Origin of the sequence: Sphingopyxis sp. GW247-27LB (assembly GCF_002277025.1) — a bacterium.
Lineage (GTDB): Bacteria > Pseudomonadota > Alphaproteobacteria > Sphingomonadales > Sphingomonadaceae > Sphingopyxis.
In genome coordinates, this window is the sequence record NZ_NIWD01000008.1 from 113,410 (window position 1) to 169,633 (window position 56,224).

General features: G+C 68.3%; 52 protein-coding genes (2 of these 52 running past the window's edge). 19 read left to right on the plus strand and 33 right to left on the minus strand.

Annotation, left to right across the window (positions count from 1 at the left end; all coding sequences use genetic code 11):
• The 16 genes from fliD to fliE form a co-directional block, all read right to left on the minus strand.
• Window positions 1–627, minus strand: partial view of a flagellar filament capping protein FliD gene (fliD, locus tag CD928_RS08190; RefSeq protein ID WP_095386616.1) — the beginning only. It extends 747 nt beyond the left edge of the window; 627 of the gene's 1,374 nt are visible here — the first part of the coding sequence; the start codon lies at window positions 625–627; its stop codon lies off the left edge, out of view.
• Between the two features lie 42 nt (window positions 628–669).
• Window positions 670–1,815 (minus strand): flagellar type III secretion system protein FlhB, encoded by a 1,146-nt coding sequence (gene flhB / locus CD928_RS08195; RefSeq protein WP_095386617.1) that lies wholly within the window; start codon window positions 1,813–1,815, stop codon window positions 670–672.
• Between the two features lie 4 nt (window positions 1,816–1,819).
• Window positions 1,820–2,599, minus strand: a complete 780-nt coding sequence (gene fliR / locus CD928_RS08200; protein ID WP_095386618.1) for a flagellar biosynthetic protein FliR — start codon at window positions 2,597–2,599, stop codon at window positions 1,820–1,822.
• A 10-nt stretch (window positions 2,600–2,609) separates the two neighbouring features.
• Complete coding sequence (locus CD928_RS08205) at window positions 2,610–2,879, minus strand: flagellar biosynthetic protein FliQ (protein WP_053555509.1); 270 nt, start codon at window positions 2,877–2,879, stop codon at window positions 2,610–2,612.
• 4 nt (window positions 2,880–2,883) lie between these two features.
• Entirely contained in the window at window positions 2,884–3,597 is a 714-nt protein-coding gene (gene fliP, locus CD928_RS08210) for a flagellar type III secretion system pore protein FliP (RefSeq protein ID WP_255247139.1), read from the minus strand.
• 181 nt (window positions 3,598–3,778) lie between these two features.
• On the minus strand, window positions 3,779–4,054 hold the full coding sequence (locus CD928_RS08215) for a flagellar biosynthetic protein FliO (protein ID WP_095386619.1): 276 nt from the start codon (window positions 4,052–4,054) through the stop codon (window positions 3,779–3,781).
• Window positions 4,054–4,389 carry a flagellar motor switch protein FliN gene (gene fliN, locus CD928_RS08220; protein WP_095386620.1) on the minus strand — a complete coding sequence of 112 codons (336 nt, stop codon included), beginning with the start codon at window positions 4,387–4,389 and terminating at the stop codon, window positions 4,054–4,056. The genes CD928_RS08215 and fliN overlap by 1 nt, the downstream gene beginning before the upstream one ends.
• Window positions 4,382–5,284: a flagellar motor switch protein FliM gene (locus CD928_RS08225; protein ID WP_095386621.1), complete on the minus strand. Its 903-nt coding sequence runs from the start codon at window positions 5,282–5,284 to the stop codon at window positions 4,382–4,384. The genes fliN and CD928_RS08225 overlap by 8 nt, the downstream gene beginning before the upstream one ends.
• Window positions 5,281–5,889: a flagellar basal body-associated protein FliL gene (gene fliL, locus CD928_RS08230; protein WP_095386622.1), complete on the minus strand. Its 609-nt coding sequence runs from the start codon at window positions 5,887–5,889 to the stop codon at window positions 5,281–5,283. The genes CD928_RS08225 and fliL overlap by 4 nt, the downstream gene beginning before the upstream one ends.
• A gap of 17 nt (window positions 5,890–5,906) precedes the next feature.
• Window positions 5,907–7,124, minus strand: a complete 1,218-nt coding sequence (locus tag CD928_RS08235; RefSeq protein WP_217983743.1) for a flagellar hook-length control protein FliK — start codon at window positions 7,122–7,124, stop codon at window positions 5,907–5,909.
• Window positions 7,124–7,570, minus strand: a complete 447-nt coding sequence (locus CD928_RS08240) for a hypothetical protein (protein ID WP_095386624.1) — start codon at window positions 7,568–7,570, stop codon at window positions 7,124–7,126. Before CD928_RS08240 ends, CD928_RS08235 begins: the two co-directional genes overlap by 1 nt.
• Window positions 7,567–8,898, minus strand: coding sequence for a FliI/YscN family ATPase (locus CD928_RS08245; protein ID WP_095386625.1), 1,332 nt, complete (start codon window positions 8,896–8,898; stop codon window positions 7,567–7,569). Before CD928_RS08245 ends, CD928_RS08240 begins: the two co-directional genes overlap by 4 nt.
• On the minus strand, window positions 8,895–9,506 hold the full coding sequence (locus tag CD928_RS08250; protein WP_095386626.1) for a FliH/SctL family protein: 612 nt from the start codon (window positions 9,504–9,506) through the stop codon (window positions 8,895–8,897). The genes CD928_RS08245 and CD928_RS08250 overlap by 4 nt, the downstream gene beginning before the upstream one ends.
• Complete coding sequence (gene fliG / locus CD928_RS08255; protein ID WP_095386627.1) at window positions 9,499–10,530, minus strand: flagellar motor switch protein FliG; 1,032 nt, start codon at window positions 10,528–10,530, stop codon at window positions 9,499–9,501. The genes CD928_RS08250 and fliG overlap by 8 nt, the downstream gene beginning before the upstream one ends.
• Complete coding sequence (gene fliF, locus CD928_RS08260; protein WP_095386628.1) at window positions 10,523–12,169, minus strand: flagellar basal-body MS-ring/collar protein FliF; 1,647 nt, start codon at window positions 12,167–12,169, stop codon at window positions 10,523–10,525. Before fliF ends, fliG begins: the two co-directional genes overlap by 8 nt.
• 4 nt (window positions 12,170–12,173) lie before the next feature.
• Window positions 12,174–12,515 carry a flagellar hook-basal body complex protein FliE gene (gene fliE / locus CD928_RS08265; RefSeq protein WP_095386629.1) on the minus strand — a complete coding sequence of 114 codons (342 nt, stop codon included), beginning with the start codon at window positions 12,513–12,515 and terminating at the stop codon, window positions 12,174–12,176.
• A gap of 250 nt (window positions 12,516–12,765) precedes the next feature.
• On the opposite strand from fliE, the gene CD928_RS08270 reads away from it, so the two are divergent.
• Complete coding sequence (locus tag CD928_RS08270) at window positions 12,766–13,719, plus strand: flagellin (protein WP_095386630.1); 954 nt, start codon at window positions 12,766–12,768, stop codon at window positions 13,717–13,719.
• Between the two features lie 102 nt (window positions 13,720–13,821).
• A complete protein-coding gene (locus tag CD928_RS08275) occupies window positions 13,822–14,766 on the plus strand; it encodes a flagellin (protein ID WP_095386631.1) in 945 nt (314 codons plus the stop codon).
• Window positions 14,767–15,007: 241 nt separating this feature from the next.
• On the opposite strand, the gene CD928_RS08280 is transcribed toward CD928_RS08275, so the two are convergent.
• The 6 genes from CD928_RS08280 to CD928_RS08305 form a co-directional block, all read right to left on the minus strand.
• Complete coding sequence (locus tag CD928_RS08280; protein WP_255247084.1) at window positions 15,008–18,232, minus strand: error-prone DNA polymerase; 3,225 nt, start codon at window positions 18,230–18,232, stop codon at window positions 15,008–15,010.
• A complete protein-coding gene (locus tag CD928_RS23760; protein WP_255247085.1) occupies window positions 18,229–19,767 on the minus strand; it encodes a DNA polymerase Y family protein in 1,539 nt (512 codons plus the stop codon). The genes CD928_RS08280 and CD928_RS23760 overlap by 4 nt, the downstream gene beginning before the upstream one ends.
• Window positions 19,670–20,455, minus strand: coding sequence for an ImuA family protein (locus CD928_RS08290; protein ID WP_095386633.1), 786 nt, complete (start codon window positions 20,453–20,455; stop codon window positions 19,670–19,672). Before CD928_RS08290 ends, CD928_RS23760 begins: the two co-directional genes overlap by 98 nt.
• Before the next feature lie 229 nt (window positions 20,456–20,684).
• Complete coding sequence (locus tag CD928_RS08295) at window positions 20,685–22,091, minus strand: efflux transporter outer membrane subunit (RefSeq protein ID WP_095386634.1); 1,407 nt, start codon at window positions 22,089–22,091, stop codon at window positions 20,685–20,687.
• Window positions 22,088–25,279 (minus strand): efflux RND transporter permease subunit, encoded by a 3,192-nt coding sequence (locus CD928_RS08300; RefSeq protein ID WP_095386635.1) that lies wholly within the window; start codon window positions 25,277–25,279, stop codon window positions 22,088–22,090. The genes CD928_RS08295 and CD928_RS08300 overlap by 4 nt, the downstream gene beginning before the upstream one ends.
• Before the next feature lie 6 nt (window positions 25,280–25,285).
• Window positions 25,286–26,464 carry an efflux RND transporter periplasmic adaptor subunit gene (locus tag CD928_RS08305; RefSeq protein ID WP_176473520.1) on the minus strand — a complete coding sequence of 393 codons (1,179 nt, stop codon included), beginning with the start codon at window positions 26,462–26,464 and terminating at the stop codon, window positions 25,286–25,288.
• A 214-nt stretch (window positions 26,465–26,678) separates the two neighbouring features.
• On the opposite strand from CD928_RS08305, the gene kduI reads away from it, so the two are divergent.
• From kduI to CD928_RS08325, 4 genes are all read left to right on the plus strand, one after another.
• On the plus strand, window positions 26,679–27,515 hold the full coding sequence (gene kduI, locus CD928_RS08310; protein WP_095386636.1) for a 5-dehydro-4-deoxy-D-glucuronate isomerase: 837 nt from the start codon (window positions 26,679–26,681) through the stop codon (window positions 27,513–27,515).
• A 64-nt stretch (window positions 27,516–27,579) separates the two neighbouring features.
• A complete protein-coding gene (gene kduD / locus CD928_RS08315) occupies window positions 27,580–28,347 on the plus strand; it encodes a 2-dehydro-3-deoxy-D-gluconate 5-dehydrogenase KduD (protein ID WP_095386637.1) in 768 nt (255 codons plus the stop codon).
• Between the two features lie 104 nt (window positions 28,348–28,451).
• A complete protein-coding gene (locus CD928_RS08320; protein WP_095386638.1) occupies window positions 28,452–29,459 on the plus strand; it encodes a sugar kinase in 1,008 nt (335 codons plus the stop codon).
• On the plus strand, window positions 29,446–30,975 hold the full coding sequence (locus tag CD928_RS08325) for a carboxylesterase/lipase family protein (protein WP_095387335.1): 1,530 nt from the start codon (window positions 29,446–29,448) through the stop codon (window positions 30,973–30,975). The genes CD928_RS08320 and CD928_RS08325 overlap by 14 nt, the downstream gene beginning before the upstream one ends.
• Before the next feature lie 111 nt (window positions 30,976–31,086).
• Here CD928_RS08325 and CD928_RS08330 read toward each other — a convergent pair whose 3' ends face one another.
• The 3 genes from CD928_RS08330 to CD928_RS08340 are packed head-to-tail and all read right to left on the minus strand — an operon-like array spanning window position 31,087 to window position 33,823.
• A complete protein-coding gene (locus CD928_RS08330; RefSeq protein WP_095386639.1) occupies window positions 31,087–32,067 on the minus strand; it encodes an alpha/beta hydrolase in 981 nt (326 codons plus the stop codon).
• Window positions 32,064–32,480, minus strand: a complete 417-nt coding sequence (locus tag CD928_RS08335) for a cupin domain-containing protein (protein WP_095386640.1) — start codon at window positions 32,478–32,480, stop codon at window positions 32,064–32,066. Before CD928_RS08335 ends, CD928_RS08330 begins: the two co-directional genes overlap by 4 nt.
• Window positions 32,477–33,823, minus strand: coding sequence for a polysaccharide lyase family 1 protein (locus CD928_RS08340; RefSeq protein WP_255247140.1), 1,347 nt, complete (start codon window positions 33,821–33,823; stop codon window positions 32,477–32,479). The genes CD928_RS08335 and CD928_RS08340 overlap by 4 nt, the downstream gene beginning before the upstream one ends.
• A 308-nt stretch (window positions 33,824–34,131) precedes the next feature.
• On the opposite strand from CD928_RS08340, the gene CD928_RS08345 reads away from it, so the two are divergent.
• Both CD928_RS08345 and CD928_RS08350 read left to right on the plus strand, forming a co-directional pair.
• A complete protein-coding gene (locus CD928_RS08345) occupies window positions 34,132–36,936 on the plus strand; it encodes a TonB-dependent receptor (protein ID WP_095387336.1) in 2,805 nt (934 codons plus the stop codon).
• Between the two features lie 63 nt (window positions 36,937–36,999).
• A complete protein-coding gene (locus CD928_RS08350; protein ID WP_095386642.1) occupies window positions 37,000–38,628 on the plus strand; it encodes a family 43 glycosylhydrolase in 1,629 nt (542 codons plus the stop codon).
• A 36-nt stretch (window positions 38,629–38,664) separates the two neighbouring features.
• Here CD928_RS08350 and CD928_RS08355 read toward each other — a convergent pair whose 3' ends face one another.
• A complete protein-coding gene (locus CD928_RS08355; protein ID WP_095386643.1) occupies window positions 38,665–39,723 on the minus strand; it encodes a LacI family DNA-binding transcriptional regulator in 1,059 nt (352 codons plus the stop codon).
• 158 nt (window positions 39,724–39,881) lie between these two features.
• On the opposite strand from CD928_RS08355, the gene CD928_RS08360 reads away from it, so the two are divergent.
• Both CD928_RS08360 and CD928_RS08365 read left to right on the plus strand, forming a co-directional pair.
• Window positions 39,882–40,679, plus strand: a complete 798-nt coding sequence (locus tag CD928_RS08360) for a 2-keto-4-pentenoate hydratase (protein ID WP_369679303.1) — start codon at window positions 39,882–39,884, stop codon at window positions 40,677–40,679.
• Between the two features lie 20 nt (window positions 40,680–40,699).
• Window positions 40,700–42,016, plus strand: coding sequence for an MFS transporter (locus CD928_RS08365; protein WP_095386645.1), 1,317 nt, complete (start codon window positions 40,700–40,702; stop codon window positions 42,014–42,016).
• A gap of 9 nt (window positions 42,017–42,025) precedes the next feature.
• Here the strand turns inward: CD928_RS08365 and CD928_RS08370 are convergent, their stop codons facing one another.
• Window positions 42,026–42,910, minus strand: coding sequence for a LysR family transcriptional regulator (locus CD928_RS08370; protein WP_095386646.1), 885 nt, complete (start codon window positions 42,908–42,910; stop codon window positions 42,026–42,028).
• A 221-nt stretch (window positions 42,911–43,131) separates the two neighbouring features.
• On the opposite strand from CD928_RS08370, the gene CD928_RS08375 reads away from it, so the two are divergent.
• From CD928_RS08375 to mmsB, 9 genes are all read left to right on the plus strand, one after another.
• Complete coding sequence (locus tag CD928_RS08375) at window positions 43,132–44,625, plus strand: CoA-acylating methylmalonate-semialdehyde dehydrogenase (RefSeq protein ID WP_095386647.1); 1,494 nt, start codon at window positions 43,132–43,134, stop codon at window positions 44,623–44,625.
• A gap of 65 nt (window positions 44,626–44,690) precedes the next feature.
• On the plus strand, window positions 44,691–45,236 hold the full coding sequence (locus tag CD928_RS08380) for a hypothetical protein (RefSeq protein ID WP_095386648.1): 546 nt from the start codon (window positions 44,691–44,693) through the stop codon (window positions 45,234–45,236).
• 29 nt (window positions 45,237–45,265) lie between these two features.
• On the plus strand, window positions 45,266–45,571 hold the full coding sequence (locus tag CD928_RS08385; RefSeq protein ID WP_095386649.1) for an I78 family peptidase inhibitor: 306 nt from the start codon (window positions 45,266–45,268) through the stop codon (window positions 45,569–45,571).
• On the plus strand, window positions 45,564–45,965 hold the full coding sequence (locus CD928_RS08390; protein WP_095386650.1) for a RidA family protein: 402 nt from the start codon (window positions 45,564–45,566) through the stop codon (window positions 45,963–45,965). The genes CD928_RS08385 and CD928_RS08390 overlap by 8 nt, the downstream gene beginning before the upstream one ends.
• Complete coding sequence (locus CD928_RS08395; RefSeq protein WP_095386651.1) at window positions 45,962–47,107, plus strand: acyl-CoA dehydrogenase family protein; 1,146 nt, start codon at window positions 45,962–45,964, stop codon at window positions 47,105–47,107. Before CD928_RS08390 ends, CD928_RS08395 begins: the two co-directional genes overlap by 4 nt.
• Window positions 47,104–48,150: an enoyl-CoA hydratase/isomerase family protein gene (locus tag CD928_RS08400; protein ID WP_095386652.1), complete on the plus strand. Its 1,047-nt coding sequence runs from the start codon at window positions 47,104–47,106 to the stop codon at window positions 48,148–48,150. The genes CD928_RS08395 and CD928_RS08400 overlap by 4 nt, the downstream gene beginning before the upstream one ends.
• Before the next feature lie 111 nt (window positions 48,151–48,261).
• A complete protein-coding gene (locus CD928_RS08405; protein WP_095386653.1) occupies window positions 48,262–49,044 on the plus strand; it encodes an enoyl-CoA hydratase-related protein in 783 nt (260 codons plus the stop codon).
• A complete protein-coding gene (locus CD928_RS08410; protein ID WP_141237122.1) occupies window positions 49,041–49,298 on the plus strand; it encodes a hypothetical protein in 258 nt (85 codons plus the stop codon). The genes CD928_RS08405 and CD928_RS08410 overlap by 4 nt, the downstream gene beginning before the upstream one ends.
• Window positions 49,295–50,170: a 3-hydroxyisobutyrate dehydrogenase gene (mmsB, locus tag CD928_RS08415; RefSeq protein ID WP_095386655.1), complete on the plus strand. Its 876-nt coding sequence runs from the start codon at window positions 49,295–49,297 to the stop codon at window positions 50,168–50,170. Before CD928_RS08410 ends, mmsB begins: the two co-directional genes overlap by 4 nt.
• Before the next feature lie 166 nt (window positions 50,171–50,336).
• Here the strand turns inward: mmsB and CD928_RS08420 are convergent, their stop codons facing one another.
• The 6 genes from CD928_RS08420 to CD928_RS08445 form a co-directional block, all read right to left on the minus strand.
• Complete coding sequence (locus tag CD928_RS08420) at window positions 50,337–50,567, minus strand: hypothetical protein (RefSeq protein ID WP_095386656.1); 231 nt, start codon at window positions 50,565–50,567, stop codon at window positions 50,337–50,339.
• 144 nt (window positions 50,568–50,711) lie between these two features.
• A complete protein-coding gene (locus tag CD928_RS08425) occupies window positions 50,712–52,745 on the minus strand; it encodes a 3-hydroxyacyl-CoA dehydrogenase NAD-binding domain-containing protein (protein WP_095386657.1) in 2,034 nt (677 codons plus the stop codon).
• Window positions 52,746–52,858: 113 nt separating this feature from the next.
• Entirely contained in the window at window positions 52,859–54,061 is a 1,203-nt protein-coding gene (locus CD928_RS08430) for a serine hydrolase (RefSeq protein WP_095386658.1), read from the minus strand.
• Window positions 54,058–55,005: an aldo/keto reductase family protein gene (locus CD928_RS08435; RefSeq protein WP_095386659.1), complete on the minus strand. Its 948-nt coding sequence runs from the start codon at window positions 55,003–55,005 to the stop codon at window positions 54,058–54,060. The genes CD928_RS08430 and CD928_RS08435 overlap by 4 nt, the downstream gene beginning before the upstream one ends.
• A 15-nt stretch (window positions 55,006–55,020) precedes the next feature.
• On the minus strand, window positions 55,021–55,824 hold the full coding sequence (locus tag CD928_RS08440) for an SDR family NAD(P)-dependent oxidoreductase (protein ID WP_095386660.1): 804 nt from the start codon (window positions 55,822–55,824) through the stop codon (window positions 55,021–55,023).
• Window positions 55,825–55,826: 2 nt separating this feature from the next.
• Window positions 55,827–56,224, minus strand: partial view of an SDR family NAD(P)-dependent oxidoreductase gene (locus tag CD928_RS08445; RefSeq protein ID WP_095386661.1) — the 3' portion only. Its footprint extends 376 nt past the window's final position; only the last 398 of its 774 coding nucleotides appear in the window; its start codon lies off the right edge, out of view — the gene reads right to left on this strand; it ends in the stop codon at window positions 55,827–55,829.

Consider the following 56,224-nt stretch of genomic DNA (forward strand, 5'->3'; position numbering starts at 1 on the left):
GCCCGCGCCGTAGCCGAAAGCGGCGAGCCCGGGGGCGGCGCCCGCGTCGGCGGTCAGGGTGAAGGCGTTCGACTCGCCCGTCGCGCCCTTGACGATCAGGCGGTAGCCGCCTTCGTCGGCGATGATCGAGGCCGTGACGCCTGCGTCGCTCGCGTTGATCGCGGCCGCCAGCCCGTCGAGGCTGTCGTTTGCGGCATCGATGGTGATCGCATGGTCGGTGCCGCCGATGCTCAGCGTCATCGCGCCTTGCCCGATGGCGGCCGTGCGATCGCTGATCACGCCAGAATAGGCGGTCTGCGCGCGCGCGAGCTGCGTCACCTCGATCGTTGCCGAGAAGCTGTCGGCGTGGAGGCCGGCGCGCGCGGTCGCCGACAAGACGCTGTCGTCGGACACGGTGGGCGTGCTGCGCAGGGTGCCGTCGCTGACCATCTGGCCGAGCGAATCGGCGAAGCCGTCGAGGTCGGCCTTGGCCTGGCCGACCGCGCTGATCCGCGCCTGGTTCTGCTGCGTCAGCTGGGTCAGCCGCTCGACCTTCGGCTCGCGCGAGGCGTTGGCGAGGTCGCTGACGAGCTGCGGGATGTTGATTCCCGATCCCATGCCGAGATTGTTGATGATGTTGGTGGTCATCGCGATATCCTTCGATCCCTTAACGGCGGCGCGCGGGCGGGATTAAGCCCGATCCTGGCGGCGGCCGTCGGGGTCGAAGCGGTGCGATGCGGGCACGTCGACGACGGGTTGCGCGCGCCCTTCGGCCGCGGCGCGTTCGAGCTGGAAGACGAAGGCGAGCACGGTCGCGACGGCGACGAACAATTCCTCGGGAATCATCCGTCCGGCGCGCGCGGTGAAATAGATGGCGCGAGTGAGCTGCGGATATTCGAGCAGCGGCACCTCGGCGCTGCGCGCGAGCTCGCGGATCGCGAGCGCGACGTCCCCGCGGCCGCGCGCGACGACGACCGGCGCCGCGTCGACGCCGGGGCGATAGCGCAGCGCAACCGAGAAATGGGTCGGGTTGGTCAGGATCACCGTCGCCTCGGACACCGCCTTGCGCGCCGATCCGCTCAGGATGTCGTGCGCGCGCTGGCGCTGCGCCTGCTTGAGTTCGGGGGCGCCGTCGGACTGGCGCATCTCCTCCTTCACTTCCTGCTTGCTCATCATCAAGCGCTTGTTGCGCTGGAACCATTGCGCGGGCACGTCGATCAGCGCGATGATCACCAGCCCGCTCGCCAGCGCGAGCATCGCATGGCCGATCGCGCGGCCCGCGAGCCCGATCGCGGCATTGAGGTCGGCGGAAGCCATCGTCATCACCGCGGGCAGGCTCCGCGCGACGAGCCAATAGCCGATGGTGCCGAGCAGCAGCACCTTGGCGATCGACTTGACGAGCTCGATCAGCCCCTGCGTCCCGAAGATGCGCTTGATCCCGCTCATCGGGTTGATGCGGTTGCCCTTGAAGGCGAGCGCCTTGCCGCGCCAGCCGAGCGAGCCGAGCATCGCGGGTCCGGCGAGGCTGGCGAGGATCGCGAGCGCGAAGAGGCTGGCGAGCGGCAGCAGGACCTCGGCGCCGTTCCGCAGCAGGGCTTCGCCGGGCGCGAAATGCGCGACGTCGTCGGCGCCCAGCGTCAGTCCGCGCCGGAGGAGGTCGCCCGCCGACTGGACGAGCCAGCCGCCCGCCGCGAACAGCCAGCCCGCGCCTGCGAGCATCATCAGCGCGGTCGCGAGTTCGCGCGACATCAGCACGTCACCCTCGCGCGCAGCATCGGCGCGCTTCTTGGGCGTCGGCTGTTCGGTCTTCTGGTCCTTCTCGGTGGTGCCTGCCATCGGATCAGCCCGCCGCGACCAGCCGCGCCATGTCGAGCGCGTCGGAGAGGAAGCGCGCGAGCGTCTCGGCCATCACCGGGGTCGCCATGCCGAGCAGCACGACGCCGGCGAGCAAGGTGGCGGGCAGCCCGACCGCGAACAGGTTCATCGCCGGCGCCGACCGCCCGATGACGCCCATGATCATCTGGACGAGGATGAGGACGAAGCCGACCGGCAGCGCGATCGTCAGCCCGGCGGCGAACATCAGGCTGCCGAAGCGGAGGATGCCGCCGATCGCGCCGAACGACGGAAAGGCGTTTCCGGGGGGCAGCGCGCTATAGCTGTCGACGATGATGTCGATGAGGACGAGGTGTCCGTCGGCGGCGAGGAAAAGCGCGGTCGCGAGCATCGAGAGGAACTGGCCGATCGCCGAGCTTGCGGTGCCGCTGAGCGGGTCGATCATCGACGCGAAGCCGAGCCCCATCGCGTTGCTGATCGCTTCGCCCGCGAGCAGCGCGGCGGCGAGCCCCATCTGGAGCACGAAACCAATCGCGAGCCCGACGACCACTTCGCCGATGATCAGGATGAAGCCCGGCCACGACACCAGCCCGTCCGCCGGCAGCGCCATGCCCGACGCGGCCACCGCGGGCACGCCGACCGCGAGCGCGATGACGAGGCGGAGCTGCACCGGCACATTGGTCGCGCCGAACACCGGCGCGGCGAGAAAGGCGGCGCCCGGGCGGATCATCCCCAGCATCCAGAGCTGGAGCATCGCCTCCACATTGGGGATGTCGGCGGGGTTCATGCGCGGATGGTCAGCGCACCAGCGCCGGAATCTGCGCGAACAGGTCGCGGGTGAAATCGGTGAGCAGCACGAGGATGCTGCCGCCGAAGATCGCGAGGCAGATCGCGGTGACGATCAGCTTGGGCACGAAGCTCAACGTCTGTTCGTTGATCGAGGTCGCCGCCTGCACCATGCCGAGCAGCACGCCGACGACGAGCACCGGGATCAGGATCGGTGCCGAGGCGAGCGCGAGTATCCACAGCGACTGCTGTGCCACCCCGATGAAATAATCGGCCTCCACGACGCTATGTCCCGAAGGAGGAGGCGAGCGAGCCCATCGTCAGCGCCCAGCCGTCGACGAGGACGAAGAGGAGGAGCTTGAAGGGCATCGAGATCACCGTCGGCGACAGCATCATCATGCCGAGCGACATCAGCGCCGACGCGACGATCAGGTCGATGACGAGGAAGGGCAGGAAGATCAGGAAGCCGATCTGGAAGGCGGTCTTGAGCTCGCTGGTGACGAAGGCGGGCAGCAGGATTGAGAAGGGGACGTCCTTCGGGCTCGCATAGGCCGGCGCCTTCGCGATCTTCGCGAACATCATCAGGTCGGTCTTGCGCGTCTGTCCCATCATGAAGCCGTGTAGCGCATCGCCCGAGCGCACCATCGCTTCTCCGATATCGATTTGTTCCTGGCCATAAGGTTCGATCGCGACGCGGTTCACCTCGCTGATGACCGGCTGCATCACGAACAGCGACAGGAAGAGGCTGAGCCCCACGAGCACCTGGTTCGGCGGCGTCTGCTGCAGCCCGAGCGCGTGGCGCAGGATCGACAGCACGATGATGATGCGCGTGAAGCTGGTCATCATCAGGAGCAGCGACGGCAGCACCGTCAGCAGGCTCATCAGGACGAGAATCTGGAGCGACAGCGACAGCGGGCGGCCGTTGCCGCCGATCTCGCTCACCGCGCGCGACAGGCCGTCGGCGGTCTGCGCATGGACGGCGGGCGCCAACGCGAGCAGCGCGAGGCCGCCGGCGAGCGCGGCGGCGCATCGCAACAACAAAGCCCGATTCCCCGAGCGAAGACGAGGGGCTTGTTCGAGCGAAGCGAGAACCGGCGGCGTAGCGGCCTCGACTTCGCTCGGCAGTGCCCCTCGGCTTCGCTCGGGGATGCGGAGTAATTTGGGGTTCGCGCCCTTTGCCTCAATCGACATGAAAATCGCCCTCGCGGTTGTCGGCGAGGCGGGTCACGCCGTTCCGCGAGACCGACAGCAAAATCTGCTGCCCCGCGAACTCGACGACCGCGAGCTTGGTGCCTGGGCCGAGCGGGAGCACGCCGATCATCTCGACCGGGCGGCCCTGTTTCTGCGGGCCGAGCGGCACACCCATCTGCACGCGCTTCCACAGCCACAGGCTGCCCCACGCCATGCCGCCGACGATCGGCAGCAGAATGAGGAGGCGCAGAATATATTCGAGCATCAGGCCCTCCGCTCGAAGCCGGCGAGCGCGCGGTCGGGCGCGACGACTTCGGCGACCTGGATGCCATAGCGGCCGTCGACGCTGACGATCTCGCCCTTCGCGATCAGCGTGCCGTTGGCGTAGATGTCGAGCAGGTCGGTCGCGGCGCGGTCGAGTTCGACCACGCTGCCTTCGCCCAGCGTCAAAAGGTCGGCGAGCGCCATCGAAGTCGACCCGACCTCGACCGAAACGCGCAGCGAGACGCCCGCGAGCAGGTCGAAATTGGGCGCGGCGGCGATGCTCTTGGCGTCGCGGCGGTCGCGCGCGGCCTTGGGGGCTTCGCTGATGTCACTCATGATCCGGTCCTTTTTCGATGCGATCAATCAAGATGGCCGCGTTTCCATTGGCTTCGCCGATGCTCCCGGACGCGAAATTGCGGCCGGAGACGGTTATCGGGACATGACGCGGTATGGTTAACGGAATGATATCGCCGACCTCCAGAGACAGAAGTTTCGTGAGCGCGACCTCGGGGCGGGCGAGCACCGAGCGCACCGGCAGGCGCACGTCCTTGAGCGCGCGCGACAGCGCGGCGGTCCATACGGGGTCGCCGACCGGCTCGTCAGCGGGCGCGGGCATCGGTTCGGCGCCGCTGATTCCGCGCAGTGCCGCGAGCGGATAGGCGCAGACGATCGTCCGCTCCTCGAAGGGCGCGCCGCGCAGCGTGAAGCGCTGGACATAGAGCTCGTCCTCGGCGCGAACCGCCTGGAGTTTCGCGGGATCGCACGTGACGCAGTCGAGCTGCGGCGCGATCCCCATCACCTCGCTCCAGGCCGCGGCGAGCTGTTCGCCGACGTCGCGGCCGAGCCGCGCGGCGAAGCGCTCCTCGGCGTCGGTCAGCTCCTCGCGCGTGCCCGCGAGCTGGCCCTTGCCGCCATAGAAGACGTCGACGAGCTGGAGAATCAGCGGCCGGTCGGCGGCGAGGATCAGCGGACCCTTGAGCGGCGGCGCGTGATAGCGCCAGAAGATCGCGGGCGCGGCGGCGGCGCACCAGTCGCCGAAGCGCACTTGCTCGGCGGACCCGCGCTCGACCTGCACCGTCGGCGCGCCGAGCGCGCGGACGAGGTCGCGCAGCGAGCGCGCGAATCGGTTCGCGATGCCGTCGAGCGCCGGAAAGGCATAATCGTCGTCGGCCTTGCGCAGCAGCAGCGACGCCTTGGCGTCGACGGCGGGGGTCCTGGCGCGCGCGGTCACTGGATCACCAGGCTGGTGAAATAGACATTGTCGATGCCGCCAAAGCCTTCCTTCTCGCGCAGCACGCCGTTGATCGCACCGCTCAGTCGCCGCTGGAGCATTTGCTTGCCCTGCGAGGTCGACAGCATCGCGGGGTCCTGTTCGGCGAGCACCATCAGCACCGCCGAGCGGATCGGGACCATCTGGCGCTTGACGTTGGCGACCAGCTTGCCGTCGTAGAAGGTCGACAGGCTGATTCCGATCTGGAGAAAGCCCGATCCATCGGCGAGGTTGGTGGTGAAGGCCTGATCGATCGGAATATAGGTGATCTCATATTTGCGCGGGTCGACCTTGAAGCGGTCGTTGGGCACCGACACGGTCCCGACCTTCGGCGGCGCCTCTTCCTTGTCGCCCTCGCCCGCGGACGCGGTCTCGCCGCTCTCGCTGCGCAGGACGAGCTTGGGATAATGATCCTCGGGTTTCGAGGCCTCGGCGGCGAGCCCGCCGCCCATATAGATGCCGGCGCCGGCACCGGCGCCGATCAGCACCGCGGCGCCGACGGTGAGCAGCAGCAGCTTCTTCATCTTGCCGCCCTTCTTCGGGCTTTCGGTTTTATCCTTGGTCATGGCTCGACCTTTCCTGTTCAGGCGAAGCGGCCGCGGCGGGCGACGGCGCTGTCTTCGCGATGCGGTTCGGAGCGCGGCTGGGCGCGCTCGGCGGCGGTTTCGATGAGGTGGGCGGGGTCCTCCGCCGGCGCGCGGCCCTGGCCCTGCGACTGGCGGCCGGTCTCGCCCGGGGTGCAGGTCACTTCGGCGCCGGCGACGCGGACGCCCTGCTGGCGCAGCTCTTCGACGAGCTTGCCCTGCGCGGCATGGACCACCGTCGCGGTCGCCTCGTGCTGGGTGTCGAGCTTCACCGACACCCCCGCCTCGTCGTTCGTCATCGCGACGTCGAGACGGCCAAGGTGGCGCGGCATCAGGCGAAAGCTGATGTCGCCGCTGTCGGATTTCGTTGCCGCGATGTCTGAGGCGAGCTGCGCGATCCACGCATCGTCGGAGCCCATGTCGAGCACGCGCTCGGCGACGGGCGCCGCGCGGGCAGCCTCGGCGACGGCGGCGGCGCCGTGGGTCGCGGGCTGCGCGAACAGCACCGTCATCGAGGCGCTGGCGTCGGGAACGATCGACTTGGCGCCCTTGGGATCGACGGCAAGCGGCGAGGCGGGCTCGGCAGTCCGCACCGCGGTGGGCGCAGGCGCTGGCTTGTCGCCCGCAGTCGCGGCAGGCGCGGTGGGTTTGGCATCGGGCGACAGAATCGCGCCGAGCAGCGGCGACAAGGCTGTGGCATCGACCGGCCGATCGGCGGCATCGAGCGCAGCGGGGGTGTCCTCGCTCTCCACCTCTCCCTTGGGGGAGTCGATGGCGGACGCGGGCTTGGGTGCCGCGGCGGCCTTTGTTCCCGACAGGATGGCGGCGGGCTTGGCCGCGGCAAAGCTGCCGTCCAGCACGGCGAGCAACGTTGCCGCCGCGGTCGCGCCGGGTGCTGGCTGGCCCTCGACCGGCACGGCGTTGGGGGAAGGTAGGTCGTCGACCGGTCCCGCAAGGGTTGCCGCGTCGAGCGCGGGAGTTTTGACAGTCTGGGCCATCGCGATGGCGGGGTCGATGGGAAGGTCGGCGCTGCTCGGCAGCGCCGGCTTGGGGGCGACGGCCGAAAGCGGCGCGGCGGCGTCGAGCGACCGCTCAGCGGGAAGCCCGGCGAACAACTGCTCGAAGCCGGGGCCCGATTCGCGGGCCCGCCCGCCGCCGAGCGCGGCGAGGATCGCGGTGACCCCCGCCTGCGCGGGTGCCTGGGGCAGCGCGCTCATCATGCGACACCGCCATCGATGAGGCGCAGCTGCATGCCGCCGCGCGCGCGGTGCGGGCGGTTGGCGTCGGTGCGGCGTTCGAGTTCCTGCTCGGCCGATTTGCGGCCGCGTTCATAGAGGCGCACCGCCGATTCTTCCTTCGCCATCGCGCGCTGGGCGAGCGCGCCCATCTGGTCGCGGCGGGCGCTGGCGTGGGTCAGCGGCGCGGTCAGATTCTCCTTCGCCATGTCGAGCCGCATCGCGAGTTCGCCGACCGAGTTGAGCGCGCGGCCCGCGACCGCGCCCTTGGCCATCGCCAGATCGACGCGCAGCGTTTCGAGCCGCTTCGCGAGCTCGACCAGATTGGCGAGCTCACCATTGGCGCGCGCCAGATTGGCCTCCGCCATCTGATGTTCGACGGAACGCACGCGAATGATCCGTTTGCGGCGTGCGGTGCGGGTGGTCATGCAGGATATCCTTCGATGAGAGACTGGCGGGAGGTTTCGAAATCGACCTGCGTTCCGGCAGGCTGGGTGACGAAGGCGAGCTGGTCGGCGTGCCGCGCGATCGCTTCGTCGAGCACCGGATCGCCGCCGGCGACGTAGGCGCCCATCAGCATCAGGTCGCGATTCTCTTCGTAAGCCGACCACAGCTGGCGAAAGCGCGCGGCGGCGGCGAGATGCGGGGCGTCGACCGAATCGGCCATGGTGCGCGACAGCGATCGCGCGACGTCGATCGCGGGATAGACGCCCTGCTCGGCAAGCTGGCGCGACAGGATGATATGCCCGTCGACGATCGCGCGCGCCGAATCGACGACCGGATCGTCGATGTCGCCGCCGTCGGCGAGCACCGTGTAGAGCGCGGTGACCGAACCACCGGTCTGGCGGTCGATCCCGGCGCGCTCGCAGAGCGACGGGATGAGCGCGAAGACCGACGGCGGATAGCCCTTCATCGTCGGCGGCTCGCCGAGCGTCAGGCCGATCTCGCGCTGCGCATGCGCGACGCGGGTCAGGCTGTCGATCAGCAGCAGCACCTTCTTGCCTTCGTGGCGAAAGGCCTCGGCGATTGCGGTCGCGCGCATCGCGGCGCGCAGGCGAAGCAACGGCGGATGGTCGGCGGGAACCGCGACGACGACCGATTTCTTGCGCACCGCAGGGGGCAGCTTGGTCTCGACGAAATCGCTGACCTCGCGACTGCGCTCGCCGATCAGCCCGACGACGATGACGTCGCATTCGGTGCCCGCGATCATCTGGCCCATCAGCACCGACTTGCCGACGCCCGAACCCGCGATGATCGCGACGCGCTGGCCTTCGCCGACGGTGAGCAGCCCGTTGATCGCGCGCACCCCCATGTTGAGCGGACGGGTGACACGGCCGCGGCGCAGCGGATTGACCTTGCGCCCCGCGAGCGGCCACTGGAACTGCGACTTGACCGGCGGGCGGCCGTCGAGCGGATTACCCTGCGCGTCGACGATGCGACCGAGCAGCGCCTTGCCGACCGGGACCATGCTCGATGCGCCGTGCGGCTCGACCGGCGCGCCGGTGACGAGAGGCTGGTTGGTATCGAAGGGCAGGACGAGGCTGCGATGGCCGCGGAAGCCGACGACTTCGCCGTTCACATAATCGCCGGTCGCTGACTTGATGCGGACGTTGCTGCCGAGCGGCTGCGGGAATCCCGAGACTTCGAGCATGATCCCCTCGTGCGCGACGAGCGTGCCGATACGGCGCGGGCTGGCCTTCGCAAGATCGACGGGCGCGAGCAGCTGTTGCGCGGTCATGGCGAGGCGGCGCGTCATGCGGGCTCTTCCTCGCGGCCGAGCGCGGCGCGCAGCTCGTCGAGATAGACCGACCGGCCATGCTCGATCCAGCCCGCCGAGGTTTCGATGCGGACGGTGCCGCGCATCATCGACGCGTCGGTCTCGACCGGCAGCGTCAGCGGGCTGTCGACCAGCAGCGCGGCGTCGCCCGGATGAACCCACAGCGTGCGCGCCTTGTCGCATTCGGCGATCATTGTCGCGGCGGTTTCGGCCTGCGCTTCCAGCCAGGCGGTGTCGATCGGCGCGGCGGCGACGATCTGGCGGACGAGCCGCTCGACCGTTTCGGCGATCATCTGCGCGAGTTCCTCGCTCGGCTCGTCCTGCAGCGCCTCGGCCGCCGCGACGAGCGCGAGCAGCGCATGGCGTTCGGCGGCGAAGCTGGTCTCGGCGAGGCGCTGGCCCTCGGCGAGGCCGAGCGCGAACGGATCCTGCGCGGGTTCGCTCGCTTCGGGCTCGCCGGCGTCGGGCCGTGCTTCGGGTGCCGGTGCCGCGGGCTCGAACGAGCGCGGGCGAAAGCCACCCGTGCGCGCCATGGCGGCGGTCAGCGCGATCGGCGCGAAGCCGGTTTCGATGCTGCGGTCAGACATAGTCGTCGGCTCCGCCCGCGATCACGATTTCGCCCGCCGCCGCCATCTGGCGCACGACCTGCATGATGCTCTTCTGCGCGTCGTCGACGTCGGCGCGCTTGACCATCGTCATTTCGGCCATCTCGTCGCGGATCGTTTCCGACGCGCGCTGCGACATGGTGGAGAGGCAGAGATCGGCCATCGTCTCGTCGGCGCCCTTGAGCGCAACCGCGAGCAGCGCGGCGTCGACCGAGCGCAGCACGGTGCCGAGGCTGCGCAGGTCGAGGTCGCGCAGATTGTCGAAGACGAACATTTCCTCCTCGATCGTCTGGGCGAGCTGGCGGTCGTGCTTCTTGAGCGCGCGGATCGTCCGTTCGGACAGGTGGCGCGGCATCACCTTCATGATCTTGGCGACGTCGCTCGGGCCGCCGATCGGCTGCTTGGCGACGCGCTGGCCGCCGATATTGGCGGCGGCGAGGACCGCTTCGAGGTCCTCGATCGCGGCGGCGGGAACCGAACTCAGCATCGCCGCGCGCAGCACCAGGTCGGCCTGCAGCCCCTCGTCGAGCGTTTCGATCGCGCGCGCGGCGACGTCGGGGACGAGCACCGACAGGATCAGCGCGCCGACCTGCGGATGTTCGCTCGCCAGCAGCGCGCTGATCGCCTCGACATCCATCCAGCGCAGCATTTCGAGCGACGCGGCGCTCGACTGCGGCGCGACCGCGGCGAGGATATTGTCGGCGCGGACATTGCCGACCGCCTGGTTGATCACGGTGCGGATGCGCGTGTCGGCACCGACCGCGAGCGCGCTGACCGACCGGCTGCGCGTCACGAAGCGATCGAGCGCCTGGCCGATCTGGGTTTCGGTCGCGCTCGCGGTGTCGAACATCGCCTTGGCGAGCTGGCGGACCTCGTCGGGATCGAGATGCTTGAGGATCGTCGCCGCCTCGCTTTCGTCGAGCAGCATCAACAGGATCGCGGCGGCCGCCGATCCTTCGACCGGCTGCGCGGATGCGAAGCCGAGAGCGGGGTCGAGATCAGCCACGGGCGCCCTCCTGCATCAGCTGGCGCACGACCAGCGCGGCGCGGGCCGAATCCTGCCGGACGAAGGCGCGCACCAGATTGGCGCGCGCTTCATAGCTCGGCGCCGCCTCGATCATTTCGAGGGTGATTTCGCGCCCCATGCGGCGGTCGCCGAGCGCCGGCGGCGCATCGGTCGCGGCGAGCAGGCTTTCCTCGAGCGCGGTATCGCGCTCGGCGCGCGCGGCGGCGCGCGCCTTGGCCGCCTTGATCATCGGGCGGCCGATGAACAGGAAGGCGAGCAGCGCGGCGAGGATCGCGCCGACCTGCTTGATCAGCGGGAGGAACCAGCCCTGGTCCCAGAAGGCGGGGCTCGCATCCTCGACCTTGGCGAAGGGGCGCTGGCCGATCGCGACCATGTCGCCGCGCGCGGCATCGAAGCCGATCGCGCCCTTCACCAGATTGTCGATCTTGGCGAGGTCGGCCTGGCCGAGCGCCTTGGCGCCCTGGTTGAGCGCGACCGCGACCGAGACGCGGCTCAGCCGGCCCTGCGGTCGATGCGTCACCGAAATCTCGCGGCCGACTTCGTAGGATCGCGCCGCGCGTTCGTTGCTCTCGGCGCCCGATCCGGCGGGGGTTCCGGCGGCCGTCGGGGTCTGCGACAGCGTCGTCGCCGGCGGCGGCTGGTTCGACAGCGCGCCAGGGATGCCGACCGCGGGCGGGGTCCCCTGGCCGCTCACCGACTTGGTGATCTGTTCGCTGGTCAGCGCGCGGTCATTCTCGGGAAAGCTCTCGCGCGTCGCCTGGCTTTCGGACATGTCGACGTCGGCGTGGACCTCGACCGTATAATTGCCCGCGCCGAGCATCGGACCGAGCAGCGTGTCGAGCGCGCGGCGAAAGCGATCCTCGATCTGCGTCTGGAGCTGGAAGGCCTGCATGTCGCCCGACGTCGCGGCGTCGGAGAGCAGCGCGCCGCGCTGGTCGATCACCGACACCTGGTCGGCGTTCATGCCGGGCACCGAGGAGGCGACGAGGAAGCGGATCGCCTGCACCTGCCCGTCGGAGAGCGAGCGGCCGTTCTGGAGCGTGAGCATGACCGAGGCGGTCGCCGGCTTGTCCTCGCGGACGAACAGGCTGGGCTCGGCGGCGGCGATATGGATGCGCGCGGTCTTCACCGCGTCGATCGCCTCGATCGTGCGCGCGAGGTCCGCTTCACGCGCGGCGCGCAGCGTCTCGCCCTCGATCGCGCGGCTCGCGCCCATCGGCAGCGAAGCGATCAGGCTGTCGCCGCTCGGCTGCGCCTTGGGCAGCCCCTGGCCGGCGAGCGCGATGCGCGCCTGATACAGCTTGTCGGCGTCGACGGTCAGCGCGCCGGTCACCGGGTCGATCGTGTGGCCGATGCCCTGCGACTGCAGCGCGTCGGCGACCGCCGCCTTGTCGCTGTCGCCGAGGCCGGCGAACAGCTGGGTCTGCGGCGCCGACTGGGTCATGAACCAAGCGAGCGCGGCGATGCCGATCGCGGTGGTGGTGGCGATGGCGGGCAGGGCGCGCTGGACCGCGGGCTGGCGGACGAACTGGCGCAGCGGCTCCATCCGGCCGGCAAAGGCGGGGGCGGGCAGGCGGTGGGCGTCGGGGACCGGCGCGAGGATCTGGGTATCGGCCATCCGCTTACACCGGCATGTTCATGATGTCGCGGTAGGCGGAGAGCAGCTTGTTGCGCACCTGCAGCGTCGTCTCGAAGCCGAGCGAGGCCTTCTGCCGCTCGATCATCACGCTGACGATGTCGTGGGTGTCGCCGCGCTCATAGGCTTCGCTGAGTTCGCTGGCGCGGCCCTGCTGGGCGTTGACCTGCTGCAGCGCGGCCGAGATCGCCGATCCGAAATCGGGCGTTTCGCCGCCGCCTTCGACCCCGCCGGCCGCGGCGCGGCCCGCGGCGCGTTGCAGCGCCTGGTTCTGGCTGAGGATCGAACTGCGCATCTGCAGCAGCCGGCTCTGGTCGATCGTGCTCATCTCTCTCATCCGTCCTGGGCGCGGCGGGTCGCCACGCGCCAAAAGAAGAATGCAAGCCGCGTGCCAGAATTTTTAATGTCAGTATTTCAAAGTGATAGGCACGAACAAGAGTGTCGAAGAACGCTGTCCGGCAAATTTTTGACGCGCCCGGCTTAAGCGCCGCCGCGCCGTGCCGTTACTGGCTTTCGTGACCGCTCACCGAGCCCTCACGCTACGGGAATGGCCCTTTGGGGGGCTGGAAAGGAAGACCATGACTGTCATCAACACGAATGTGAGCGCGCTTCGCGCCCAGAATAATTCGCGTGTCGCGAACCGCATGCAGTCGCAGGCGATGGAACGCCTGTCGAGCGGCAAGCGGATCAACAGCGCGAAGGACGACGCCGCCGGCCTCGCGATCGCGACCCGCATGGACGCCAATGTCCGCGGCCTCAACCAGGCGGTTCGCAACGCCAACGACGGCATTTCGCTGGCGCAGACCGCCGAAGGCGCGATGGGCAACATCTCGAACATCCTGGTTCGCATGCGCGAACTGGCGGTGCAGGCGTCGAACGGCACGCTGGGCACCGACGACCGCGCCGCGATCCAGACCGAGGTCACCGCGCTGGTCGAGCAGATCGGCGATATCGCGACCCGCACGACCTTCAACGGCACCGACCTGCTCGCGGGCGGCGCGTCGATCGACATCCAGACCGGCGTCAACAGCGGCGAGAAGGTGACGATCGCGATCTCCGACCTTCAGGCGACCGCGATCGGTGCCGTCGAAGATGCGGACAGCGATCCCGACACGGCGCCGACCCTCGTCAGCGGCTCGGCGGTTTCGGACATCAGCCTCGCGACCGCTTCGGACGCTTCGTCGGCGCTCGCGATCCTCGACGATGCGATCCAGACGGTGGCGACGCAGCGCGCCAATCTGGGTGCGCAGCAGAACCGGCTGGAAGCGACCGTCGACAATCTGACGTCGACCGTCACCAACCTCGCCGACGCCAAGTCGCGCATCGAGGACGCCGACTTCTCGGCCGAATCGACGAAGCTCGCCGCCGCCGGCATCCTGTCGCAGGCGTCGACCGCGATGCTCGCCCAGGCGAGAATATCCGGGCTATATTTGGTTGGTCCCTTTCATAGCCCGGCACGATGCCCCGGTCCCCCACGACCGGGGCATCTTTTTGTTCGGAGCGGCCGCGGTTGCGTGTCGCCATTTTTTTGACGCCCGCGCTTAAGCCGCGCCGACACCTGCCGTTACTATCTTCGTGAAGCTCACCGAGCCGCACGCCACGGGAATGGCCCAGTGGGGCCGGAAAGGAAGATCATGACTGTCATCAACACGAATGTGAGCGCGCTCCGCGCCCAGAATAATTCGCGTGTCGCGAACCGCATGCAGTCGCAGGCGATGGAACGCCTGTCGAGCGGCAAGCGGATCAACAGCGCGAAGGACGACGCCGCCGGCCTCGCGATCGCGACCCGCATGGATGCCAACGTCCGCGGCCTCAACCAGGCGGTTCGCAACGCCAACGACGGGATTTCGCTGGCGCAGACCGCCGAAGGCGCGATGGGCAACATCTCGAACATCCTCGTCCGCATGCGCGAACTGGCGGTGCAGGCGTCGAACGGCACGCTGGGCACCGACGATCGCGCCGCGATCCAGACCGAGGTCACCGCGCTGGTGTCGCAGATCGACGATATCGCGACCCGCACGACCTTCAACGGCACCGACCTGCTCAACGGCACGACCGATCTCGACGGCACCGGCGCGGGCACCGACCTTGGCGCCACGGTTTCGATCCAGACCGGCGTCAACGACGGCGAGACGGTCGACATCGCGATCAAGGCGCTGACCGCCGAGGCGCTCGGCGTCCATGACGGCACCGACCCGATCGACCTGTCGAGCGCGTCGTCCGCCTCGACGGCGCTCGCGACGCTCGACACGGCGATCCAGACGGTCGCGACCGAACGCGCCAACCTCGGTGCGCAGCAGAACCGGCTGGAGGCGACCGTCGACAATCTGACGTCGACCGTCACCAACCTCGCCGACGCCAAGTCGCGCATCGAGGACGCCGACTTCTCGGCCGAATCGACGAAGCTCGCCGCCGCCGGCATCCTGTCGCAGGCGTCGACCGCGATGCTCGCCCAGGCGAGAACCTGCTGCGCTAAGACGCTTCGAATATCCGGGCTATATTTGGTTGGTCCCTTTCATAGCCCGGCACGATGCCCCGGTCCCCCACGACCGGGGCATCTTCTTTTGGCGTCGGCCTGAAGAGGATTCGCGCAGAGAGCGCAGAGGATGCGGGTTCGCGCGGAGACGCGGAGGCGCGGAGGGATTTGCTGGCCGCGAAGCGGCCCTTTCCCCTGACGCCGGGTCGGATCGCACTGTCGATGGGGAAATGGGCCTGACGGCCCGAGCACGCTCCCTCCGCGCCTCCGCGCCTCCGCGTCTCCGCGCGAACCCTTTTCCTTTCTCTCTGCGTTCTCTGCGGCCTCTGCGCGAATCTTTCTTCTCAATGAAAGTCGCGGGATTTGGGCAGGATACGGACGTCGCGCGGGTGGCCCTGGCGCGGCATGGGGCCGCGTGGCGCGGCAGCGTCCCCCAGCGCATCGAGCATCGCGGTGCGGTCGGCGACGCGGGTCGCCATCAGGTGGACGACGCCTTCCTTGCTCCGCTGCACCTCGCCTTCGACCAGCATCAGCCGCGACGCCATGACGGCACGCCGATAGCGTTCGAAATGCCGCGCCCACAGCAGCACGTTCACGATGCCGCCCTCGTCTTCGAGCGTGATGAAGACCGCATTGCCCTTGCCGGGGCGCTGGCGGATCAGCACGACGCCGGCGGTGCGGACGATCAGCCCGTTCTTCGTCGCCGCGGTTTCGCGGCAGCTCAGCACGCCTTCCTTCGCGAAGGCGCGCCGCAGGAACGCCATCGGATGGCCCTTCAGCGACAGCCGCGTCGTCTGGTAATCGGTCAGCACCTGCTCGGCGAGCGGCGTCGGCGGCAGCTTCGCATCCGCCTCCGCGCCCAGCTCGTCCGCGCCGGCGGCGCCGAACAGCGGCAGTACCCCCTGCCGCACCCGCCGCGCCTCCCACAGCGCCGGGCGCCGCTCGGCCCCCATCGACCGGCAGGCGTCGGCCTCGGCGAGCAGGCGCAGCGCGCGGCCAGGCAGCGCGGCGCGGCGGGCAAGCTCCTCGACGCTGGCGAAGGGGCGGGCGCGCGCATCGGCGATTTGCGTCGCCCATATCTCGCGGAATCCGTCGACCTGCCGGAACCCCAACCGCAACGCGAGAGTGCCGTCGTCGGTGCGTTCGAGGCTGTTGTCCCACCCGCTCGCATTCACATCGACGCCGCGCACCTCGACCTCATGCTCGCGCGCGTCACGGACGAGCTGCGCGGGGGCGTAGAAGCCCATCGGCTGCGAATTGAGGATTCCGCAGGCGAAGACGGCGGGGTGGTAATGCTTGATCCACGACGAAACATAAATGAGCCGCGCGAAGGACTGGGCATGGCTTTCGGGAAAGCCGTAGCTGCCGAACCCCTCGATCTGCTTGAAGCAGCGTTCGGCGAATTCCTGCTCATAGCCGCGCCGCACCATGCCGCCGATCATCTTGTCGCGGAAATTGTCGATGGTCCCGACATTGCGGAAGGTCGCCATCGCGCGGCGCAGGCCGTTGGCTTCCTCGGGCGTAAAGTCGGCCGCTACCATCGCCAGCTTCATCGCCTGTTCCTGGAACAGCGGGACGCCGAAGGTCTTGCCCAGCACGTCGTGCAACTCGTCGGCGGGGTGCGGCGGCGCGGGTCGGGGAAATTCGACCGGCTCTTCCTTGTTTCTCCTTCGTAGATAGGGATGAACCATATCGCCCTCGATCGGGCCGGGGCGGACGATCGCAACCTGCACGACCAGATCGTAGAATTTTTTAGGGCGCAGGCGCGGCAGCATGTTGATCTGCGCCCGGCTTTCGACCTGAAAAACGCCGATGCTGTCGCCTTTGCAGAGCATATCGTAAACGGCAGGGTCCTTGGCATCGATATCAAGTTCCAGCGTCCGGTCGCCCAGCCCATGCTCGCGCATCAGGTCGAAGCATTTGCGGATGCAGGTCAGCATGCCGAGCGCGAGCACATCGACCTTCATCAGGCCGAGCGCGTCGATATCGTCCTTGTCCCATTCGATGAAGGTGCGATCCTCCATCGCGGCATTGTGGATCGGCACCAGTTCGTCGAGCCGCCCTTCGGTCAGCACGAAGCCGCCGACATGCTGCGACAGGTGGCGCGGCGCCGTGAGCAGTTCGCCGACGAAGCGGTGCAGCCGCTCGATCTCGCCATTGTGCGGGTTAAGCCCGGCCTCGACGAGCCGCTCGACAGGAACCTCGTCGCCCCAGCTTCCCCAGCTCGTGTCGGCGAGCCGCGCGGTCACATCCTCGCTGAAGCCGAGCGCCTTGCCGACCTCGCGAATCGTGCTGCGCGGACGGTAGTGGATGACGGTCGCGGCGATCCCCGCGCGGTCGCGACCATAGCGGTCATAGATATGCTGGATCACCTCCTCGCGCCGCTCATGCTCGAAATCGACGTCGATGTCGGGCGGCTCGTCGCGCTCGGCCGACATGAAGCGCGAGAAGAGCAGTTCGTGCTTCATCGGGTCGACCGAGGTGACGCCGAGCAGGAAGCAGACGATCGAATTGGCGGCCGACCCGCGCCCCTGGCAGAGGATCGGCGGATTCTGCGCCCGCGCGAAGCGGACGAGATCGTAGACGGTCAGGAAATAATAGACATAGCTCCGGCGCCGGATCAGCCGCAGCTCGTTCCCGATCAGCGCGCGGACCTTGGGCGGCAGCGGCGTCCCATAGCGTTTCTCCGCCGCCGTCTTCACCAGATGGTGGAGATAATTGAACGGTTTCCAGCCCGGCGGCACCGGTTCGTGTGGATATTCATAGCGCAGGTCGTCGAGGCGGAAGCGGATTCGCGCCAGCAGCTTCGCGCTTTCCTCGACCGCTTTGGGATAGCCATCGAACAACCGCTTCATCTCCTCGGGGGATTTCAGATGCTGTTCGCCATTGGCGCGCAGCCGCCGCCCCGCCTTCTGGACCGTCGCCCCCTCGCGGATGCAGGTGATGACGTCGTGCAGCGGGCGCTGCGCGGCGGTGGCATAGAGCGCGTCGTTGGTCGCGAGCAGCGGGACGCCGGTCGCCGCCGACAGGCGCCGGCGTTCGGCCAGCCGCCGCGCGTCGCTTCCGGTCCGCGGCATGGTTGCCGCCAGCCACACCGATTTCGGCCGCACCCGCTTAAGCGTGTGGAGCAGCGCCGCGTCGCCGTCCATCGCGATCAGCAGGAGATCGTCCGAATGCGCGAGCAGATCGTCGAGGGTCAGGATGCAGTCGCCCTTCTGCGCGCGCCGATTGCCGGTCGAGAGCAGGCGCGTGAGACGCCCCCAGCCGTGGCGGCTGACCGGATAGGCGACGATGTCGGGGGTGCCGTCGGCGAAGGCGAGCCGTGCTCCGACCACCAGCCGGAAGCCCTCCACCAGCTCGGGCTTCTTGACCTGCAGGTCTTTTAGAAAGGTCCACGCCCGCACCACCCCCGCGACGCTGTTGCGGTCGGCGATGCCGATGCCGCCGAGGCCGAGCGCCAGCGCCTCCGCCACCATCGCGGCAGGGTGCGAGGCGCCGTGGAGGAAGCTGTAGTTGGTCGCGGCGACCAGCTCGGCGAAGGCGGGGGGCGGGGCGGGGGTCTCGCTCATGCGAAGAGCCCGTGGATATACCAGCGCGGATCGGGCTTTTCGTCGTAGAGCCCGTGGCGGAACAGCCAGTAGCGGCGGCCGCGATCGTCCTCGACGCGGTAATAGTCGCGCGTCAGCCCCCTGTTGTCGCGGCGCCGCCACCATTCGGCAGCGATGCGCTCGGGCCCCTCGTAGCGGCGGATCGCGTGCGTCGCGCGGCGCCAGCGAAAGCGGTGTGGCGGGCCGTCGGGCACCTCGGCGATCACCTCGATCGGCTGCGGCGGGTCGAAGAGCCAGAAGGGGCGCAGCGGCGGCTCGCCGGGCGCGGGCGCGGGCCAGGCTTGCGGCGGCGGCGCGTCGATCGCGGGGAGTTCGAGCTGCGCCTGTTCGGGGATATGCGTGTCGGCGGGGCGATATTTTCGCACCCGTCCGCGCCCGAGCCGGGTCGCGAGCCGGTCGGCGAGTTCGTCCATCGCCGGCGCCCGCGCCGCGCCGCCTTCGAGCCTCAGCTGGCTCGCGCCCAGCGCCTCGATCCGCGGCACGGCGAGGCGCATCATGTCGAAGCCGAAGCCGGGGTCGATCGGGTCGCGCAAGGCATCGATGCGCTCGGCGAACAGCCGCATCACCAGCGCGGCGTCGCGCGTCGGGGCGCCGGTCTCGACCGCGATCGTGCGCGCGAGCCCGTCGCTGCGGAAGAAGGTGGCGCGGAAATCGCGCCCGCCCTTGCCGCGCCCGGCAAGGGTTTCGATCGCTTCGCCCGCGAGTTCGGCGAGCACCCCCATCGCGTGCGGCGTGCTTGCGACGGGCTCGGCGAAGCGGCGCTCGGCGGCGACGGGCGGCGGTGTCAGGCGCGGTGCGAGCGGGCTCGGCGCGTCGCCGAGCAGGCGGCGCAGCGCCTCTGCGGCCTCGGCGCCGAAGCGCGCGGCGAGGCTCGCCATCGGCCGGCTCGCGAGGTCGCCGATCGTCCGGAGCCCCGCGCGCGCGAGCGCGCGCGTCGCCTCGGCATCGAGTTCGAGCGCCGCGACCGGCAGGCGGCGGATCGCCGCCGCCTCGTCGGGGGCGGGCGGTGCCGGATAGCGCGCGAGCGCGCGCGCCGCGTCGGCGGTGGGGCCGAGCGCCGAGCGCACGGTCATGCCCGTCCGCTCGAGCCGCGCCTCGACGTCGGCGGCCAGCGCCGCCTCGCCGCCGAACAGATGGGCGGCGCCGGCGATATCGAGGATCAGCCCGTCGGGCGGGTCGAGCGCGACGAGCGGCGTATAGCGCGCGCAGCCCTGCGCGAGCCGGTCGAGCCAGTCGCGGTCGAGCGCCGGATCGTGCGGCACGACGCGCAGGCCCAGCACCTGCGCGCGCGCGTCGGCGAGCGCCATGCCGGGGGCGAGGCCGAGCGTCGCGGCGCGCGCATCGACGGCCGCGAGACGCAGCGCGCCGCGCAGCTTTTCGGCAAAGACGAGCGGGGCGTCAGGCGGCCTCGACGCCGCGCGACTCCAGCGCTCGGCGGGGAGCCAGGGGAAGAACAGCGCCAGATAGCGCCGCGTCGCGGAAGGCTTGATCGTCACGGTTCCACTCCAGCCGCCAGCGCGCGCCCGCGGGGCCTGCGCGCCAGCGCAGCAATTCGAGATCGAAGGCGGGCGCGCCCGGCGCGTTCGCCTCCAGTTCGCGCGAGGGCGCCGCCGCGATGCGCCAGCGCGTCTCGGCGATGCTCGGCACGGGCTCGGCCCCCAGGCGCAGCAGCAGCAGCACCGTCCCGGCATCGCGCGCGCCGAGCGCGAGCCGCCGCCCCGCAGTCAGGTCGAGCGCGGGCAGGCGCCCCCGGCTTTCGACGACCACCGCCGTCGAGCCGGGGCAGCGCAGCGCGTCATTCGCGGCGGCGAGCAGCGCCCTGGTATCCCCCGTCTCGACGAGCAGCAGCCGGTCGGGATCGCCGCCGAGTTCGGCGATGCCCGGCGCATAAAGATGCCCGCCCTGCCGCGCAGCGTCGGCGGTGCGCAGCCACAGCAGCGGCGCCGTGCCCCCGCCGCGCAAGGCGAGCAGCGCGGCAAAGGCGGCGGCGCTCGCGGCGTCGAGCGAATCGGCGAATATCTCGTGCACCCGCCCCACCGCGAGCCCGCCGCCGAGCGCGGCGTCGAACCCTGCATGCCCGCTCGCCAGCCAGCCGTCGGCGCGCGCGCCGGGCGACCCGCCGGAAGCGGCGATCCGGGCGACGCGGCGGCGCAGCCCGGCGAGAGGGGAAGACGACTCGCGCATGATATGTTCTCTATATGTTCTATTAGCGCGCGAGTCCGGTCGCTTGTCAAGGCAGCAGGCGTGGGGGCTTGTTTGGGTTCACGCGAAGACGCGAAGGCGCGAAGAGGTTGCGCTTGCCGCGAAGCGGCTTTTTCCCGTCCGACATCGCGCCAAACGCATTGATGCAGGAAAAAGGGCCTTTCGGCCCGATCCAATTCCTTCGCGCCTTCGCGTCTTCGCGTGAAATATTCTAAGGCGCCGCTCCAGCCTCCGCCCCCGCCGCGCTGTCTCCCCCAAGCGCGCGGAACAGCGCGATTCGGGTTTGCGCGAGCAGCAGCTGGGTCGCGATCTCGCTGCGCCGCGCGCTATAAAGGCTGCGCTGCGCGTCGAGGCTGGCGAGGAAACTGTCGACGCCGCCCTTGTAGCGCGCGTCGGTCAGCGCCGCGGTGTCGGCCGCCGCCTCGCTGTTCGCCGCCGCGGCGCGTACCCTTTCGGCGATCGTACCCTGCACCGCGAGCGCGTCGGCGACTTCGCGAAAGGCGGTCTGGATCGCGCCTTCATAGCTCGAAAGCGCCGCGTCGCGCTGCGCTTTGCTGACGTCGACTCCGGCGCGGCGGCCGCCGAAGTCGAAGATCGACGCGCTCGCGTCGCCCCCCGCCGACCAGGCGAAGGCGCCGCCGTCGAACAGGCCCGAAAGCGCGTCGCTCGCGAAGCCGAGCAGCCCGGTCAGCGAGATGGAGGGGAACAGCCGCGCGCGCGCGACGCCGATGTCGGCATTGGCGGCGCGGAGCTGATATTCGGCCTCGATCACGTCGGGACGGCGCAGCAGGATTTCGGAGCTCACCCCCGCAGGCAGCGCGACGATCGCTGCCGTGGCTTCGGCCAGGCTCGCGGGCAGCAGCGTGGGGTCGACGTCGCCGCCGACGAGCAGGCGAATGAGATTCTCGTCCTGCGCGAGCGCGCTCGTCTGCGCCGCGATCGAATCCTCGGCGGTCGCGAGGATCTGCTCGGCCTGGCGGAGGTCGGTGCGCGGGGCGATGCCGCCGTCCAGCCGCGCCTTGGTGAGCCGCACATTCTCGCGCGCATTGGCCGCGGTGTCGCGCGCGATCGCCATCAGGTCGCGATCGGCGCCATAATTGGCCCAGGCGTCGGCGAGGTCGGCGATCAACGCGAGGCGCACCGTGCGCGCCGCCGCCTCGGTCGCGAGCGCGCGATTGCGCTCGGCCTCGGTCGCGTTGGCGAGGCGCCCGAACAGGTCGAGCTCGAAGCCGGTGACGCCGCCCTGCAGCGAGAAATCGGCGCTGCCCGCGCTGCCCTCGCGATCCGCATAGCCCGCTCCGGCCGTGACGCCGATCGCCGGCAATTGCGCCGACCGCGTCACCCGGACCTGCGCGCGCGCCGCGGCGACATTGGCAAAAGCGGTGCGCAGGTCGCGGTTGTTCGCGAGCGCCTGCTCGATCAGCGACTGCAATCGCGGGTCGGTGAAGACCTGCCCATAGGAAAGGACCGGCAGCGCCGCCTCGCTCTGCAGCAGATAGGCGTCGCCCACCGGCCAGCTTTGCGGCACCGGCGGCGCGGGCAGCACCGTCTTGGGCGCGAGCGAGCAGCCCGCGAGCAGCAGCGGCGCGGCGACCAGCGCGAGATGCGCGCGCGTCATGCCGGCATCTCCTGCGCGTCGCCGCGCTTGCCGAAGCGTTCTCGCAGCGCCGCGACCCCGTCGCGCACTCCGCGCCGCACGAGCACGAAGAAGAGCGGGATGAAGAAGATGGCAAGCAGCGTCGCGGTCAGCATCCCGCCGATCACCGAGGTGCCGATCGCGACGCGGCTGTTCGCGCCGGCGCCGGTCGCGATCGCGAGCGGCAGCACGCCGAAGATGAAGGCGAAGCTCGTCATCAGGATCGGGCGCAGGCGGATCTTCGCCGCGGCGATCGCCGCCTCGATCACCCGCTTGCCCTGCCGTTCCTGCTGCTCGGCGAACTCGATCATCAGAATCGCGTTCTTCGCCGCGAGCCCCATCGTCGTCAGAAGGCCGATCTGCAGATAGACGTCGTTCTCGAGCCCGCGCAGCGTGACCGCGAGCACCGCGCCGACCAGCCCCAGCGGGATGACGAGCAGCACCGCGACCGGGATCGACCAGCTTTCGTAAAGCGCCGCGAGGCAGAGGAAGACGACGAGCAGCGACAGCGCATAGAGCAAAGGCGCCTGCCCCGACGACAGCCGCTCCTGATAGGAGGAGCCCGCCCAGGCGACGCTGGTGCCGGGAATCTGCGCCGCCATCGCCTCCATCAGGTCCATCGCCTCGCCCGAGCTGGTGCCGGGGGCGGGCTGGCCCGAGATTTCATAGGCGGGAACGCCCTGGAAGCGCGAAGTGCTGCTCGGCGTCGTCGACCAGCCTATCCGCGAAAAGGCCGAGAAGGGTGACATGCCGCCGTCGGACGAGCGGACATACCATTGGCCGAGGTCCTCAGGCGCCGCGCGATAGGGCGCATCGCCCTGCACATAGACGCGCTTGACGCGCCCCTTGTCGATGAAGTCGTTGACGTAGCGGCCGCCCCACGCGGTCGACAGCGTGTTGTTCACGTCGCTGTTGCTGAGGCCATAGGCGGTCAGCCGCTGGGTATCGATGTCGACCTTCAGCGTCGCGACATCGGGCAGGTCGCTCAGCCGCACCGACTGCAGCTGCGGGTTGGCGTTCGCCATCGCGAGCAATTTGTCGCGCGCGGCGGCGAATTCCTCGCGGCTCAGCCCACCGCGGTTCTGCAATTCCATCGTGAAGCCCGACGTGTCGCCGAGCCCGCGCACCGCGCCGGGGACGAGCGCGAAGATCTGCGCGTCGCGCAGTCCCGACAGCGCCTTGCGCGCGCGCTGGGCGATCGCGTCGGCGGTGTTCTCGGGCCCTGGACGGTCGTCCCAGTCGACGAGGTTGACATAGCCCTGGCCGGTGTTCTGCCCCGACGCGCCGCCGCCCCCGCCGCCGGCGATCAGGAACAGCGCCTGGGTGTTCGCCTTTTCCTGGGTCAGCAGATATTTCTCGACCGCGTCGCGCACTTCCAGCGTGCGTTCCTGCGTCGCGCCCGCGGGCAGGCGGAACTGAATCGCGACGCGGCCCTGATCCTCGTTGGGCAGGAAACCGCCGGGCAGACGGAAGAAGAGCAGCACGAGCAGCGCGACGGCGAGCGCGTAGATCGCCAGGAACAGCCATTTGCGATCGACGACCTTGGCGACGCTGCCCGCATAGCTGGCGCTCGCGCGGTCGAAGCGCGTATTGAAGCCGTGCTTCGCGCGCTCGAACATCTCGTGAAGGCGCGGGAAGCGGCGGCGCTCGCCCTCCGCGCCATGCGCCTTGGGCTTGAGCAGGGTCGAGGTCAGCGCCGGGCTCAGCACCAGCGCGACGATCACCGACAGCGCCATCGCCGACACGATGGTGATCGAGAATTGGCGATAGATGACCCCGGTCGAGCCGCCGAAGAAGGCCATCGGCAGGAACACCGCCGACAGGACGAGGCCGATCGCGACGAGCGCGACCTGCAGCTCCTGCATCGACCGGATCGTCGCCTCGCGCGCCGACATGCCGGGATTTTCCTCCATCAGTCGCTCGACATTCTCGACCACGACGATCGCGTCGTCGACGAGCAGGCCGATCGCGAGGACGAGCCCGAACAGCGTCAGCGTGTTGATGCTGAACCCCGCGATATAGAAGATGGCGAAGGTTCCGAGCAGGACGACGGGCACCGCGATCGCGGGGATCAGCGTCGCGCGCCAGCTTTGCAGAAAGACGAACATGACCAGGACGACGAGCAGGATCGCCTCGAACAGCGCCTTCTGCACCTCGCTGACCGACAGCTTGATGAAGCTGGTCGAATCATTCGCATAGGCATAGGCGAGCCCTTCGGGCATGTCGGCGGCGAGCGCGTCCATCCGCGCCTTGACGAGGTCGGCGGTCTTGAGCGCGTCGGACCCCGGCGACAGCGAGATCGACATGCCCGCGCCCGGATGCCCGTTGACGCGGGTGATGGTGGTATAGCTTTCGGCGCCCAGTTCGACGCGCGCGACATCCTTGATCCGCACCGTCGACCCGTCGGACAGCGTCTTGAGCACGATATTCTCGAACTCTTCGGGCGTCTGCAGCCGCGACTGGGCAGTGACGGTCGCGTTGAGCATCTGGCCCTTGGGCGCCGGCAGCCCGCCGACGTCGCCCGCCGCGATCTCGGTATTCTGTGCGCTGATCGCGCTCACCACATCGCCGGGCATCAGCGAGACCGCGGCGAGCCGCTGCGGATTGAGCCAGATCCGCATCGCGTGCGGAGCGCCGAAGACGTTGACGTCGCCCACGCCGTCGACGCGCGACAGCGGGTCCTGGATGTTCGAGGTCAGATAGTCCGACACGTCCTGGTTCGACCGCGTGTCGGTGGTGTCGAACACGGCGACGAGCAGCAGCGTGTCCGAATTGGACTTGGTGACGCGCACCCCGCGGCTCTGCACCTGTTCGGGCAGGCGCGAGATCGCTGACGCGATCTGGTTCTGGACCTGGACCTGCGCGATGTCGGGGTCGGTGCCCTTGGCGAAGATCGCGGTGATGCTCGCCTGCCCGCGCGAGCTCGATTGCGAGCTGAAATAGAGGAGGCCGTCGATCCCGGTCAGCTGCTGTTCGAGCACCTGGGTGACGCTGTTCTCGATCGTTTCGGCCGACGCGCCGGGATAGGTCGCGCGGATATTGACCTGGGTCGGCGCGATGTCGGGATATTGCTCGATCGGCAGCGAGAAAAGCGCGCCGAGCCCGCCCAGCATCACGATGATCGCCAGCACCCAGGCGAAGATCGGGCGGTCGATGAAGATGCGCGACATGGCGGGCTATTTGTCCTTCGCCGTCCGCCCGGCAGCCGCGCCCGCCCGCTGCGCGCTGGCCGCCGCGACCGGGCGGATCGCCATCCCCGTCTTGAGATTGCCGACGCCCTGGGTGATCACCCGGTCGCCGGCCTTGAGCCCGGCCGACACGACCCAGTCGGTGCCCGATGTCCGTTCGGTGGTGATCTTGCGCCGCACGACCTTGTCGTCCTTGCCCGCCAGATAGACGAAGGCGCTGCCGTCGAAATCGCGCTGCACCGCGGGCTGCGGGACGAGGATCGCATTGGGCTGGACCGCCTGATCGAACAGGGCGGTGACGAACATGCCGGGCAGCAGCAGCCCCTTGGGATTGGGGAAGCGCGCGCGCAGCGTCACCGTGCCGGTCGCTTCGTTGACCGTCATCTCAGAAAACTCGACCGTGCCCGTGAAGCCGTAATCGCTCCCGTCCTCGAGCTTCAGGCGCACCGCGGTGCTGCCCGGCTGGGTGCCGCCGCTGGCGAGCGACCGGCGCAGCGCGGTGAGCTCGGAACTCGACTGCTGCATGTCGACATAGATGGGGTCGAGTCGCTGGATCAGCGCCAGCGGCTCGGCCTGGCTCGCGCTGACAAGCGCGCCGGGGGTGGCGAGGCTGCGGCCGATGCGCCCGCCGATCGGCGCGGTGATCGTCGCATAGCGCAGGTTGATGCGCGCGGTTTCGAGCGCCGCGGCGTTCTGCGCGACCACGGCGCGCGCGACCCGCGCCGCCGCCAGCGCGTCAGTATAATCCTGCTCGGCGATCGCCTGCATCTTGGCGAGCGGCTCGAAGCGCTTCGCTTTCTCCTCGGCCGCCTGCGCGTTGGCGCGCGCGCTCGCCAGATTGGCCTCGGCCTGGTCGACCGCGGCGCGATAGAGGCTCGCGTCGATCTGGTAGAGCGGCTGGCCGGCGCGCACCACGCCGCCCTCGGTGAACAGGCGGCGGCGGATCAGCCCGCTCACCTGCGGGCGCACTTCGCTGGTCTCGAAGGCGACGGTGCGGCCGCCGAGTTCGGTGGTGATCGGGACCGCCGATGTCGCGGCGACGACATAGCCGACTTCGGGGGTGCCGCGGTCGCGGCCATTCTGGTCGTCCTTGCTCGCGCAGGCGCTCAGCGACAGCATCGCCGCGCACAGGGCCCCGGTCAGGAGCAGCGGCCTCTTGTTGGGCATAGTCGATGTATCTCGTGTCGATCCGCGGGGAGGAACGGAGGATTGGGCTCCTATTCACCGTATCGGGCCGCTGCTGGCAAGCGGATTAGCCCTTTTGCGACAAATTACGACAAATTTCCGCGCCGATGGTCCGGTTCGACCCGAATCATTGACACCGGTTACCATTGACGGTAGCCAAGCATGAGTTCCATTCTCCACGACGAGGAAGCCCATCATGTTCGCGAAGACCTATCACGCCACCCATCCCGACATGATGGAGGACGTCTCGAACGACGATCTGCGCGCGCGCTATCTGGTCGCGGGCATGTTCGAGGATGGCCAAATCCACCTCAACTATTCGCACAACGAGCGCTTCGTGATCGGCGGCGCGGTGCCGAAGGGCGGGGCGCTGACGCTCCCCGCGCAGAGCGAGCCCGCGTCGGCGGCGGGGCATCCCTTTCTCGAACGGCGCGAGATGGCGGCGGTCAACATCGGCACCGACGGCGCGATCAGCGTCGACGGCCAGCGTTTCGAGATGAAGAACAAGGAATGCCTCTATATCCCGATGGGGTCGAAGGAGGTGACCTTCGAGGGCGACGGCGCGCGCTTCTATCTCGCCTCGCTTCCGGCGCATAAGATCTGCCCGATCAAGCATGTCACGCTCGATCAGGCCAACCCGCTCGCGCGCGGCGACCTCGCCAATTCGAACCAGCGGACGATCTATCAGCTCGTCATTCCGGGCGTGTGCGAAAGTGCGCAGCTGCTGCTCGGCCTGACCGTGCTCGAGGAAGGGAGCGTGTGGAACACCATGCCCCCGCACCTCCACGACCGGCGCAGCGAGATATATCTCTATTTCGACCTGCCCGAGGAAAACGACCGCATCTTCCATTATATGGGCGAGCCGGATTCGATGCGGCACATCGTGATCGCGAACGAGGAGGCGGTGATCAGCCCGCCTTGGTCGATCCACATGGGTTCGGGGACCAAGAAATATGCCTTCATCTGGGCGATGGGCGGCGAGAATCTCGACTATACCGACATGAACGTCCTCGACATCTGCCAATTGAAGTAAGGACTGTTCCTGTCTTCATCGTCACCCTGAAACAAGCTCAGCATGACATTGGATTAAGATAACGATGCGAATGTTCGACCTCACAGGAAAAGTCGCGCTCGTCACCGGCGCCAACACCGGCATCGGCCAGGGCATCGCGCTCGCGCTCGCCGAAGCGGGGGCGGATATCGCGGCCGCCGGCCGCTCGCCCGCCGACGAGACCGTCGAAAAGGTCCGCGCGCTCGGTCGTCGCGGCGAAAATTTCGCCGCCGACCTGTCGAGCGTCGCCGCGGTGCAGCCACTCGTCGACGCGGTGCTCGCCGCGTTCGGCCGCATCGACATCCTCGTCAACAACGCCGGCATCATCCGCCGCGCCGATGCCGTCGACTTCACCGAGGCCGATTGGGACGCGGTGATGGACACCAATTTGAAGACGCTCTTCTTCCTCTGCCAGGCGGTGGGCAAACACATGATCGCGCGTATCGAAAAGGAAGGGGGTTCGGGCAAGATCATCAACATCGCCTCGATGCTGACCTTCCAGGGCGGCATCCGCGTGCCGAGCTACACCGCGTCGAAATCGGGCGTCGGCGGGCTCACCAAGCTGCTCGCGAACGAATGGGCGGCGAAGGGGGTGCAGGTCAACGCGATCGCGCCCGGCTATATCGCCACGAACAACACCGCCGCGCTGCAATCGGACGCGACGCGCAACCGCCAGATCGTCGAGCGCATCCCGGCGGGGCGCTGGGGCGACCCCGCCGATATCGGCGGTGCCGCGGTCTTCCTCGCCTCATCGGCTGCGGATTATGTCCAGGGCCATATCCTTGCCGTCGACGGCGGCTGGCTGGCTAGATAAACGCCCATAGGCCGTTCGTGCTGAGCTTGTCGAAGCACCGTCCTTCTTGCGGCATCGAAAGAAAGAACGGCCCTTCGACAAGCTCAGGGCAAACGGGAGTTGGGATGGGCAAGCTGGTCTTCTTCGGCGAACTGCTGATCCGCCTGACCGCGCCGGGCAACGAGCTGCTCATGCAGTCGCCGTCGCTCGCGCTGCATGTCGGCGGGGCCGAGGCGAATGTCGCGATCGGGCTCGCGCATCTCGGTCACGATTGCGCGATGATGAGCCGGATCCCCGACAATGCGCTCGGCCGGGGCGCGGTGGCGGCGGTGCGCGGCGCGGGTGTCGATTGCGCCGCGGTCGCGACCGGGCCGGGGCGCATGGGCCTCTATTTCCTGAGCGTGGGAGCGGGCCTGCGCGCATCGGAAATCGTCTACGACCGCGCGGGGTCGAGCTTCGCGGCGAGCGGGCCCGAAGATTATGACTTCGACCGATTGCTGGAAGGCGCGTGCCTGCTCCACCTGTCGGGCATCACCCCCGCGCTCGGGCCGCGCTCGGCCGAAGCGGCGCTCGCCGCCGCCCGCGCCGCGAAGCGGCTTGGCGTCCCGGTCAGCTTCGACGGCAATTACCGCGCGATGCTGTGGGAGGCGTGGGACAGCGATCCGCGCGCCATCCTGTCCGAACTGATCGGCTTGTCCGACATCCTCTTCGGCAACCATCGCGACCTGTCGCTGGTGCTCGGCCGGCCGTTCAGCGGCGACGGTGCGGACCGGCGGCGCGAAGCCGCCGAAGCGGGCTTCGCCGCCTTCCCCGATCTCAAATTGATTGCCTCGACCGCGCGCCACACGCTCACCGCCGACCATCACCGCATCGCGGCGCGCGTCGACCTGCGGAACGGATCGTGCCAGACCGGCGAGGTCGACGTCACCGGCATCGTCGACCGCATCGGCGCCGGCGACGCCTTCGCCGCCGGCGTAATCCACGCGCATCTGACGGGCGGCGATGCGAAGACGATGGCCGAAACCGGCCTCGCGCTCACCTGCCTTAAGCATTCGCTGCCGGGCGACGCGAGCCGCTTCGGGCAAGCCGACATCGACGCCTTCCATGGCGGCGGGCTCGATGTCCGCCGCTGACGGCGTCAGCCGCCGCGCCATTCTGGCCGGCGCTGCGTCGGCGGCACTGTTGCCGCATCGCCTGTCGGCGACCACCATCGCCCTCCCCGAAGTCAGGGCGCTTTCGGGCCATTATATCGGGTCCTTCCAATATGATCCCGGCGACCAGGTTACGGTGCGATCGCTTCGTTTCGCGGGCATCCGCTATGGTCGCGCCGCGCGCTTTCAACCGCCGACGCCGGTGCAATCCACCAAGCCGATGGCGGAACAGGTCGCGGCCTTCGGCCCCGCATGCCCGCAGCGCGGGGACCGCTACCAGCCGCAATCCGAGGATTGCCTGTTCCTCAATATCTGGACCCCTCCCGAACCGGGGAAGTCCAAGCGCCCCGTCATGGTCTATTTCCACGGCGGCGCCTATTCGGCGGGCAGCGTCACCGACCCGGTCAACGACGGCGCGGCGCTTTCGGCGCGCGGCGATGTCGTTGTTGTGACCGTCAATCACCGGCTCAATGCGCTCGGCTATCTCTATCTCGCGCGCCTCGACCCGCGCTTCCCCGACAGCGGCAACGCGGGGCAGCTCGACCTGATCCTCGCGCTCGAATGGATCCGGCGCAACATTGCGGCCTTCGGCGCCGATCCTGGCAATGTCACCCTGTTCGGCCAGTCGGGCGGCGGCGCGAAGATCGCGACGCTGATGGCGATGCCCGAGGCCAGGGGGCTGTTCCACAAGGCGATCACGATGAGCGGGCAGCAGGTCACCGCTTCGGGCCCGCTCAACGCCACGCGGCGCGCCGAGGCGTTTCTCGCGGCGCTCGGCAAAGATGTCGACCCCGCGACCGCGCCGGTCGAGCAGCTGATCGCGGCGCTCTCCGCGACCGACCCGATCCTCGGCGGCGGCGTCTATATGGGGCCGGTGCTCGACATGAAGCATCTGGCGCGGCACCCTTTCTGGCCCGACGCCGCGCCGCAATCGCTCGGCATTCCGATGATGCTCGGCAATGCGGTGATGGAAACGCGCGCCTTCTATGCGCCGGGCGGCAAGCAGTTGCGCGGCCTTTCCTACGACAATCTCGCGGCGCGGATCGCGCCCGAGATGCGGATCGATATCGATCCTGAATGGACCGTGGCGCAGTTCCGCGCCCGCTATCCCGCCGCGCCGCCGCTCGAGCTGTTCCACCGCATCGTCACCGCGGCGCGCAGCTGGCGCGGGCAGGTCGAGGAGGCCGAGGCGCGCGCAAGGGCGGGGGCGCCCGCCTTCGTCTATCAGCTCGATTTCGAGGATGCGAAGCACACCGACGACATCGGCCTCAGCTTCGGTACCATCCCGAACCCCACGTCCGCCCAGCAGGCGATGAGCGATGTCGTGATGGATGCCTTCGTCCGCTTCGCGCGCACCGGCGATCCGGGCTGGCCGGCCTATGATCTCGCGAAGCGACAGACGATGATTTTCGATGCCGAGAGCCGCGTCGAGAATGATCCGCGCCGCTGGGAGCGCGAACTGTTCGCGCGGGTGCCCTATATCCAGCCGGGGACGTAGGTCCCGTCATTGCGAGGAGCCGCAGGCGACGAAGCAATCTCCAGCCATCGACTCTGCGCAAGGCCGATGGCTGGAGATTGCTTCGCTGCGCTCGCAATGACGGAAGGGAGATCAAACGACGTCGTGACTTCCCAGCCAGGCCCAAAGCAGTTCGGGCCAGATCGCGACCGGTAGTCCCGCCGTCTTCATCAGCCCGAAACCATGCCCGCCGCGCTCGAAGACATGGCTTTCGCACGAAGCGCCGATCGCGCGCGCCGCTTCGCGCAGGCGCAGGCTGTTCGCCGCCGGCACCCCCTTGTCGTCCTCGGCGTGGAGCAGCCATAAGGGCGGCTGGTCGGGGCGCATGTTGCGTTCGGGCGAATAGAGTGCCTCGCGCGCCGCATCGGGATTCGCGCCGAGCAGCTTCTCGCGGCTCCCCGGATGGGCGATTGCCGGATCCATCGACACCACCGGATAGATGCCGGCGAGCGCATCGGGCCGCGCCGACTGCGCGTCGGCCGCGTCGATTGCCTCATAGACGGGAGCGTCGAAGCGCGTGAGCAGGCTGGTCGCGACATGGCCGCCCGCCGAAAAGCCGCCGAACGCGACGCGCGCCGGGTCGATGCCGTCTTGCTTGGCGCGGCTGCGCACCAGCCGCACCGCGCGCTGCGCGTCGGCGAGCGGCACGTCGGCACCATTCGCCCAGCCATCGCCCGGCAGGCGGTAGAAGAGAATATAGGCGGTGACGCCGCGCGCCGCGAGCCAGCGCGCGAGTTCATAGCCCTCCTTGTCGATCACGACATAGCGGTAGCCGCCGCCGGGGGCGAGGATCACCGCCGCGCCGTTTGGTTTCGCCGGGCGGAAGATGTCGAGGCGCGGCCGGACGATATGCTCGACCATCCGGTCGCTGGCCTGCGGGTCTTCGCTGCGCTGGACGATGCGCTCGACGAGCCCCGCGGGCACGGCGAGATGGCCGTCGGGCCAGAGCGCGACGCTGTCGTCGGGCGCGAGGCCCGCGGGCCGCGTCCACGCCTCCTTTACCGCGGCCGCGGCGGCGGGCGCGAAGGGCAGCGCGAGGCCGGCGGCGAGCAGGCCGCGGCGGCCGAGCGTCATTGCCCGTCCTTGGGCGCATTGGGGTAGGCGACGATCAGCACCAGCGGCTCGCTGCCCGTCTGGCGGATGCCGACCTTCGCGCCCGTATAGAGCCACGCCGCCATGCCGGGCTTCAGTTCCTTCTCCTCGCCGTCCGAATGGACGACCCCGGTGCCCGAGACGACATAATAGATTTCGTCGTGCGCGATCGGGTGCACGCCGATCGCGGCGCCGACATGCAGCGCGCGCTTGCGGAATTCGAAGCTGCGCGGGGCGGGGGCGGCGTCGCTGATCCGCCACGCGGTCGACAGGCCGATGGCACCGTGCGGCGGCGCTTCCTCGCGCACCGTCGCCGCCTCGTCGATCACGACCATCGCCGGGGCGGGTGCGGGCGCCGCCGCGCTGCCCAGCAGCAGCGCGAGCAGCGCGCTCATTCCACGCCCCCGCGCGAATCGAGGTCGCGCGCCGACAGATGCTCCTGCGGCATCGGCGCGGTCTGCGCGGGATAGCGGCCCGATTTCGGCTCCATCGTCGCGAGGTTCCACTCGGCTTCGACGAAGGGTGCGCGCACCGGCGCCTCGACTTTCGGATAGGCGCTGACCTCCTTCTCGTCGTCGATGATGTCGCCGCGCCCCTCGGCGACGAAGAAGAGGATGCGGATTTCCTCGGCGTCGCGCGCCCACGGCCGCGCCCCCGCGGTCGCGAGCACCGAGGTCTCGACATCGCGCGTCGGCAGGATGTCATAGCCCGCGACCGGCGCGAGCGGCGCCTTGGCGCGGATCATCTCGGCGCGCGTTTCGCCATAGCGGCCGAATTCGGGGAGCGGATTGCCGTGGCGGTCGACCGCGATATTGTCCTTGCCATAATATTGCAGGTCGCCGTCGCCGCCGAGCATCAGGAAGGGCAGCCCCGCGTCGGTGTCGTTGCCGCCGCGCATGACGTTGCCGATCGCGGTGATCTGACCCGTGACATAGTCGTGCCCGACCCATTCGAGGTTCATCAGATTATAATGCACCGCGCGGTGCCCCGGATTGTAGATCAGATTGTTGATCATCAACACCTGCGCTCCGCCCTTCACCAGCGGCGCGCGCTCGACATTATGCGCCCAGATGTTGCGGTAGAAGACGATGCCGGTGGTGTTGTCGTGGACGAGCGAGCCCTTGCTGTGCTCGCCCTTCGGATGGCTCGCGTCGGCGAGCCCCTCGGCGGCGAGATTGTTCGAGAAGGTGATGTCGTGGCTGGTGCCCTGGCGCCACTCGGCGACGGTCTTGCCGTTGAAGCGCGGACCCGACGCCGACATATTCTCGTCGATCGCCCACAGGAAGGTGCAATGGTCGATCACGACATTATGCGCGGCGACGGTCGACAGCGCGTCGGCCTCCCACCCGCTGCGCTTCGGCTGGCCGTCGACCCCGGTGTAGACGCGCAGATGGCGCATGATCACGTCGTGGGTCTTGAGGTCGATGCCGGTGCGGATCAGCGTGATGCCCGGCCCCGGCGCGGTCTGGCCGGCGATGGTCAGATAGGGTTCGGTGATCGTCAGCGTCGTGCGTCCCATGTCGATCACGCCGCCGACTTCGAAGACGACGATGCGCGGCCCCTTCGCCTCGACCGCCGCCTTGAACGAGCCGGGACCGTCGGGGGCGAGCGTCGTCACGCGGATGATCCTGCCCCCGCGTCCGCCCGGAGTCGCCGCCGCGGGACCGACCGCCCCGGGGAAGGCCTTCGCCGCCGAATCGGCCGCGAAAGCCGGGCTTGCGGGCAGCGCCGGGGCCATCAGAAGCGCGGCGAACAACAGCTTTTTCAGCATCCATTCTCTCCCAAATCTCTCATCGCGATTGGGGTCTTGACATAGGCGGCGATATCCTTCAATCATTTTTGACACCGGTTACCTAAACCGGCGATAAAACAAGATCCATGGGGGAGAGGGCGCCCCGGGCTGGCCGCATTCGTGCGGGCGGCGCGATCCGCGAACTCTCTGAGCATTTTTGGGACGGCCATCGGTCGATGGGTTTCGTTCACGAAAGTAACCGGTGTCATTTCCTTGCCAAGCGGGGGAGTGCACTGCGAAAGGGAGGAATGACGATGACACTGATCGCAACGCGGGGCGTGCGCACCCTGACCCGACTGGCCTGCGGCGCTTCGCTCGCCGCCTTGGCGGTTTCGCCCGCCTTCGCGCAGGACGCCGCCGATACGCCAACCACCGATGCGGCGCCCGCCGACGAGATCGTCGTCACCGGCTTCCGCGCCTCGCTCGACAAGGCGCTCGACCAGAAGCGCAACGCGACCGGGGCGGTCGACGTGATCGTCGCCGAGGACATCGCCAAATTCCCCGACCAGAACCTCGCCGAATCGCTCCAGCGCATTCCCGGCATCTCGATCCAGCGCGACGCCGGCGAAGGCCGCGCGATCACCGTGCGCGGGCTCGGCGCGCAGTTCACCCGCGTCCGCCTCAACGGCATGGAGACGATCGCGACTTCGACCGACGGCGCCGCGGCGAACCGCGACCGCGCCTTCGACTTCAACGTCTTCGCGTCGGAGCTGTTCACCTCGCTCGTTGTCCACAAGACCGCCTCGGCCTCGCTCGATGAGGGGTCGCTGGGCGCGGTGGTCGACCTCAACACCGGCAATCCGCTCGGCGGCAAGGAAGGGCTGACGCTCGTCGCCTCGGCGCAGGCGCGCTACAACGACCTGTCGAAGGACGTCGACCCGCGCCTCGCCGGCCTCGTCGCCTGGACCAACGCCGACCGGACCTTCGGCGTGTCGGCATCGGTCGCCTGGTCCGACTACAAGACGCTTGAACTCGGCAACAACAGCGTGCGCTGGGCGCAGTCGCCCTTCCGCAGCGTCGACGGCGTCACCTGCATGGCCGGGTCGAACTTCGTCGCCAATCCGTCCGCCGAGTGCATCGAAGTCGCCGAGGCCTTCCACCCGCGCATCCCGCGCTACGGCCTCGTCAGCCACGACCGCGAGCGCCTCGGCGCGACGGCGTCGATCCAGTTCGAACCGAGCGAGAACACCAAGATCTCGATCGACGGCCTCTATTCGACCTTCAAGGAAACCCGCGACGAATATTGGGGCGAGGTTTTGCTGCGCAGCAACGAGCGCGGCATCGACGTCTCCAACTATGTGATCGACGAAAACAACAATCTCGTCTCGGCCGACCTCGACAATGTCTATGTCCGCACCGAACGCTATTCGCGCGAGAGCGAGACCAAATTCTACCAGCTCTCGGCGCGCCTCGAACAGCGGCTGACCGACAGCTTCAAGCTCAATCTGCTCGGCGGCTTTTCCAAATCGAAGGCCGATATCCCGATCGAAACGACGCTGGCGTTCGACGACACCGACGCGACCGGCTATCACTATGATTATACGAACACGCAATTCCCGCTCCTGAGCTTCGGGGCGGGGATCGACGATCCGGCCGCGTTCGAGCTCGCCGAATTCCGCGATCGCCCGTCCTTCCTGACCAACAAGTTCAAGACCTTCGCGGCCGATTTCGACTGGGATGTCGCCGACCGCTTCAAGCTGCTCGGCGGCGGCTTCTATCGCCAGTTCGACTTCGACACGGTCGGTTATCGCCGCGACAGCACCTATTGCGCGGCCTTCACCTGCGCGCCGGGCACTGGCGGCCTGCCGGTCACGCCCGACATCGCCGAGCTGTTCGAACTCGGCGACGCGGGCCAGCCCTCGGGCAACACCAACGCCTGGATCGTCCCCGATCTCGATGCGGGCACCGCGCTGATCGACCTCTACGGCCGTCCGGCGGTGCTGCAGCAGGGCGAGCAGCGCGCGGTCACCGAAAAAACCTATGGCGGCTGGTTCATGACCGAGTTCGAGACCGAACTTCTGGGCATGCGGCTCACCGGCAACGCCGGGGTGCGCTATGCGAAGACCGAGCAGAGCTCGTCGGGCTTCACCAGCGGCACCTTCGTCACGGTCGATCGGACCTATGACGACTGGCTGCCGTCGTTCAACCTCAACCTCCACCCGACCGACAACATCATCCTGCGCGGCGCGATCGCGAAGGTCATCACGCGCCCGACGCTCGGCAGCCTGACCCCGGGCGGCTCGGTCGACCAGTTCAACTTCCGCATCACCTCGGGCAACCCCTTCCTCGAACCCTATCGCGCGACGACCTTCGACCTCGCCGCCGAATGGTATTTCGCGCCGGGGGCGATCGCCTCGGTCGCGCTGTTCGCGAAGGATATCGAAAGCTTCCCGATCTCGACCTCGCTGCAGGGCACCTATGCGTCGAGCGGGCTGCCGAACTCGCTGCTGACGCCGGGGACTCCCGCCTATGACGCGGTGGTCGGCGGCAGCGACCCGAACCGCCAGTTCGAATTCCGCACCACCGGCAACGGACCGGGCGCGAATCTGAAGGGCGTCGAATTCTCGCTGCAGCTGCCCTTCTCGGTCTTCTCGGATTCGCTCCGCCACTTCGGCGTGCTCGGCAACGCGACCTTCGTGAAGAGTGACGTCGACTACAGCATCTCGGGCCCGCTGGTATACGACCCGGTGCAGAACAAGCTCGTCGCCCAGCCCAACGGCACATACACCCAGCCGCTGCTCGGCCTCGCCAAGCGGGCGTGGAACGCGACCGTCTATTATGACGACGGCAAGCTGTCGGTACGCACCTCGGCCGCGTGGCGCTCGGGCTACAACGACAGCACCAGCGGCAACAACAATATCTTCGAAGGCTATGGCAGCTCGTTCAACCTCGACGCCTCGATCCGCTACGCGCTGACCGAGCAGATCGAGCTGTCGATCGAGGGCACCAACCTGACCGACGATTATCGCTATCGCTTCAATGACATCTACGCGAACCGCAATTACGAGAATAATCACTATGGCCGCACCTTCCTGTTCGGGGCGCGGTTCAAGATCTGATTTTCCGGGAAACCATCCCCCCTCGTGGCCCGGTCTTGGAACCCAGGACCGGGCTATTTTTTAATGGAGGCAAAGGTGACGGGTCGCCGCGACATGATCAAACTGGCCGGGGCCGGCCTCCTCGGCTCGGCGCTCGCGCCGGGGTCCGCGCAGGCGGAGAGCAAGGCCGACTCCGCATCCTGCCCCGCGCCCGAGCCGCCGCCGCGCTGGGGCACCGGCCTCGATGGGCAGCGCAAGGCCGATCTCGGCGACGGGCGCTTCCTCAACCCGGTCATGGCCGGCGACCATCCCGACCCGTCGATCCTGAAGGACGGGCGCGATTATTACATGACCTTCTCGACCTTCGATTCCTACCCGGGGCTCGTCATCTGGCACTCGCGCGACCTGGTGAACTGGCGCCCGGTCGGGCCCGCGCTGACCCGCAACATCGGCTCGGTCTGGGCGCCCGAACTCTGCAAGCATGGCGGCCGCTATTATCTCTACATCCCGACCAAGGGCCCGAACACGAGCTGGGTGATCTGGGCCGACCGCATCGAGGGACCGTGGAGCGACCCCGTCGACCTTCACCTGCCGAACCACATCGATCCCGGCCATGCGGTTGGCGAGGACGGGTCGCGCTGGCTCTTCCTGTCGGGCGGCGACCGCGTGCGCCTGTCGGACGACGGGCTCCGCCGCATCGGCGAGCCCGAGCATGTCTACGACCCCTGGCACTATCCCGCCGACTGGGTGGTCGAGGGCTTCTCGCCCGAAGGACCGAAGATCCTGCGGCGCGGCGGCTGGTTCTACATGATCACCGCGGTCGGCGGCACCGCCGGGCCGCCGACCGGGCATATGGTCATCGCGGCGCGCGCGAAATCGATCCACGGTCCGTGGGAGAATTGCCCGCACAATCCGATCGTCCGCACCCGGTCGCACGATGAAAAATGGTGGTCGCGCGGCCATGCGACGCTTGTCGAGGGGCCCGCGGGCGACTGGTGGAGCGTCTATCACGGCTATGAGAATGGCTATTGGACGCTCGGGCGCCAGACCTTGCTCGATCCGGTCGAATGGACCGCCGACGGCTGGTTCCGCATGACCGGCGGCGACCTGTCGCGGCCGCTCGCCAAGCCCGCGGGCGGCGTCGCGGGGCCGCACGGCATGGCGCTTTCCGACGATTTCGCCGCGCTCGACCTCGGCGCCAAATGGAATTTCTTCCGCCCCGCCCCCGACGAGCGCGCCCGCGCCCGGGTCGAAGGCGGCGCGTTGATCCTGAAGGCGCGCGGCGCGGCGCCGGTCGACTCGTCGCCGCTGCTGCTGATCGCGGGCGACCAGGCCTATCGCTTCGAATGCGATATCGAGATCGCGCCCGGCGGCACCGCGGGGCTGATCCTCTTCTACGACGACCGCCTCTATTGCGGGCTCGGCTTCGACGCGGAGCGTTTCGTCACCCATCAATATGGCATCGAACGCGGCCGCCCCGCCAACCCCCACGGGCGGCGGATGCGGATGCGCGTCACCAACGACCGCCACATCGTCACCTACGACACCAGCGGCGACGGCGGAAAGACATGGGTGCGCTTCGACCGCGGCATGGAGGTGTCGGGCTACCACCACAATGTCCGCGGCGGCTTCCTGATGCTGCGCCCCGGCCTCTATTCGGCGGGCGAGGGCGAAGCGCGCTTTTCGAATTTCACCTTCCGCGCGCTTGGCTGACGGAGCGGCGTCGATCGCTCGCAACCGAGCCTGACATTACCCCTTGCCGTCCGGCGCGGCGACCGACTGGCGCTCGACGAAGGTCGAGGCGAGCACCGGGCTTTCGCCCTCGGGGATGCGCGCGCCCGAACCCAGGAAATCGGCGACCAGCGTGCGCGCCGCGCGCACCCCCATCTCGCGGATCGGCCAGCGCACCGTGCTCAGCGTCGGCCAGATATGCGTCGCGGTCGGCGAATCGTCGAAGCCGATCAGCGACAATTCGCCCGGCACCGCGATGCCCTTGCCGTGCGCGACGCTCATCACCCCCGCCGCCATCTCGTCGTTCGAACAGAAGATCGCGGTCGGCGGCTCGGCGAGCGACAGCAGTTTCTCGCCCGCCTCGATCCCCGCGGTATAGCGATAATTGCCCGGCGCATAATGGTCGTCGGCGAGGGTGAGTCCCGCTTCGGCCAGCGCCTCGCGAAAGCCCTTCTCGCGTTCGGCGGCCGAGCGGAAACCCACCGGGCCGCGCACGAAGCCGATGCGGCGGTGGCCGAGCGCGATCAACCGGCGCACCGCCTCGCCGACCACCTCGCGGTCGTTCGACGACACGCAATGCTTCGCATCGTCGAGCAGCGCTGACCCGACGCGGACGTAACGCACGCCGAGGTCCTCGCAGAGCCGGGCGAGCTCGTCATTCTCCGAAATCGGCGGCAGCAGCATGGCGCCGATCGGCCGCTGCTTTTCGAGAAAGGTGCGGACATCCTCGAGCATCTTGTCCGACCCGCGATCGACCGGCCGTACGAGCAGCGCGAGATCGCTGTCCTTGATCGCGTCGAGCACGCCCTGCTGGAAATTCAGCACCGTCTGCGCGTTCGGATTGTCGTGGAGCAGCGCGATCAGGAAATTGCGGCGAAAGGCGAGCGCGCGCGCCTGCGGATTGGGAACGAAGCCGAGCGTCTCGATCGCCTTCTGGACCGCGAGCCGGGTCTTCTCGCTGATGAATTCGGAGCGGTTGATGACGCGGCTGACGGTCTTTTTGGAAACCCCGGCGAGCGCCGCCACATCGTTGATCGTCGGTTGCTTGCCGCCCTGTCCACCCGTGCGCGCCGCCATATCGTCCGCTTTCTCTTCACCGAGCCGCCCAAACTCCCTGAAATTCCTGCCCGGTCAAAACCCTAGTGAGCGTTCGCGGGCGCAAAATCAACCGGGCCGGTGGCTATTTGCTTGCTTTTGACACCGGTGTCTTTTAGACGCTTTCCCCGAAGAGGGAAATGACAAAGATGCGGGCGACCGACGAACAGGAAAATGTGGCCAAGGCGTTCGTCGCCGCGCGCGCCGAAAAGACACCGCTTACCCTGTATCCGGGCGCGGTGCCCGAAACGATGGCCGATGCCTATGCGATCCAGGACGCGGCGATCGCGCTCGACGGGCGCCGCATCGGCGGCTGGAAGGTCGGACGGATCGCGGCCGATCTGGTCGCGCGTTTTGGCGACAACCGGCTGACGGGTCCGATCTTCACCGATGAGATCGTCGATGCGAGCGCAAGGGAATGCCCGGCGATGCCCGTCTATGGAGGGGGCTTCGCCGCCGCCGAGGCCGAAGTGCTGCTCTGCCTCGGCGAGGTCGGCGACCGCGTCTGGGACATCGAATCGGTCAAGGACATCGTCGTCGAGCTTCGCACCGGGATCGAGGTCGCGAGCTCGCCCTTTCCCGCGATCAACGACCACGGCCCCGCGGTCACCGCTTCGGACTATGGCAACAACAAGGGGCTGGTGCTCGGCCCGGCGATCGCCGACTGGCGCGGCCGCGACCTCCTGTCGATGCCGGTCGAATTCCGCATCGACGGGGAATGCGTCGGCGCGGCGACGATGGCGACGATGCTCGACGGTCCGTTCGGCGCCGCGCTGTTCCTGATCCGCACCCTGCGCGCGCGCGGCATCGCCATCCCCCCCGGCACTTGGGTGTCGACGGGCGCGATCACCGGCGTCCATGAAATCCGGCCCGGCCAGCGGGCCGATGCGCTGTTCGACGGAAAAATCCGCGTCGGCTGCACGATCGAAAGCCTATAAAACAAAGACGGGAGAGACATATGGCGCAGGCCTTCGCAGACGCAGCGGCTCCGCCGCCGGTGCCCCGGACGGGGCGCTATCGGTGGACGATCGTCGCGCTCCTGTTCGCCGCAACGACGGTCAACTATATCGACCGGACGATGCTCGGCCTGCTCGCGCCGACGCTGGGCGACGATCTCGGCTGGACCGAGAACGACTATGGCAACATCGTCATGGCCTTCCAGGCCGCCTATGCCTTGGGCTACCTGTTCATGGGCTGGCTGATCGACCGTTTCGGCCCGCGCATCGGCTATGGCATCGCGATCACCATCTGGACGATCGGCCATGTCGCGCACGGCTTTGCGAGCTCGGTCGTCTCTTTCATGGTCGCGCGCGCGATGCTCGGTGTCGGCGAGGCGGGGCATTTTCCGGCGGTCGTCCGCGCGTCGAGCGAATGGTTCCCGCAAAAGGAACGCGCCTATGCGATCGGCTGGGTCAACAGCGCGACGACGATCGGCGTCATCCTGACCGCGCCCGCCATCACGCTGCTGATGGTGGGACTGGGGTTCGACTGGCGCGAGACCTTCATCTATTCGGGGCTCGTCGGCGTCGTGCTGCTGGTCCTGTGGCTGTGGAAATACAGCAATCCGCGCGACACCGGCCGGGTGAGCGAAGGCGAACTCGCGTGGATCGAGCACGACCCGCCCGAACGGGTCGAGAAGCTCGGCTGGGGCCGCATCGTCACCAAGCGCGAGGCGTGGGCCTTCGCGATCGGCAAATTTCTGACCGACCCGGTCTGGTTCCTGATGCTCTTCTGGCTGCCCAAATATTTCGCCGATACCTATGACGTCGACCTGAAGGTCGTGCTGCTGCCGATGATCATCATGTATCTTTTGTCCGACGCCGGCAGCATCATCGGCGGCTGGGTGTCGTCGAAGCTGATTCACACCGGCCACAGCGTCAACTTCGCGCGCAAGGCGACGATGCTCGGCGCCGGCTGCTGCGTGCTGCCTTTGCTCTTCGTCACCGGGCTCAGCAATATGTGGCTCGCGGTGGTGCTGATCGGCATCGCGCTCGCGGGGCATCAGGCCTTTTCGTCGACCATCCTCTCGATCCCGCCCGACATGTTCCCGAAGCGCGCGGTGGGCTCGGTGATCGGGCTCGGCGGTTTCGCGGGCGGCATCGGCGGGATGATCATGGCGAAATCGACCGGCCTCGTCCTCGACGCGACGGGCGGCAACTACACGGTCATCTTCGCCGCCTGCACGGTGGTCTATTTCCTTGCGGTGGGGGCGATCCACCTGCTCAGCCCCAGGCTGGCGCAGGTAACGGTCGAAAGCGAACCGCCCGCGGCGTGACGGCGGGGGTCAGGACGGCACCAGCAGCGTCCGCCCCTCGCGCACCTCGGTATCGAGCCAGTCGATGAAGGCGCGGATGCGCGGCTGCGGCGCGACGTCGCGGTGGAGCGCGAGCCAGAAGCTGCGCCCGATCACCTGATCGGGACGCACGCGCACCAGCGCGGGATCGTCGGCGGCAAGGAAGCAGGGGAGCACCCCGACCCCGGCGCCGCTCGCGATCATCCGCCGCTGCGCGAGGATCGACGAGGAGCGCACGGTGGCGCGCAGCCCCGGCTCGATCTCACCCAGATAGTCGAGCTCGGGGGCATAGAGAATGTCGGGCATATAGCCGATCACCGCCATCCCCGCGCGCGACAGCGGCGCCCGCTCGACCGCCTCCCGCCAGTCGGGCCGGTCCGCGGGCGCGTAGAGGCCGAGGCTATAGTCGGCGAGCCTGCGCGTCAGCAGCGGACCCTTGCGCGGCCGCGCGAGCAGCACCGCCATGTCGGCCTCGCGCCGCGAGGGGTTGAGGAAGCCCGACGAGGCGACGAGGTCGATCTCGATTTCGGGATGCGCGGCGACGAAGCCCGCGAGCCGCGGCGCGATGAAGCTACTGCCGAAGCCTTCGGAGACGCTGATGCGAAGCTGCCCCGACAGGTCCGACCGCCCCTCGGCGCGGTGGATGCGCGCCGCCGCCGCCGCCATCGCCTCGGCGTGGGGCAGCAGCGCGCGGCCCGCCGCGGTCAGCGCGAAGCCCGCGGGCGCGCGCTCGAACAGCGTCTGCTGCAGATCGGCCTCGAGGCTGCCGACGCGCCGGCTCACCGTGGTCGGGTCGACATGCAGCGCCTGCGCCGCGCGCGCCAGCGTGCCGTGGCGCGCGACCGACAGGAAATATTGCAGCTTGTCCCAATCCATAAGCTGCAAATATGCAGCATTGTCCTGCAAGTCTATCCCTTGCAATCGCGCCGCTGTTGGTCTGAGAGGCAATCGAGCGGAAAAACTTCCGCATCCCCGAGCGAAGACGAGGGGCATTTTCGAGCGAAGCGAGAACCAGTAACGTTGGTGGCCTCGACTTCGCTCGGCTCGGCCCCTCGTCTTCGCTCGGGGATACGGGAGTAGGGAAGGAGAATCGACCCATGCGACAGATCGACCATCACATCGTCGGCGGTGCCGGCGGCAGCGCGCGCCAGAGCGACATCTTCGACCCCAACAACGGCGGCGTCCAGGCCGCGGTCGCGCTCGGCGACGCCGCGCTGCTCGATCGCGCGGTCGCCGCGGCGAAGGCGGCGCAGCCCGCCTGGGCGGCGGTCAATCCGCAGCGCCGCGCGCGCGTGATGTTCGACTACAAGCGCCTCGTCGAGGCGCATTTGGACGAACTCGCCGAACTGCTCGCGAGCGAGCATGGCAAGGTCGTCGCCGACGCGCGCGGCGACGTCCAGCGCGGGCTCGACGTCATCGAATTCTGCTGCGGCATCCCGCATGTGCTGAAAGGCGAATATACGCAGGGCGCGGGGCCCGGCATCGACGTCTATTCGATGCGTCAGCCGATCGGCATCGGCGCCGGAATCACGCCGTTCAATTTCCCGGCGATGATCCCGATGTGGATGTTCGGCCCGGCGATCGCGACCGGCAACGCCTTCATCCTCAAGCCCAGCGAGCGCGATCCGAGCGTGCCGGTGCGCCTCGGCGAACTGATGCTCGAGGCGGGGCTGCCCGAGGGCATTTTGCAGGTCGTCCACGGCGACAAGGAAATGGTCGACGCGATCCTCGACCATCCCGACATCGGCGCGGTCAGCTTCGTCGGCTCGTCGGACATCGCCCATTATGTCTACAATCGCGGCGTCGCGAACGGCAAGCGCGTGCAGGCGATGGGCGGCGCGAAGAACCACGGCATCGTCATGCCCGACGCCGACCTCGACCAGGTGGTGAACGACCTGACCGGCGCCGCCTTCGGCTCGGCCGGCGAGCGTTGCATGGCGCTGCCGGTCGTCGTGCCGGTCGGCGACGAGACCGCCGAACGGCTCAAGGCCAAGCTGATCCCCGCGATCGAGGCGCTGCGCGTCGGCGTATCGACCGATGCCGAGGCGCATTACGGCCCCGTCGTCTCCGCCGCGCACAAGCAAAAGGTCGAAGGCTGGATCCAGAAGTGCGCCGACGAGGGCGCCGAGCTCGTCATCGACGGCCGCGGCTTCACGCTCCAGGGGCATGAGGATGGCTTCTTCGTCGGCCCGACGCTCTTCGACCATGTCACTCCCGACATGGAAAGCTATAAGGAAGAGATTTTCGGCCCGGTCCTCCAGATCGTCCGCGCCCCCGATTTCGAGGCCGCACTCGAACTCCCCTCGAAGCATCAGTACGGCAACGGTGTCGCCATCTTCACGCGCAACGGCCACGCGGCGCGCGAATTCGCGCAGCGCGTCAATGTCGGCATGGTCGGCATCAATGTCCCGATCCCGGTGCCGGTCGCCTATCATACGTTCGGCGGCTGGAAGCGCTCGGCCTTCGGCGACACCAACCAGCACGGCATGGAAGGCGTCAAATTCTGGACCAAGGTCAAGACGGTCACCGCGCGCTGGCCCGACGGCGGCGGCGACGGATCGAACGCCTTCGTCATCCCGACGATGGGCTGACGGCTGGACCGGCGATGAAACCGCGCTGTCTCGTCACGCATTCTTCCCTGCGAAGGAGAATGACGATGATGCGTTGGATCTTCCCCGCCGCCGTGCTGATGCTCGCCGCTTGCAGCGGCGGCAAAGACGAGAAACAGCCGGCCGAGACCGCCGACAAGGCCGCTCCGGCGCCCGCCGCGCCGGAGGAGCCAGCGGAGCCGGCGCCTGTGACCGGCGACGCCGACCTCGCCTACACCCCCGACCCGTCGGTGACGCCGCCCGCCGCGCCCGAGCCGGGCATCGGCAGCGGTGACAAGGCGATCCCCGCCGCGGTCCAGGGACGCTGGGCGCTGAAGGCGGCCGATTGCGCGGCCAGACGGGGTGCCGACCTCACCGCGCTGGTCATCGACGCCAGCACGCTGCGCTTCTTCGAATCGGCGGGCGACCTCGCCCGCGTGCGCGATCGCGGCGCGAACCGCATCGTCGCCGACTACAAGTTCAGCGGGGAGGGCGAGGAATGGGACCGGCTGATGCTGCTCGCGGTAGAGGATGGCGGCAAGACGCTGGTGCGCCGCGATTATGGCGAGGGTGCCGCGGCCGAACCGATGCGCTATACGCGCTGTGCCGCCTGAGCGGCGAAGGATGAAAGGGAGTTGATGGGATGAACAACCGCTGGATCGCAATCGCCGCCGCCCTGCCGCTCGCCGCCTGCGCCGCGAGCGAGGCCCCCGCCGAATCGACGCCGCCGGCACCGCCCGCCGAAATGACCTGCAACGCCGACGCCGTGCAGAGCTATGTCGGCCAGACCGCGGCGCCCGAACTCGGCGGCGCCATCCTCAAGGCCGCGGGTGCGCGCACCCTGCGCTGGGGCCCGCCGCGCTCGGCGATGACGATGGATTATCGCCAGGACCGGGTGAACGTCATGTACGACGACGCCTACAAGATCACGCAGATCACCTGTGGCTGACAGCCCGCGCCGCACCCATAGCTCCGCCTCGCCCTTCGAACCCGTCTACGGCTACAGCCGGGCGGTTCGGGTGGGCGACCGGATCGACGTCGCCGGCTGCGCGCCGATCGAGCCCGATGGCTCGTCGACCGCCGGCGACGCCGGGGTGCAGGCGTCGCGCTGCCTGACGATCATCGGCGAGGCGCTCGCGGCGCTCGGCGGCGCGCCCGCCGACGTCGTGCGCACCCGCATGTTCATCACCGACCCCGCCGACGCCGACCTCGTGGGGCGCGCGCACGGGGCGGTGTTCGGCGCGATCCGGCCCGCCGCGACGATGGTCGTCGTGTCGGCGCTGCTGCGCCCCGAATGGAAAGTCGAAATCGAGGCCGAGGCCATCATCGAGAAAAGAGCATGACCGACCAGTTTCAACTCACCGACGACCAGCTCGCCATTCAGGACATGGCGCGCAAGTTCACCGCCGATCGCATCACGCCCTTCGCGGCGGAATGGGACGAGAAACATCATTATCCTGTCGACGTGTGGAAGGCCGCGGGCGAACTCGGCTTCGGCGCCATTTACGTGGCCGAGGAATCGGGCGGTATCGGGCTCGGCCGGCTGGAGGCGGCGCTGATCATGGAGGCGATGGCCTATGGCTGTCCCGCGACCAGCGCCTATGTCTCGATCCACAATATGGCGACGTGGATGATCGACCGCTTCGGCGGCGCGGAGATCAAGGCGCGCTTCCTGCCCGAGCTCGTGAGCATGGAGAAGATCGCGAGCTATTGCCTGACCGAGCCGGGTTCGGGGTCGGACGCCGCTGCTCTGAAAACGACGGCGAGGCGGGACGGCGACCATTATGTGCTCAACGGCACCAAGCAGTTCATCTCGGGCGCGGGCACCAACGACATCTATGTCTGCATGGTTCGCACCGGCGAGGAAAAGTCGAAGGGCATTTCCTGCCTTGTCGTCGAAAAGGACACGCCGGGATTGAGCTTCGGCGCGCCCGAGAAGAAGCTCGGCTGGAACGCATCCCCTACGGCTCAAGTTGTCTTCGAGGATTGCCGTGTGCCGGTCGAAAACCGGGTCGGCGCCGAAGGCGACGGCTTCCGCTTCGCGATGGCGGGGCTCGACGGCGGGCGGCTCAACATCGGCGCCTGCTCGCTCGGCGGCGCGCAGCGCTGCCTCGACGAAGCGATCGCCTATACCAAGGACCGCCAGCAGTTCGGGCAGCCGATTTCGGATTTCCAGAACACCCAGTTCATGCTCGCCGACATGGCGACCGACCTCGAAGCCGCGCGGGCGCTGCTCTATCTCGCCGCGGCGAAGGTCACCGCGAACGCCCCCGACAAGTCGCGCTTCTCGGCGATGGCGAAGCGGCTCGCGACCGACAGCGGCAGCAAGATCGTCAACGACGCGCTCCAGCTGTTCGGCGGCTACGGCTATCTGAAGGATTATCCGATCGAGCGTTTCTGGCGCGACCTGCGCGTCCATTCGATCCTCGAAGGCACCAATCAGGTGATGCGGATGATCGTGGGAAGGGACCTGCTGCGCCAATGACCGAAGATGTCTTGATCAGCGTCGAAGGCCGCATCGGCCGCCTGTCGCTCAACCGTCCCAAGGCGATCCACGCGCTCAACCTCGCCATGTGCGAGGCGATGATCGAGGCGCTGCTGGCGTGGCGCGATGATGCCGCTATCGAGGCGGTGATCATCGACCATAGCGAGGGCCGCGGCTTCTGCGCCGGCGGCGACATCCGCATGCTCGCGGAAAGCGGCGCGAAGGACGGTCAGGAGGCGCGCGCCTTCTTCCACACCGAATATCGCCTCAACCATCTGCTCTTCACCTATGCGAAGCCCGTCGTCGCCTTCATGGACGGCATCACCATGGGCGGCGGGGTCGGCATTTCGCAGCCGGCCGCCTATCGCGTCGCGACCGAGCATACGCGCTTCGCGATGCCCGAGACCGGCATCGGCCTCTTCCCCGACGTCGGCGGCGGCTGGTATCTGCCGCGGCTCGAAGGGCGCGTCGGCGTCTTCCTCGCGCTCACCGGGGCGCGGCTCGACGGGGCCGAATGCCTCGCGCTCGGCCTCGCGACCCATTACCTTCCGTCCGAGCGGCTGGCCGAGGCGAAGGAGCGGATCGCAGCGCACCCCGACCGCATCGGCGGCATCCTGGGTGAGCTGTCGGTCACCGCGCCGCCCGCCGCGATCACCGGCCAGATCGACAAGATCAACCGCCTGTTCGCCAGCGACCGTTACGAGGACATCCTCGCCGCGCTGGAAAGGGACGGCGGCGAATGGGCGGCGAAGGAACTGGACGCGCTCCACACCAAGTCGCCGCAGACGTGCAAGGTCGCGCTGCGCCAGCTTCGCGAGGGCGCGGCGATGCCCGACTTCGCCGCCGAAATGGCGCAGGAATATGCGATCGGCAGCCGCGTCGTCCAAATGCACGATTTCCTCGAAGGCGTCCGCGCGCTGATCGTCGACAAGGACAACAGCCCGAAATGGGACCCGCCGACCGCCGAGGCGGTCACCGATGCGTGGATCGACGCGATCTTCGCACCGCTGCCCGATAACGAGAAATGGACGCCGCTTACCTGACCTTGCCATTCATCTTCGTCACCCCGGACTTGATCCGGGGTCCCGCTTCTTAACCGTCGTAAAGCGGGATGCCGGATCAAGTCCGGCATGACGAGAATCCGGAGACACCGAATGACCTACGAAACCATCCTCGTCGAACAGCGCGGCGCCGTGACGCTGGTGACGCTCAACCGCCCGCAGGCGCTCAACGCGCTGAACTCGTCGGTCCTCGACGACCTCATCGCGGCCTTCGCGGCCTTCGAAGTCGATGACAGCCAGCGCTGCGCCGTCCTCACCGGTTCGGGCGACAAGGCGTTCGCCGCGGGCGCCGACATCAAGGAAATGGCCGACAAGCCCGCCGCCGATTTCTACCTTGAGGATTTCTTCGCGAAATGGACGAGCGACTTCGTGAAGAAGGTGAGGAAGCCGTGGATCGCAGCGGTGAACGGCTTCGCGCTTGGCGGCGGCTGCGAACTCGCGATGATGGCCGACTTCATCATCGCGTCGGACAAGGCGAAGTTCGGCCAGCCCGAAATCAAGCTCGGCGTCGCGCCGGGCATGGGCGGGTCGCAGCGGCTGACCCGCGCGGTCGGCAAGGCGAAGGCGATGGAAATGTGCCTGACCGGCCGGATGATGGACGCCGCGGAGGCCGAACGGTCGGGCCTCGTCGCGCGCGTCGTCGAGCATGCGGGCCTTGTCGATGAAGCGATGAAGACGGCCACCGCGATCGCCGCGATGCCGCCGATGGCCGCGATGGTGAACAAGGACATGGTCAATGCCGCCTTCGAAACGACGCTCGATCAGGGGCTGATCTACGAACGCCGCCTGTTCCAGATCCTCGCCGCGACCGAGGACAAGGCCGAAGGCATGGCCGCCTTTATCGAGAAGCGCGAAGGCGTGTGGAAGGGGCGGTGAGCGCGGGTCTTGTTTCGCTGATTATCGGCGTGGTCGCCCTGTCGGTCGGCTGGAACCACTGGCGATACAGGAAACAGGAAACGGTCAACGTTCTGGAGGCCGCGATTCTGCGGTCGACCGGTGAAGAGCCGTTGCCGCTGACGAAGCTCGATTGGTTTCTCAAAAATCTTCAAGCCATCCTCGGGTTCATTCTGGGCCCGTTCTTCATCCTTGTCGGGGTGGCTGTCATTCTGGGTGAATTGGAACTGTTATGAAAATTGCTTTCATCGGACTCGGCAATATGGGCGGCGGCATGGCCGCGAACCTCGCGAAGGCAGGGCATGAGGTCCGCGCCTTCGACCTCAGCGAGGAGGCGCTCGCGCGCGCCGTCGAAGCGGGCTGCGCCCGCGCCGCCTCGGCGGCCGAAGCGGTAACCGGCGCCGAGGCGGTGGTGACGATGCTCCCCGCGGGCAAGCATGTTGCGTCGGTCTACGAAGCCGACGTCTTCCCCAACGCCGCGCCGGGCACGCTGCTCCTCGACTGCTCGACGATCGACGTCGCGACCGCGCGCGCCAATATCGAGGCCGCGATCGCCAAGGGCCTCGTCGCGGTCGATGCGCCGGTCTCGGGCGGCATCGCCGCCGCCAATGCCGGCACGCTGACCTTCATGGTCGGCGGCACCGACGAAGGCTTCGCGCGGAGCCAGCCGATCCTCGCCAGGATGGGCAAGGCGGTGATCCACGCGGGCGATGCGGGTGCGGGGCAGGGCGCGAAGATCTGCAACAACATGCTGCTCGGCGCGTCGATGGTCGCGACCTGCGAGACCCTCGCGCTCGCGCAGAAGCTCGGCCTCGATCCGCAGAAATTCTTCGACATCGCCAGCGTCTCGTCGGGCCAGTGCTGGTCGCTGACCAGCTACGCCCCGCTCCCCGGCGTCGGCCCGGCCACCCCCGCCGACAATGGCTACAAGGGCGGCTTCGCGGCGGCGCTGATGCTCAAGGACCTGCGCCTCGCGATGGAGGCCGCGGCGAGCGTCGACGCCGACGTCCCGATGGGCAGCCGCGCGCGCGAGCTTTACGAGGCGTTCGTCGCGGCGGACGAGGGCGGCCACGATTTCTCGGCGATCATCCGGACGCTGCAGGGCTGAATGACCCGTCAAACTTCCTTATTCCGTCACCCCGGACTTGATCCGGGGTCCCGCTGATTTTGTCTCTGGCAATTGCCACGGCGAAGTTCGTCCGACGGTGAAAGCGGGACCCCGGGTCAAGCCCGGGGTGACGATGAAAACGAGGCGGTATAGTCCCCGGCCAAGCTCAATAAAAATCCGCCGTCTCGCCGCCATCGCGGCGCTCGGTGCGATGCACTTGCGTCGGCGCGTCCGTCCGGCCGGTCCGCACCTCGATCCGTCCGTTCACCCGCCGCATCTCGGCGGGGGCCACGATCCGGGCCCGCGCGATGCCGACCGCGGTCGGTTTCGGCGGCGGCGTGGCGGCCGGGGCGCTCGCGACGAGCAGCAGGGCGGCGGCGAGGGGCATGGCGTTCATGCTCTGCCCTAACGGCGCGGCTTGCCAGCGCTTTAACCCTGAATCGCAAGATTTCGGCAGGATCGATGGCGCTTCCCCGGCAAAAGAAAGGCCGCCTGCCCCGCATCGGGACAGACGGCCTCCTCCTTCTCTGTACGGGAGGGTCTAGAACCCCGCCTTCGCCGCGGCCTTTTCCTTCAGAAGCGGCGCGACTTCGAAGCCGTGCTGTTCCAGCGCCGCCGCGATCTTGTCGGTGCCTTCCAGCCCCGCCCAGAACATCGGGCCGCCGCGATAGACCGGCCAGCCATAGCCGTAGATCCACACGACATCGATGTCGCTCGCGCGCTGCGCCTTGCCCTCGGCGAGGATCAGCGCGCCTTCGTTGACCATCGGATAGAGGGTGCGCTCGACGATCTCGGACTCGCTGATCTCGCGCTTCTCGATCCCCGCCCGCTTGCGGAACTCGTCGATGATCTCGGCGACGCGCGCGCTTTCCGTCGGATTGCGCTTGTCGTCATAATCGTAGAAGCCCGCCTGCTTCTTCTGCCCCCAGCGGCCCTCGGCGCACAGCGCGTCGCGGATGCTCTCGATCCGGTTCGGGTCGCGGTGCCAGCCGATGTCGACGCCCGCGAGGTCGCTCATCTGGAACGGGCCCATCGGCATGCCGAAATCGGTGTGGACCTTGTCGACCTGCGCCGGGGTCGCGCCTTCGAGCAGCAGCTTCTGCGCCTCGATCTGGCGCGGCGCGAGCATGCGGTTGCCGATGAAGCCATGGCACACGCCCGCGACAACCGCGACCTTGCCGATCTTCTTGCCGATAGACATGGCTGTGGCGAGGACGTCGTCGGCGGTCTTGTCGCCGCGCACCACCTCGAGCAGCTTCATGACATTGGCGGGCGAGAAGAAGTGCATGCCGAGCACGTCGCCCGGCCGGCTGGTCGATGCCGCGATCTCGTTGACGTCGAGGTAGCTGGTGTTCGACGCGAGGATCGCACCAGGCTTGGCTACTTGATCGAGCTTGCCGAAAATCTCCTTCTTGACGTCCATATTCTCATAGACCGCCTCGATGATCAGGTCGCAGTCGGCGAGTGCCTCGAGCTCGAGCGAGGGGGTGATCAGCCCCATCATCTGATCGACCTGTTCGGGCTTGAAGCGGCCCTTGGCGGCCGATGCGTCGTAATTCTTGCGCACGACGCCCAGCCCGCGATCGAGCGCTTCCTGCTGCGTCTCGACGATCGTGCAGGCGAAACCCTTCTGCAGGAAATTCATCATGATGCCGCCGCCCATCGTGCCGGCGCCGATGATGCCGACCTTCTTGACGTCGCGCAGCTTGATGTCCTTTGGCAGGCCGTCGATCTTCGCGGCCTGGCGCTCGGCGAAGAAGATGTGGCGCTGCGCCGCCGACTGGCTGCCGAACATCAGCTTCGTGAACTGCTCGCGTTCGAAGGCGAGGCCCTCGTCGAAGGGCAGCCGGGTCGCCGCCTCGACGCAGGCGAGGTTGGCGTAAGGCGCCTCGAAGCCGCGCCAGCGCTTGGCGTTCTTCGTCTTGAGCTGCTCGATCACCGCGACGTCGCCGAACACCTCCCGATCCCGGGTAGGCCGCGGGCCGTCGGCGATCTTCGCGCGGGCAAAGGCGATGGCGTCGGCGGCCAGGCTGTCCTCGCCCGCCAGCGCGTCGACGAGGCCGAGCTCCTTCGCCTTGGCGGCGGGCAGCGGGTCGCCGAGCGAGGTCATCGTCGCCGCGGCCTCGACCCCGACGACGCGCGGCAGCCGCTGCGTGCCGCCCGCGCCGGGCAGCAGGCCGAGCTTGACCTCGGGCACGCCGAGCTTCGCCGAGGGCACGGCGACGCGATAGTGACACACGAGCGCGGTTTCGAGGCCGCCCCCGAGCGCGGTGCCGTGGATCGCCGCGACGACGGGCTTCGCTGCCGCTTCGATCATGTTGAGGACGGCGTTGAAATCGGGGCCGCGCGGGGCTTTGCCGAACTCGCTGATGTCGGCACCGGCGATGAAGGTGCCGCCGTCGCAGCGCAGCACGATCGCCTTGACGCCCTCGTCGGCGAGCGCCGCCTTGAAATTATCTTCGAGCCCCTGGCGGACGTGCCACGACAGCGCGTTGACGGGCGGGTTGTTGACGATGATGACGGCGACGTCGCCGTCCTTCTGCATCGTCACGCTGACGGGGGTGTCTTCGGACATGTCTGGCTCCTTGAAATTCTTTCCGTTCGCTTCGAGCGAAGTCGAGAAGCGTCTTGCGCTGGGCTCGGCGTGTCTCGACTTCGCTCGACACGAACGGAGGCTGGTTTAACGTATCAATCGTCGATCGCGGCGTGGACGAGCGTCTTGACCTCGCGCCGCACGGGATAGGTGGAAGAGGGCATCAGCTGGGTCATGAACACCATGCAGATCTCCTCGACCGGATCGACGAAGAAGCCGGTCGAGAACATGCCGCCCCAATAGAAATCGCCCGCCGAGCCGGGAATGCCCGCGGCCGCGGGATCGAGCGTCACCGCGAAACCGAGGCCGAAGCCGACCCCGGCATTCTCGTCCTCGGAAAAGATGCCGACGCTGTGCCGGGTCAGGTCGCCGCCGCCGACCAGATGGTTCGACGTCATCAGCGCGAGCGTCTTGCGGCTGATGATCCGCACATCGCCCAGCTTGCCGCCGCCGAGCAGCATCAGGCAGAAGCGATGATAGTCGTGCAGCGTCGAAGCGAGCCCGCCGCCGCCCGAATGGAAGCTGCGGTCCTTCGCCCAGCGACTGCGGTCGCCGGCGTCGAATTGCTGCATCTTGTCCTTCGGGTGAAAGGCATAGGCATCGGTCAGCCGGTGCTGTTGGTCGGCGGGCACCTTGAATCCGGTATCGACCATGCCGAGCGGGCCGAAGATGCGCTCCTGCAAGACTTGCGCGAACGGCTTCCCCTCGATCCGCTCGATCACCGCGCCGAGCACATCGGTCGCCATCGAATAATTCCAGTGCGCGCCGGGGTCGAATTGCAGCGGGATCTTCGCCAGCCCCTCGATGAAGCTGTCCATCGTGAAGGCGGCGTCGAAATCGTCGATCTTGGTCTTGCGATAGGCGGCGTCGACGGGCGTGCGCTCCTGAAAGCCATAGGTCAGGCCCGACGTGTGGCGGAGCAGGTCGACCATCAGGATCGGGCGCGCCGGCGGGCGGGTCAGGAAGGGGACGTTGCCGCCGCCCGCGACGAAGACGCCGGTGTCCTTGAACTCGGGGCAGACCTTCACCAGCGGATCGGACAGCGCGACCTTGCCCTCTTCGAGCAGCATCATGAAGGCGATGCTGGTGATCGGCTTGGTCATGCTGGCGATGCGGAAGATCGCGTCCTCCGTCAGCGCCGCGCCCGGCCGCGCCTCGCCGATGCACGACAGGTGCGCGATCTCGCCGCGCCGCGACACCAACGTCGCGGCATGCGGCAGCCGGCCGGTATCCACATATTTGGCGGCGAGGAACGCCGGGATGCGGTCGAGACGCGTCTTGTCCATCCCGTGACTCATGAAATGCGGACTCCTTCGAGGATGGCGGCGGCTTCGGCGAGCAGCGCGGGATCGATGGCGAGGTCGGCGGCCGCGGCGGTCTCCTTGAGCTGCTCGGGGCGGCTCGCGCCGACGATCGCGCTGGTGATCCCCGGCTGCGCGAGCACCCAGGCGATCGCGAGCTGCGCCATCGAGCACCCCGCCCTGTCGGCGATCGGCGCCAGCTTCCGCACCGCTTCGAGCACCGGATCGGCGAGGTAGCGGGTCATGAAACGCTGATCCTCGCTCGCGGCGCGGCTGTTCGCGGGCGGAGCCTCGCCGGGCTTGTACTTGCCGCTCAGCACTCCCATCGCGAGCGGCGACCAGACGATCTGGCCGATGCCGTTCGCGACCGACAGCGGGATCACCTTCGCCTCCGCGCGGCGATAGAGCAGGCTGTACTGCGGCTGGCTCGACACGAATTTGACGTGGGGCGGCGCGAGGTCGAGCGCGGCCTGGATCTGGTCGGGTGCCCATTCGGAAAAGCCGATCGCGCGCGCCTTGCCGCTGCGGACGACCTCGGACAGCGCCGCCATCGTCTCCTCGAGCGGCGTGTCGGGGTCGTAGCGGTGGCACTGGTAGAGGTCGACATAGTCGGTTTGCAGCCGCGACAGGCTCGCGTCGATCTGCTTCGCGACTTGGCGCCCCGACAACCCCTTGTCGGTCTCCGACATCGGAAAGAAGAGCTTGGTCGCGAGGACATAGCTATCGCGTGGCCGCCCCTTGAGCGCGCGGCCGAGGAACTCCTCCGCCGCGCCGGTGCCATAGACGTTCGCGGTGTCGATGAAGTCGATCCCGGCGTCGAACGCCGCATCGATGCACGCGCGCCCGGCGCTGTCGTCGACCCCGACTCCATAGGTCAGCCAGCTGCCGAGGCAGATCGCCGAAACGCGAATGCCGCTGTCGCCGAGGTCGCGATATTGCATGGACCTGTCCTTTCGTCAGTGCGACGTCTGGCCGAGCAGTTGCCGCGTCACCGGATGCGAGCTGGTGAGGCCGCCGTCGACCGCGATCGCCTGTCCGTTGACATAGCTCGCCTGGTCGCTCGCGAGGAAGAGGGCAACGTTCGCCAGCTCCTCGGGCTGGCCGGCGCGCTTCAGCGGATTGAGCTGGCCGATCTTGTGCGTCACGCCCTTTTCCTTCGCATAGTCGAAGGTCGGCCTGGTCATCCCCGTCTCGGTCAGCCCGGGGCAGATCGCGTTGACGCGGACATTGGCGCTCGTCATCTGCTGCGCCGCGGTCCGGGCGAGGTTGATGACCCCCGCCTTCGACGCCGAATAAGCGGCCGGGCCCGCGCCCGAATTGATCCCCGCGACGCTCGCGGTCAGCACGATCGCGCCGCCGCGCCCCTGGTCGACCATCGCCTTGCCGGCGTGCTTCACCATCAGCGCCGGGCCGATCAGGTTGACGCGCAGCGTCTCGGCCCAACCCTCGGGCGTGATGTCGAAGATGCCGCCCATGTCGCCGATGATCCCGGCGTTGGCGAAGGCGATGTCGAGCCCGCCATATGTCTCCTTCGCGGTGGCGACGAGCTTCGCGACGTCGGCCTCGACCCCGGCGTCGATCTCCAGCGCGACGACGTCGCCGCCCGCGTCCTTCACCGCCTGCGCGGTGTCGTGGACCGCCGCCGTCTTGTCGCCGATGACCAGCCTCGCGCCCTCGGCGGCGAAGCGCAGCGCGCTCGCGCGGCCGATTCCCGATCCCGCGCCGGTGATGATCGCGATCTTGCCGTCCAATGCGCCCATGTTCATCCTCCGCTCGAAGTGTTGCCGCCGTCGATGACGATCGTCTGGCCGGTGGTGAAGCCGCCCGCCGGGCTCGCGAGGAACACAGCGGCGCCCGCGATCTCGTGCGGCTCGCCGATGCGGCGCAGCGAGGAACGGCGCGTCGACACCTCCAGCGTGTCGGGATTCTCCCACAGCGCGCGCGCGAAATCGGTCTTGATCAGGCCGGGCGCGATGCAGTTCACGCGCACGCCCTGCGGGCCGAACTCGTCGGCGAGGTTGCGCGCCATCTGCATGTCGGCGGCCTTGGAGATCGCATAGGCGCCGAGGATCGACGATCCTTTCAGGCCGCCGATCGAGCTGATGATCGTGATCGACCCCTTGCCCGCCGCGAGCATCGCCGGCGCGCACATATGGATCA

Excerpts from the sequence above, each read along its gene's own strand:
- CD928_RS08435 (WP_095386659.1), bottom strand. The coding sequence starts at position 55,005 with ATGCAATATCGCGACCTCGGCGACAGCGGCATTCGCGTTTCGGCGATC.
- CD928_RS08245 (WP_095386625.1), bottom strand. The coding sequence starts at position 8,898 with ATGACGCGCCGCCTCGCCATGACCGCGCAACAGCTGCTCGCGCCCGTC.
- CD928_RS08270 (WP_095386630.1), top strand. The coding sequence starts at position 12,766 with ATGACTGTCATCAACACGAATGTGAGCGCGCTTCGCGCCCAGAATAAT.
- CD928_RS08430 (WP_095386658.1), bottom strand. The coding sequence starts at position 54,061 with ATGAGTCACGGGATGGACAAGACGCGTCTCGACCGCATCCCGGCGTTC.
- CD928_RS08400 (WP_095386652.1), top strand. The coding sequence starts at position 47,104 with ATGACCGAAGATGTCTTGATCAGCGTCGAAGGCCGCATCGGCCGCCTG.
- fliN (WP_095386620.1), bottom strand. The coding sequence starts at position 4,389 with ATGAGTGACATCAGCGAAGCCCCCAAGGCCGCGCGCGACCGCCGCGAC.
- flhB (WP_095386617.1), bottom strand. The coding sequence starts at position 1,815 with ATGGCAGGCACCACCGAGAAGGACCAGAAGACCGAACAGCCGACGCCC.
- fliR (WP_095386618.1), bottom strand. The coding sequence starts at position 2,599 with ATGAACCCCGCCGACATCCCCAATGTGGAGGCGATGCTCCAGCTCTGG.
- CD928_RS08340 (WP_255247140.1), bottom strand. The coding sequence starts at position 33,823 with ATGGCCCCGGCGCTGCCCGCAAGCCCGGCTTTCGCGGCCGATTCGGCG.
- CD928_RS08370 (WP_095386646.1), bottom strand. The coding sequence starts at position 42,910 with ATGGATTGGGACAAGCTGCAATATTTCCTGTCGGTCGCGCGCCACGGC.
- fliF (WP_095386628.1), bottom strand. The coding sequence starts at position 12,169 with ATGGCCGATACCCAGATCCTCGCGCCGGTCCCCGACGCCCACCGCCTG.
- CD928_RS08280 (WP_255247084.1), bottom strand. The coding sequence starts at position 18,232 with ATGAGCGAGACCCCCGCCCCGCCCCCCGCCTTCGCCGAGCTGGTCGCC.
- kduD (WP_095386637.1), top strand. The coding sequence starts at position 27,580 with ATGCGAATGTTCGACCTCACAGGAAAAGTCGCGCTCGTCACCGGCGCC.
- CD928_RS08320 (WP_095386638.1), top strand. The coding sequence starts at position 28,452 with ATGGGCAAGCTGGTCTTCTTCGGCGAACTGCTGATCCGCCTGACCGCG.
- CD928_RS08365 (WP_095386645.1), top strand. The coding sequence starts at position 40,700 with ATGGCGCAGGCCTTCGCAGACGCAGCGGCTCCGCCGCCGGTGCCCCGG.
- CD928_RS08380 (WP_095386648.1), top strand. The coding sequence starts at position 44,691 with ATGATGCGTTGGATCTTCCCCGCCGCCGTGCTGATGCTCGCCGCTTGC.
- CD928_RS08335 (WP_095386640.1), bottom strand. The coding sequence starts at position 32,480 with ATGAGCGCGCTGCTCGCGCTGCTGCTGGGCAGCGCGGCGGCGCCCGCA.
- CD928_RS08215 (WP_095386619.1), bottom strand. The coding sequence starts at position 4,054 with ATGCTCGAATATATTCTGCGCCTCCTCATTCTGCTGCCGATCGTCGGC.
- CD928_RS08360 (WP_369679303.1), top strand. The coding sequence starts at position 39,882 with ATGACAAAGATGCGGGCGACCGACGAACAGGAAAATGTGGCCAAGGCG.
- CD928_RS08300 (WP_095386635.1), bottom strand. The coding sequence starts at position 25,279 with ATGTCGCGCATCTTCATCGACCGCCCGATCTTCGCCTGGGTGCTGGCG.
- CD928_RS08355 (WP_095386643.1), bottom strand. The coding sequence starts at position 39,723 with ATGGCGGCGCGCACGGGTGGACAGGGCGGCAAGCAACCGACGATCAAC.
- CD928_RS08385 (WP_095386649.1), top strand. The coding sequence starts at position 45,266 with ATGAACAACCGCTGGATCGCAATCGCCGCCGCCCTGCCGCTCGCCGCC.
- CD928_RS08325 (WP_095387335.1), top strand. The coding sequence starts at position 29,446 with ATGTCCGCCGCTGACGGCGTCAGCCGCCGCGCCATTCTGGCCGGCGCT.
- CD928_RS08375 (WP_095386647.1), top strand. The coding sequence starts at position 43,132 with ATGCGACAGATCGACCATCACATCGTCGGCGGTGCCGGCGGCAGCGCG.
- CD928_RS08350 (WP_095386642.1), top strand. The coding sequence starts at position 37,000 with ATGGAGGCAAAGGTGACGGGTCGCCGCGACATGATCAAACTGGCCGGG.
- CD928_RS08295 (WP_095386634.1), bottom strand. The coding sequence starts at position 22,091 with ATGACGCGCGCGCATCTCGCGCTGGTCGCCGCGCCGCTGCTGCTCGCG.
- CD928_RS08330 (WP_095386639.1), bottom strand. The coding sequence starts at position 32,067 with ATGACGCTCGGCCGCCGCGGCCTGCTCGCCGCCGGCCTCGCGCTGCCC.
- CD928_RS08440 (WP_095386660.1), bottom strand. The coding sequence starts at position 55,824 with ATGGGCGCATTGGACGGCAAGATCGCGATCATCACCGGCGCGGGATCG.
- CD928_RS08290 (WP_095386633.1), bottom strand. The coding sequence starts at position 20,455 with ATGCGCGAGTCGTCTTCCCCTCTCGCCGGGCTGCGCCGCCGCGTCGCC.
- CD928_RS08235 (WP_217983743.1), bottom strand. The coding sequence starts at position 7,124 with ATGAGCGCGCTGCCCCAGGCACCCGCGCAGGCGGGGGTCACCGCGATC.
- CD928_RS08425 (WP_095386657.1), bottom strand. The coding sequence starts at position 52,745 with ATGTCCGAAGACACCCCCGTCAGCGTGACGATGCAGAAGGACGGCGAC.
- CD928_RS08305 (WP_176473520.1), bottom strand. The coding sequence starts at position 26,464 with ATGCCCAACAAGAGGCCGCTGCTCCTGACCGGGGCCCTGTGCGCGGCG.
- CD928_RS08250 (WP_095386626.1), bottom strand. The coding sequence starts at position 9,506 with ATGTCTGACCGCAGCATCGAAACCGGCTTCGCGCCGATCGCGCTGACC.
- kduI (WP_095386636.1), top strand. The coding sequence starts at position 26,679 with ATGTTCGCGAAGACCTATCACGCCACCCATCCCGACATGATGGAGGAC.
- CD928_RS08345 (WP_095387336.1), top strand. The coding sequence starts at position 34,132 with ATGACACTGATCGCAACGCGGGGCGTGCGCACCCTGACCCGACTGGCC.
- CD928_RS08405 (WP_095386653.1), top strand. The coding sequence starts at position 48,262 with ATGACCTACGAAACCATCCTCGTCGAACAGCGCGGCGCCGTGACGCTG.
- CD928_RS08395 (WP_095386651.1), top strand. The coding sequence starts at position 45,962 with ATGACCGACCAGTTTCAACTCACCGACGACCAGCTCGCCATTCAGGAC.
- mmsB (WP_095386655.1), top strand. The coding sequence starts at position 49,295 with ATGAAAATTGCTTTCATCGGACTCGGCAATATGGGCGGCGGCATGGCC.
- CD928_RS08275 (WP_095386631.1), top strand. The coding sequence starts at position 13,822 with ATGACTGTCATCAACACGAATGTGAGCGCGCTCCGCGCCCAGAATAAT.
- fliE (WP_095386629.1), bottom strand. The coding sequence starts at position 12,515 with ATGAGCACGATCGACCAGAGCCGGCTGCTGCAGATGCGCAGTTCGATC.
- fliL (WP_095386622.1), bottom strand. The coding sequence starts at position 5,889 with ATGACCAAGGATAAAACCGAAAGCCCGAAGAAGGGCGGCAAGATGAAG.
- CD928_RS08240 (WP_095386624.1), bottom strand. The coding sequence starts at position 7,570 with ATGACCACCCGCACCGCACGCCGCAAACGGATCATTCGCGTGCGTTCC.
- CD928_RS08420 (WP_095386656.1), bottom strand. The coding sequence starts at position 50,567 with ATGAACGCCATGCCCCTCGCCGCCGCCCTGCTGCTCGTCGCGAGCGCC.